The organism is Kitasatospora sp. NPDC001309, assembly GCF_042896295.1.
Taxonomy (GTDB): domain Bacteria; phylum Actinomycetota; class Actinomycetes; order Streptomycetales; family Streptomycetaceae; genus Kitasatospora.
In genome coordinates this window covers 1-46812 of the sequence record NZ_JBIAXC010000065.1, presented here as the reverse complement: position 1 = coordinate 46812, position 46812 = coordinate 1, and the positions used below count along the sequence as shown (strand labels likewise).

The 46812-nt window shown below is 72.2% G+C and carries 41 protein-coding genes and 1 pseudogene; 12 read left to right on the top strand and 30 right to left on the bottom strand.

Going from position 1 to position 46812, the window contains the following annotated elements; translation table 11 throughout:
- Nucleotides 1-170: 170 nt before the first annotated feature.
- On the bottom strand, nt 171-731 hold the full coding sequence (locus tag ACFY2K_RS39680; RefSeq protein WP_387717481.1) for a hypothetical protein: 561 nt from the start codon (nt 729-731) through the stop codon (nt 171-173).
- A 277-nt stretch (nt 732-1008) separates the two neighbouring features.
- Between ACFY2K_RS39680 and ACFY2K_RS39675 the strand changes: the two genes are divergently transcribed.
- Entirely contained in the window at nt 1009-1788 is a 780-nt protein-coding gene (locus ACFY2K_RS39675; protein ID WP_380532510.1) for a VOC family protein, read from the top strand.
- Nucleotides 1789-1863: 75 nt separating this feature from the next.
- Here ACFY2K_RS39675 and hisF read toward each other — a convergent pair whose 3' ends face one another.
- From hisF to hisD, 8 genes are read right to left on the bottom strand one after another with little or no spacing between them, the layout of a single operon-like run.
- Nucleotides 1864-2634, bottom strand: a complete 771-nt coding sequence (gene hisF, locus ACFY2K_RS39670) for an imidazole glycerol phosphate synthase subunit HisF (protein WP_380532512.1) — start codon at nt 2632-2634, stop codon at nt 1864-1866.
- A complete protein-coding gene (locus ACFY2K_RS39665) occupies nt 2631-3071 on the bottom strand; it encodes a RidA family protein (RefSeq protein ID WP_375893334.1) in 441 nt (146 codons plus the stop codon). The genes hisF and ACFY2K_RS39665 overlap by 4 nt, the downstream gene beginning before the upstream one ends.
- Complete coding sequence (priA, locus tag ACFY2K_RS39660) at nt 3068-3793, bottom strand: bifunctional 1-(5-phosphoribosyl)-5-((5-phosphoribosylamino)methylideneamino)imidazole-4-carboxamide isomerase/phosphoribosylanthranilate isomerase PriA (protein WP_375893442.1); 726 nt, start codon at nt 3791-3793, stop codon at nt 3068-3070. Before priA ends, ACFY2K_RS39665 begins: the two co-directional genes overlap by 4 nt.
- A 17-nt stretch (nt 3794-3810) precedes the next feature.
- Complete coding sequence (gene hisH / locus ACFY2K_RS39655) at nt 3811-4446, bottom strand: imidazole glycerol phosphate synthase subunit HisH (protein ID WP_380595130.1); 636 nt, start codon at nt 4444-4446, stop codon at nt 3811-3813.
- A 31-nt stretch (nt 4447-4477) separates the two neighbouring features.
- Entirely contained in the window at nt 4478-4630 is a 153-nt protein-coding gene (locus tag ACFY2K_RS39650; protein ID WP_188302392.1) for a hypothetical protein, read from the bottom strand.
- On the bottom strand, nt 4627-5220 hold the full coding sequence (gene hisB / locus ACFY2K_RS39645) for an imidazoleglycerol-phosphate dehydratase HisB (protein ID WP_375893330.1): 594 nt from the start codon (nt 5218-5220) through the stop codon (nt 4627-4629). Before hisB ends, ACFY2K_RS39650 begins: the two co-directional genes overlap by 4 nt.
- 6 nt (nt 5221-5226) lie before the next feature.
- Nucleotides 5227-6327, bottom strand: coding sequence for a histidinol-phosphate transaminase (locus ACFY2K_RS39640; protein ID WP_375893328.1), 1101 nt, complete (start codon nt 6325-6327; stop codon nt 5227-5229).
- A complete protein-coding gene (gene hisD, locus ACFY2K_RS39635) occupies nt 6324-7631 on the bottom strand; it encodes a histidinol dehydrogenase (protein WP_387717477.1) in 1308 nt (435 codons plus the stop codon). The genes ACFY2K_RS39640 and hisD overlap by 4 nt, the downstream gene beginning before the upstream one ends.
- A 91-nt stretch (nt 7632-7722) precedes the next feature.
- Here hisD and ACFY2K_RS39630 point away from each other — a divergent pair, with 91 nt between their 5' ends.
- A complete protein-coding gene (locus tag ACFY2K_RS39630; protein WP_375893325.1) occupies nt 7723-9300 on the top strand; it encodes an oxidoreductase in 1578 nt (525 codons plus the stop codon).
- A 1184-nt stretch (nt 9301-10484) separates the two neighbouring features.
- Here ACFY2K_RS39630 and ACFY2K_RS39625 read toward each other — a convergent pair.
- From ACFY2K_RS39625 to ACFY2K_RS39610, 4 genes and pseudogenes are all read right to left on the bottom strand, one after another.
- The gene (locus tag ACFY2K_RS39625; protein WP_380595390.1) at nt 10485-10787 is read right to left on the bottom strand and encodes a hypothetical protein; all 303 of its coding nucleotides are present in this window, start codon (nt 10785-10787) and stop codon (nt 10485-10487) included.
- The gene (locus ACFY2K_RS39620; protein ID WP_387717475.1) at nt 10784-11818 is read right to left on the bottom strand and encodes a hypothetical protein; all 1035 of its coding nucleotides are present in this window, start codon (nt 11816-11818) and stop codon (nt 10784-10786) included. The genes ACFY2K_RS39625 and ACFY2K_RS39620 overlap by 4 nt, the downstream gene beginning before the upstream one ends.
- A 257-nt stretch (nt 11819-12075) precedes the next feature.
- Nucleotides 12076-12633, bottom strand: coding sequence for a hypothetical protein (locus ACFY2K_RS39615; RefSeq protein WP_387717485.1), 558 nt, complete (start codon nt 12631-12633; stop codon nt 12076-12078).
- Between the two features lie 150 nt (nt 12634-12783).
- Nucleotides 12784-13068 (bottom strand): annotated as a pseudogene (locus tag ACFY2K_RS39610) (ATP-binding protein); the annotation flags it as partial.
- Between the two features lie 461 nt (nt 13069-13529).
- On the opposite strand from ACFY2K_RS39610, the gene ACFY2K_RS39605 reads away from it, so the two are divergent.
- From ACFY2K_RS39605 to ybaK, 4 genes are all read left to right on the top strand, one after another.
- Nucleotides 13530-13994 (top strand): hypothetical protein, encoded by a 465-nt coding sequence (locus ACFY2K_RS39605; protein WP_380593571.1) that lies wholly within the window; start codon nt 13530-13532, stop codon nt 13992-13994.
- Nucleotides 13981-14448: an NUDIX hydrolase gene (locus tag ACFY2K_RS39600; RefSeq protein WP_380528310.1), complete on the top strand. Its 468-nt coding sequence runs from the start codon at nt 13981-13983 to the stop codon at nt 14446-14448. The genes ACFY2K_RS39605 and ACFY2K_RS39600 overlap by 14 nt, the downstream gene beginning before the upstream one ends.
- Nucleotides 14449-15571: 1123 nt before the next feature.
- A complete protein-coding gene (locus tag ACFY2K_RS39595; RefSeq protein ID WP_387717483.1) occupies nt 15572-16303 on the top strand; it encodes an LON peptidase substrate-binding domain-containing protein in 732 nt (243 codons plus the stop codon).
- A 17-nt stretch (nt 16304-16320) separates the two neighbouring features.
- Nucleotides 16321-16815, top strand: coding sequence for a Cys-tRNA(Pro) deacylase (ybaK, locus tag ACFY2K_RS39590; RefSeq protein WP_380407525.1), 495 nt, complete (start codon nt 16321-16323; stop codon nt 16813-16815).
- A gap of 103 nt (nt 16816-16918) precedes the next feature.
- On the opposite strand, the gene ACFY2K_RS39585 is transcribed toward ybaK, so the two are convergent.
- From ACFY2K_RS39585 to ACFY2K_RS39560, 6 genes are all read right to left on the bottom strand, one after another.
- Entirely contained in the window at nt 16919-17710 is a 792-nt protein-coding gene (locus ACFY2K_RS39585; RefSeq protein WP_375897070.1) for a hypothetical protein, read from the bottom strand.
- Between the two features lie 83 nt (nt 17711-17793).
- Nucleotides 17794-18603 (bottom strand): ABC transporter permease, encoded by an 810-nt coding sequence (locus tag ACFY2K_RS39580; RefSeq protein WP_380407531.1) that lies wholly within the window; start codon nt 18601-18603, stop codon nt 17794-17796.
- A complete protein-coding gene (locus ACFY2K_RS39575) occupies nt 18600-19601 on the bottom strand; it encodes an ABC transporter ATP-binding protein (RefSeq protein WP_380528299.1) in 1002 nt (333 codons plus the stop codon). The genes ACFY2K_RS39580 and ACFY2K_RS39575 overlap by 4 nt, the downstream gene beginning before the upstream one ends.
- Nucleotides 19602-19719: 118 nt before the next feature.
- Nucleotides 19720-21012: an NYN domain-containing protein gene (locus ACFY2K_RS39570; RefSeq protein WP_375896198.1), complete on the bottom strand. Its 1293-nt coding sequence runs from the start codon at nt 21010-21012 to the stop codon at nt 19720-19722.
- Nucleotides 21013-21261: 249 nt separating this feature from the next.
- Nucleotides 21262-22308 (bottom strand): aspartate-semialdehyde dehydrogenase, encoded by a 1047-nt coding sequence (locus tag ACFY2K_RS39565; RefSeq protein WP_380528295.1) that lies wholly within the window; start codon nt 22306-22308, stop codon nt 21262-21264.
- Between the two features lie 113 nt (nt 22309-22421).
- A complete protein-coding gene (locus ACFY2K_RS39560; RefSeq protein ID WP_380528294.1) occupies nt 22422-23309 on the bottom strand; it encodes a dihydrodipicolinate synthase family protein in 888 nt (295 codons plus the stop codon).
- Nucleotides 23310-23381: 72 nt separating this feature from the next.
- Here ACFY2K_RS39560 and ACFY2K_RS39555 point away from each other — a divergent pair, with 72 nt between their 5' ends.
- Nucleotides 23382-24269 (top strand): LysR family transcriptional regulator, encoded by an 888-nt coding sequence (locus ACFY2K_RS39555; RefSeq protein WP_380528292.1) that lies wholly within the window; start codon nt 23382-23384, stop codon nt 24267-24269.
- Nucleotides 24270-24295: 26 nt separating this feature from the next.
- On the opposite strand, the gene dnaE is transcribed toward ACFY2K_RS39555, so the two are convergent.
- Nucleotides 24296-27829 carry a DNA polymerase III subunit alpha gene (dnaE, locus tag ACFY2K_RS39550; protein WP_380528290.1) on the bottom strand — a complete coding sequence of 1178 codons (3534 nt, stop codon included), beginning with the start codon at nt 27827-27829 and terminating at the stop codon, nt 24296-24298.
- Between the two features lie 141 nt (nt 27830-27970).
- The gene (locus tag ACFY2K_RS39545) at nt 27971-29050 is read right to left on the bottom strand and encodes a hypothetical protein (RefSeq protein ID WP_380644175.1); all 1080 of its coding nucleotides are present in this window, start codon (nt 29048-29050) and stop codon (nt 27971-27973) included.
- 360 nt (nt 29051-29410) lie between these two features.
- Between ACFY2K_RS39545 and ACFY2K_RS39540 the strand changes: the two genes are divergently transcribed.
- Nucleotides 29411-31630 (top strand): transglycosylase domain-containing protein, encoded by a 2220-nt coding sequence (locus tag ACFY2K_RS39540; RefSeq protein ID WP_375896183.1) that lies wholly within the window; start codon nt 29411-29413, stop codon nt 31628-31630.
- Nucleotides 31631-31713: 83 nt separating this feature from the next.
- Here ACFY2K_RS39540 and ACFY2K_RS39535 read toward each other — a convergent pair whose 3' ends face one another.
- Nucleotides 31714-32151 (bottom strand): nucleoside deaminase, encoded by a 438-nt coding sequence (locus tag ACFY2K_RS39535; RefSeq protein WP_380593565.1) that lies wholly within the window; start codon nt 32149-32151, stop codon nt 31714-31716.
- Nucleotides 32148-32963: an LLM class flavin-dependent oxidoreductase gene (locus tag ACFY2K_RS39530; protein ID WP_380644177.1), complete on the bottom strand. Its 816-nt coding sequence runs from the start codon at nt 32961-32963 to the stop codon at nt 32148-32150. Before ACFY2K_RS39530 ends, ACFY2K_RS39535 begins: the two co-directional genes overlap by 4 nt.
- 93 nt (nt 32964-33056) lie before the next feature.
- Here ACFY2K_RS39530 and ACFY2K_RS39525 point away from each other — a divergent pair, with 93 nt between their 5' ends.
- A complete protein-coding gene (locus ACFY2K_RS39525; protein WP_380528280.1) occupies nt 33057-33503 on the top strand; it encodes an Lrp/AsnC family transcriptional regulator in 447 nt (148 codons plus the stop codon).
- Between the two features lie 96 nt (nt 33504-33599).
- Here the strand turns inward: ACFY2K_RS39525 and ACFY2K_RS39520 are convergent, their stop codons facing one another.
- Entirely contained in the window at nt 33600-34178 is a 579-nt protein-coding gene (locus tag ACFY2K_RS39520; RefSeq protein ID WP_380528278.1) for a dienelactone hydrolase family protein, read from the bottom strand.
- 228 nt (nt 34179-34406) lie between these two features.
- Here ACFY2K_RS39520 and ACFY2K_RS39515 point away from each other — a divergent pair, with 228 nt between their 5' ends.
- Complete coding sequence (locus ACFY2K_RS39515; protein WP_380528276.1) at nt 34407-35036, top strand: TetR family transcriptional regulator; 630 nt, start codon at nt 34407-34409, stop codon at nt 35034-35036.
- Nucleotides 35037-35049: 13 nt separating this feature from the next.
- On the opposite strand, the gene ACFY2K_RS39510 is transcribed toward ACFY2K_RS39515, so the two are convergent.
- Both ACFY2K_RS39510 and ACFY2K_RS39505 read right to left on the bottom strand, forming a co-directional pair.
- Entirely contained in the window at nt 35050-35940 is an 891-nt protein-coding gene (locus ACFY2K_RS39510) for an ABC transporter permease (RefSeq protein ID WP_375896166.1), read from the bottom strand.
- Complete coding sequence (locus ACFY2K_RS39505; RefSeq protein ID WP_380644179.1) at nt 35937-38813, bottom strand: alpha/beta fold hydrolase; 2877 nt, start codon at nt 38811-38813, stop codon at nt 35937-35939. Before ACFY2K_RS39505 ends, ACFY2K_RS39510 begins: the two co-directional genes overlap by 4 nt.
- A 128-nt stretch (nt 38814-38941) precedes the next feature.
- Between ACFY2K_RS39505 and ACFY2K_RS39500 the strand changes: the two genes are divergently transcribed.
- Nucleotides 38942-39961: a mechanosensitive ion channel family protein gene (locus ACFY2K_RS39500; RefSeq protein WP_380528270.1), complete on the top strand. Its 1020-nt coding sequence runs from the start codon at nt 38942-38944 to the stop codon at nt 39959-39961.
- Nucleotides 39962-40064: 103 nt separating this feature from the next.
- Here ACFY2K_RS39500 and ACFY2K_RS39495 read toward each other — a convergent pair whose 3' ends face one another.
- From ACFY2K_RS39495 to ACFY2K_RS39480, 4 genes are all read right to left on the bottom strand, one after another.
- Nucleotides 40065-40532, bottom strand: a complete 468-nt coding sequence (locus tag ACFY2K_RS39495) for a GNAT family N-acetyltransferase (protein ID WP_380407565.1) — start codon at nt 40530-40532, stop codon at nt 40065-40067.
- A gap of 1 nt (nt 40533) precedes the next feature.
- The gene (locus ACFY2K_RS39490; RefSeq protein ID WP_375896158.1) at nt 40534-41472 is read right to left on the bottom strand and encodes an RluA family pseudouridine synthase; all 939 of its coding nucleotides are present in this window, start codon (nt 41470-41472) and stop codon (nt 40534-40536) included.
- A 67-nt stretch (nt 41473-41539) separates the two neighbouring features.
- Nucleotides 41540-42232 carry a signal peptidase II gene (gene lspA / locus ACFY2K_RS39485; protein WP_375896204.1) on the bottom strand — a complete coding sequence of 231 codons (693 nt, stop codon included), beginning with the start codon at nt 42230-42232 and terminating at the stop codon, nt 41540-41542.
- Between the two features lie 146 nt (nt 42233-42378).
- Nucleotides 42379-42846 carry a TraR/DksA family transcriptional regulator gene (locus ACFY2K_RS39480; protein WP_375896157.1) on the bottom strand — a complete coding sequence of 156 codons (468 nt, stop codon included), beginning with the start codon at nt 42844-42846 and terminating at the stop codon, nt 42379-42381.
- A 655-nt stretch (nt 42847-43501) separates the two neighbouring features.
- On the opposite strand from ACFY2K_RS39480, the gene ileS reads away from it, so the two are divergent.
- The gene (ileS, locus tag ACFY2K_RS39475; RefSeq protein WP_380528267.1) at nt 43502-46630 is read left to right on the top strand and encodes an isoleucine--tRNA ligase; all 3129 of its coding nucleotides are present in this window, start codon (nt 43502-43504) and stop codon (nt 46628-46630) included.
- The last annotated feature ends 182 nt before the right edge of the window (nt 46631-46812 follow it).

Sequence of the window (46812 nt, the reverse complement as noted above, 5' to 3'; positions counted from 1 at the left end):
GGCGGGCGGGGCGGCGTTGGGGTGCGTGCATCGCAAGGCGGAGGAGGGAGCCCAATGCAGCGCATTGGCGACCGACGACAACGCGGCGAGGCGCGCTTGTGCCCTGGGGGTACCTCCCGGCCGAAGGCTGGGGGAGCGTCGGCCCGCAGACGGGAGTTCGAAGACGGGCCCTAACCCTGGTCGCCCACGCCGCCCGTCCCGTACTCCGGGTGCCGGACCAGCCACGCCCCCTCGCCGCCCGTCGCGGCCTCGGTGGCGCCCGAGAAGCCGTAGTGGATCGGCCCGCCGTCGGCGGCGCCCAGCCAGCGGGCGTCCGCGAGCTGCACGGAGAGGGCGGAGGGGCCGGCCGGGGCGGGCTGCTCCAGCACCAGCTCGTGCGCGCCCTCGCCGGGGCGGAAGGTCACCGCGGTCTCGGTGCCGGGCCGGTGGCGGAAGGCGCCGCGGGCGTCCGCCCAGTAGGCGGCCACCGTCACGGAGAGTGTGCCGTCCGGGCGGCCGGTGCCCGGCCGGACGTACTCCTCCTCGGGCACCCAGCGCGCGTGGTGCCGGAGTTCCTCGCCGGCCCGGCGCTCGTCCCAGCGCACCCAGTAGCCCGCGATCCGTTTGACGGTCATGGCCTCGCGGACGACCCGGACGGCGGTCCGTGCCGGGCCGACCGGGGCGCTGGCGGCGAGGGAGACCACCGTCACCTGTTCGTAGGTCACCTCGCCGTCGTCGGCGTACTGCTCCATCACCGGTGAACCACCTTGCCGGGTCGTCGGATCGGTCGCGCCGTCGGCCCGTTCGTCCGGGTCGCGGCCGCGTGGGACGAGCCTAGGGCGGCGGCGGGGCGCTCCGGGGCGATGCCGCCGTTCCGGCCCCGGGCACCCGGTCGTCCGGCTACCCTGCCCGGCGCGGCCCCGCCCAGCCTCCTCCCGGCTGCGGATGTCAGTGCCCGGGGGCAGACTCGCAGGTGGCCGGGGTCCGCCCCGGGCAGCCCGGTCACTCTCCGTCGAAGGGCCCCACCTCATGCTCACCACCGACTTCCCCCTCGGCTCGCCCTGCTGGATCGACCTGGGCAGCCCGGACATCCCGGCCACCGCGGCGTTCTACGGCAGGGTCTTCGGCTGGACCTTCCAGGAGGTCCCGGAGACGGGCGGCTACGGCTTCCTCCAGCTGGACGGCAGGACGGTCGGCGCCCTCGGCCACCTCGACGGCGGCGCGCGGTCCGCCTGGACGACGTACTTCCGCACCGCCGACGTGGACGCGACCGTCAAGGCGGCCGAGCAGTCCGGTGCCACGGTCCGGGTCCCGCCGATGGACGTCATGCAGGAGGGGCGGTTCGCGGCGCTGACCGATCCGCAGGGCGCCGAGTTCGCGGTCTGGCAGTCCGGGAACACGGTCGGGCTGGACGCCGTGTCCGAGGACAACACGCTGGTCTGGTCGGAGCTGCACACCCGGGACCAGGACGGCGGATTCTCCTTCTACCACGGGCTGTTCGGCTGGCGGGTGGAGAACTTCGAGCCGTCCCCGGGGATGAACTACCGGGTGATCTCCACCGCCGAGGGCGACCAGCAGCAGACGAGCTTCGGCGGCATCGCCCCGACCATGCAGCCGGAGCAGCCCTCCGCCTGGACGCCGTACTTCGCCGCCAACGACGTGGACGCGCTGGTCACCAAGGCGACGGCGGCGGGCGGCTCGGTGCTGATGCCGGCCTCGGACGTGGAGAACGTCGGCCGGATCGCCTGGCTGGCGGACCCGAACGGTGCCCCGTTCGCGCTGATCAAGGGCGAGCCCCGCGAGTCGTGACCACGCGAGTCGCGACCACGCGTGAGGGCCCGCTGCTCAGCAGGAGCAGCGGGCCCTCACGCACGACGGATCACGTCACCGGACGGGGTGCCCGGCCTCCCGCAGCGCGTTCTTGACCTCGCCGATCCGCAGGTCCCCGAAGTGGAAGACGCTGGCCGCGAGGACGGCGTCCGCGCCGGCCTCGACGGCCGGGGCGAAGTCGGCGAGCCTGCCGGCGCCGCCGGAGGCGATGACCGGCACGGAGACGGCCTTGCGCACGGCGCGGATCATCTCCAGGTCGTAGCCGTCCTTGGTGCCGTCGGCGTCCATCGAGTTGAGCAGGATCTCGCCCGCGCCCAGCTCGGCCGCCCGGCCGGCCCATTCGACGGCGTCCAGGCCGGTGCCCCGGCGCCCGCCGTGGGTGGTGACCTCGTAGCCCGAGGCGGTCTCCACGCCCTCGCCGCAGCGCCGGGCGTCGACCGACAGCACCAGCACCTGCCGCCCGAAGCGCCGGGCGATCTCGCGGACCAGTTCGGGCCGGGCGATGGCCGCGGTGTTGACCCCGACCTTGTCGGCGCCGGCCCGCAGCAGCTGGTTCACGTCCTCGACGGCCCGGATGCCGCCGCCGACGGTGAGCGGGATGAACACCTGCTCGGCGGTGCGGCGCACCACGTCGTAGGTGGTCTCGCGGTCGCCGGAGGAGGCGGTGATGTCGAGGAAGGTCAGCTCGTCGGCGCCTTCGGCGTCGTAGAGCTTGGCCATCTCGACCGGGTCGCCGGCGTCGCGCAGGTTCTGGAAGTTGACTCCCTTGACCACCCGCCCGGCGTCCACGTCCAGGCAGGGGATGACACGTACGGCGAGGGTCACGGCTGCTTGCCTTCCAGGGCTTCCAGGGTCATTGCCAGCCCGGTGCGGTACGCGTCGAGTTCGACCTCGACCATCATCCGGGAGTCGATCAGCCCGTCGACCACCACCATGGTGGCCACCGGGCGTGCGGCGTCGAAGAGTCGGCGGTGGGCGCGGCCCACCTCCTCGGCGTCGCGGGCGTGGGTGATGTACATCCGGGTGCGGATGACGTCGTCCGCGGTCAGACCGTACGCGGCCAGGGCGGAGAGCCCGACGCCGAACGCGGCGAGGGTCTGCCGGTACGGGTCGCCCTCGTGCTCGATCCGGCCGTTCACCCAGGCGGTGGTGCCGGCCACGTGCACGTGGTCGCCCGCGGCGACCGCCCGGGAGTAGCCGAACTCCTCCTCCCAGGGGGAGAATCCCGTGACCCGACCGCGTACGATCCGACCTTCCGTCATCCGGAAACCGCCTCCAGGGCCTCTTCGAGGGTGAACTTCTGCTCGTAGAGTGCCTTGCCCACGATGGCGCCCTCGACACCCAGGTCGACGAGACCGGCGATGGCGCGCAGGTCGTCGAGGGAGGAGACGCCGCCGGAGGCGACGACGGGGCGGTCGGTGGCGCCGCAGACGTCGCGCAGCAGCTGGAGGTTGGGGCCGGTGAGGGTGCCGTCGCGGTTGACGTCGGTGACGACGTAGCGGGTGCAGCCCTCGGCGTTCAGCCGCTCCAGGACGTCGAAGAGCTGGCCGCCGTCGCGGGTCCAGCCGCGGCCGCGCAGGGTGGTGCCGACCACGTCCAGGCCGACGGCGATCTTGTCGCCGTGCTCGGCGATGGCCTTGGCGACCCACTCGGGGGCCTCCAGGGCGGCGGTGCCGAGGTTGACCCGGGTGCAGCCGGTGGCGAGGGCGCGGGCGAGCGACTCGTCGTCGCGGATGCCGCCGGACAGCTCGACCTTGATGTCCAGCTGTCCGGTGACCTCGCGCAGCAGCTCGTAGTTGGTGCCGGTGCCGAAGGCGGCGTCCAGGTCGACCAGGTGGAGCCACTCGGCGCCGGCGTTCTGCCAGGCGAGGGCGGCGGCCAGCGGCTCGCCGAAGGAGGTCTCGGTGCCGGAGGCGCCCTTGACCAGGCGGACGGCCTGGCCGTCGCGGACGTCGACGGCGGGCAGCAGCTCAAGGCTCATCAGTAACAACTCTCAGACGTTCAGAGGGTGTTGACCCAGTTGGTCAGCAGGGCGGCGCCGGCGTCGCCGGACTTCTCGGGGTGGAACTGGGTGGCCCAGAGCGGGCCGTTCTCGATCGCGGCGACGAACGGCTGCCCGTGCGTGGCCCAGGTGACCAGCGGCGGGTTGATCCGCGCGCTGTGGGTCTCCAGCTCCCAGTGCCGCACGCCGTAGGAGTGCACGAAGTAGAAGCGGCTCTCCGGGTCGAGGCCGGCGAACATCCGGCTGCCCTCGGGCACGTCCACGGTGTTCCAGCCCATGTGCGGGACGACCGGGGCGTCCAGCGGCTCGACGGTGCCGGGCCACTCGTCGCAGCCGGGCGTCTCCACGCCGTGCTCGACGCCCTTCTCGAAGAGGATCTGCATGCCCACGCAGATGCCCATGACCGGGCGGCCCCCGGCGAGCCGGCGGCCGATGATCCAGTCGCCGCGGACGGACTTGAGGCCGCGCATGCAGGCCTCGAAGGCGCCCACACCGGGGACGAGCAGGCCGTCCGCGGCCATCGCGGTGTCGTAGTCGGAGCTGACCGTGACGTTCGCCCCGGTCCGCTCCAGGGCGCGCTGCGCGGAGCGGAGGTTGCCGGAGCCGTAGTCGAGGACGACGACGTTCTTGCCCATGTTCAGGTGTCCAGTCTCTCTGCTACGGGTGTTACAGGCGCATGAGGCCGGAGCCCAGGCACATCACGGCCCCGATGGCCAGCACCAGGATGACGCCCTTCGGCAGCTTCTGCTTCCAGAAGGAGATCACCCCGCCCGCCAGGAAGAGGCCGACGAAGAGGAGGATCGTCGCGGTCTTGTTCACAGCGCACCCTTGGTCGAGGGGAGGATGCCGGCCGCGCGCTGGTCCCGCTCGGCGGCGTAGCGCAGCGCCCGGGCCAGGGCCTTGAACTGGCACTCCACGATGTGGTGCGCGTTGCGCCCGTACGGGACGTGCACGTGCAGCGCGATCTGCGCCTGGGCCACGAAGGACTCCAGGATGTGCCGGGTCATCGTGGTGTCGTAGGCGCCGATCATCGGCGCCATGCCCGCGGGCTCGGTGTGCACCAGGTAGGGCCGGCCGGAGAGGTCGACGGTGACCTGGGCGAGCGACTCGTCCAGCGGCACCGTGCAGTTGCCGAAGCGGTAGATGCCGACCTTGTCGCCGAGCGCCTGCTTGAAGGCGGCACCGAGCGCGAGGGCGGTGTCCTCGATGGTGTGGTGGGTGTCGATGTGCAGGTCGCCGTCGGTCTTGACGGTGAGGTCGAACAGACCGTGGCGGCCGAGCTGGTCGAGCATGTGGTCGTAGAAGCCGACGCCGGTGGAGATGTCGGTCTTGCCGGTTCCGTCGAGGTCTATCTCGACCAGGACGGAGGTCTCCTTGGTGGTGCGCTCGACGCGTCCGATGCGGGACATGAGGGGTTACAGCTCCTTGATCACTCTACGGACGGCGTCCAGGAAGGCGTCGTTCTCGGCGGGCGTGCCGGCGGTGACGCGCAGCCACCCGGGGACCCCGTTGTCACGGACCAGGACACCCTGGTCGAGGATGGCCCGCCACACGGCGTGGGTGTCGGCGAAGCGGCCGAACTGGACGAAGTTGGCGTCCGAGTCGGTCACCTCCAGACCCGTCGCGCGCAGCGCGTCCACCAGCCGGTCGCGCTCCTCCTTGAGCCGGCCGACGTACCCCAGCAGGGTGTCGGTGTGCTCCAGGCAGGCCAGCGCGGTGGCCTGGGTGACGGCCGACAGGTGGTACGGCAGCCGGACCAGCTGGACGGCGTCGACCACGGCCGGGTCGGCGGCCAGGTAGCCGAGGCGCAGCCCGGCGGCGCCGAAGGCCTTGGACATGGTGCGGCTGACCACCAGGTTGGGGCGGCCCTCGATCAGCGGCAGCAGCGAGGCGCGGTGCGAGAACTCGACGTACGCCTCGTCCACGACCACCAGGCTGGGCCGGGCGGCCTGCGCGGCCTCGTACAGCCGCAGGACGGTCTCCGCCGCGACGGCCGTGCCGGTCGGGTTGTTCGGCGAGCAGATGAACACCACGTTCGGCCGGTGCTCGGCGATCGCCGCGAGGGCGGCGTCCACGTCGATGGTGAAGTCGTCGTTGCGGGGGCCGGAGATCCAGCCGGTGCCGGTGCCCCGGGAGATCAGCGCGTGCATCGAGTAGGAGGGCTCGAAGCCGAGCGCGGTGCGGCCGGGGCCGCCGAAGGTCTGCAGCAGCTGCTGGAGGACCTCGTTGGAGCCGTTGGCGGCCCACACCTGCGCGCGGGCGACCGGGAGGCCGGTGCTGCGGGTGAGGTACGCGGCGAGGCCCTCGCGCAGCTCGACCGCGTCCCGGTCGGGGTAGCGGTTGAGGTGGCGGGCGGCCTCGGCGACGCGCTCGGCGATCCGGGCCACCAGCTCCTCGGGCAGCGGGTACGGGTTCTCGTTGGTGTTCAGCTGGACGGGGACGTCCAACTGCGGTGCGCCGTACGGGGACTGGCCGCGCAGCTCGTCCCGGATGGGCAGGTCGTCGATGTTCGTCACGCGCCGGGAACCGTCCAATCGAACCGAGCCTTGACGGCGTCACCGTGACCGGGCAGGTCCTCGGCGTTCGCCAGGTTGACCACGTGCGCGGCGACGTCCGCCAGCGCCTGCCGGTCGTACTCGACGACCTGGACGCCGCGCAGGAAGGTCTGCACCGACAGCCCGGAGGAGTGGCAGGCGCAGCCGCCGGTCGGCAGCACGTGGTTGGACCCGGCCGCGTAGTCGCCCAGCGAGACCGGGGTCCAGCGGCCGATGAAGATCGCGCCGGCGTTGACGACCTTCGCCGCCACCGCGTGCGGGTCGCGGGTCTGGATCTCCAGGTGCTCGGCCGCGTAGGCGTTGACCACGACGAGGCCCTGCTCCAGGTCGTCGACCAGGATGATGCCGGACTGGCGGCCGCCGAGCGCCTCGGCGACCCGCTCGCCGTGCTTGGTCCGGCCGACCTGGGCGACCAGCTCGACCTCGACCGCGTCGGCCAGCTCCGGGGAGTCGGTGACCAGCACCGAGCCGGAGGTGGGGCCGTGCTCGGCCTGGCTGATCAGGTCCGCGGCGACGTCACTGGGCAGCGCGCTGTCGTCCGCGAGGACGGCGATCTCGGTCGGGCCGGCCTCGGAGTCGATGCCGATCCGGCCGGCGAAGAAGCGCTTGGCGGCGGCGACGTAGATGTTGCCCGGGCCGGTGACCATGTTCACCGGAGCGCACTCCTCGGTGCCCAGGGCGAACATCGCGACCGCCTGGGCGCCGCCGACGGAGTAGACCTCGTCCACGCCGAGCAGCGCGCAGGCCGCCAGGATGGTCGGGTGGACGCGGCCCCCGAACTCCTTCTGCGGCGGAGAGGTCACCGCGATGCCCCGGACGCCCGCCTCCTGGGCCGGCACCACGTTCATCACCACGGAGGACGGGTAGACCGCCAGCCCGCCCGGCACGTACAGGCCGACCCGCTCGACCGGCACCCAGCGCTGGGTGACCGTGCCGCCCGGCACCACCTGGGTGGTGTGCCCGGTGCGGCGCTGGTCGGCGTGCACGGCCCGGGCGCGGCGGATCGACTCCTCCAGCGCGGCCCGCACCTTCGGGTCCAGCGTCTCCAAGGCCTCGGCCAGCTGCTCGGTGGGCACCCGGGTGGACTCCAGCCGGACGCCGTCGAAACGCTCGGTGATCTCGATCAGCGCCGCGACCCCGCGATGGCGTACGTCCTCGGCGATCGGCCGCACCTTCTCCAGGGCGGCCGCCACGTCGAACTCGGCACGGGGCAGCAGGGCACGCGGGTCGTCCAGCGAGCCGCGGAGGTCGATTCGAGAGATCACGCCACCCAGTGTAAGGAGTGGCCGGAACGGGTGGTCCCACATTTCAGTCCGTGATACGAAAGGCGAGACGACCGGGGGGACGGGGGAAACCATGGCGGAGAGCGCCCCGGAGGGCTGGACCGACACCGAACGGGAACTCTGGGAGGCCTTCCGCGAGGGCGAGGTCTTCGAGCGCAGATGTGGCCGGGACGACATCGACGACCCCTTCGGGGACAGCCCCTGGGGGCCGGAGCGGACGGTCGGCGCCGACGTACTCGCGCACCTGCTGCTGGCCGGGCCGCAACCCACCGCCGGGCGGGTCGCCTCGCTGCGGATGAGCGGGGTGAAGGTCACCGGCTCGCTCAACCTGGCCGGCGGCCACCTGGAACGGTACGTCGAACTGCGCGGCTGCCGCTTCGACCACAAGATCCTCATCTCGGAGGCCTCCGCCACCACCCTGCGGATGGTCGAGTGCGCGATCCCCAGGATCGAGGCCTCCCGGCTGTCCACCACCGGCGACCTCCACCTGGCCCGCTGCCGGATACCCGAGGGCATCCGGCTCACCGACGCCAAGATCGGCACCGACCTGCTGCTCAACCAGGCCGTCATCGGCGGCGACCGCTACGGCCGCGCGATCTCGGCCGACGGGATGACCGTCCACCAGGACCTCGAAGCCGAACGCCTGGAGACCCACGGCGAGTTGAGCGTCCGCACGGCCCGGATCGGCGGCCGCCTCTCGCTCCGCGGCGCCCAGCTGCACGCCGACCCGCAGAACCGCGTCTGCCTCAACGCCGTCCGGCTCAACGTCGGCCACACCCTCTACCTGACCAGCTCCGCCGACGGCGGCTGGTTCGGCTCCCGCAGCTACTACGGCTCCGGCTACGGCCAGAGCCCGGCGCCCGGCGCCCCCAGCACCCCGTTCCGCGCCTACGGCCAGGTGCGGCTCTCGGACGCCCGCTTCGACGCGGCCTGCCTGATCTCCGGCGAATTCCACCTGGAGGGTGACGACGAGCTGTCGCTGCGCCGCATCCACACCCCCGAACTGCGCTTCACCTGCGCCTTCCGGCCCACCGGCACGGTCTCGCTCTCCCGCGCCCGGGTCGGCAACCTGGTCGACCGCCCGGACTCCTGGCCGCTCGGCAAGCACCTGGGCCTGACCGGCTTCGTCTACGAGAACCTCCGCCCCGCCGCGGCGTTCACCGTCCAACAGCGGATCGCCTGGCTGGAGGGCTCCGCGGTGGACTTCCAGCCGGAGTCCTACGAGCAGCTCGCCGCCGCCCTGCGCCGCGACGGCGCCGACGACGACGCCCGCGAGGTGCTGTACGCCAAGCAGCGCCGCCGCCGGGAGACCCTGCCGCTGCCCGCCCGGGGCTGGGGCCTGGTCCAGGACGTCACCGTCGGTTACGGCTACCGCCCCGGCCGGGCCGGCCTGTGGCTGCTCCTCGCCTGGGCCCTCGGCAGCGTCTGGTTCGCCACCCACGAACCCGCCCCGCTCAAGGCCGACGAGAAACCGCACTGGAACGCGGTGCTCTACACCCTCGACCGGCTGCTGCCCATCGTCGACCTCAACCAGGGCGCCTGGAACCCCGGCGGCACCAGCCAATGGATCGCCGCCGGCCTCGTCGTCGTCGGCTGGCTCCTCGCCTCCACCGTCGTCACCGGCGCCACCCGCCTCCTCCAACGCGGCTGACCGACGGCTTCTGCGCAGGAAGTCGGCCAGACCGACTTCCTGCGCAGAAGCCCAAAAGCCGGGGCTCAACGACAAGTGGATCCCCCAGCCTTCCCGCCCCGCCGCGATGCGATCGCGGCGGGGCGAGCAAAACCGCAGCACGATCTTGAAATGGGCGAGAAAACCCACCCACCCACCCACAAGCACAATAATGCTCGGGCGCATAGGAAGCCGGGGAACAATCACTGGAAATCTCGGCATCAAGCCAAGTGAGTGATCAACATAAATGGGCGGGCCCGCGTGCAAGCACACGGGCCCGCCCGAACAACCAGGTGTGCCGCCCACCCACCCTTCCCAGGACTTGGAAAGGCGACGGCGGCCCCGGCCAAACTTGGCCGGGGCCGCCGAACTGACAAGCGCACCCCACTCACGCCAGCCACGAACACGATAATTTCCAGGCGCCCCGGCCGAGAACGGCCGGGGCGCCCGAAACAGGCACTGGCCAGGAAGTGGCCGGGCCCTGGACACCCCGCCCACCCAATCTTTCTACGCCCTACAGAGGCGACGGTGACCCCGGCCAAAGATTAGCCGGGGCCACCGAAACCAAAGCCAATAAACACCTTCCGCCCAATTCCTGCCACCCGTTTCCGCTTCGGCATCACCGAAGCGGCAACGGCATTATTCGACACCTCTCACTCCACTCATAAAGTCATCTAGCGAGCCGTGTAAGAGGAGGAGGAGGAGGAGGGAGAACGCCGCCAAAAATCTCAGACGGGGCGAAATTGAACCACAGGGACTTGAAATAGATCAGAACACCCATCCACCCAAGACAACAGGGTTCGGGCGGGCCGGCCGCGGCACGGCCGGCCCGCCCAAAATATAGGAAAGCCCAGGGGAAGCTCGCCGAAAATCGCAAAATCGAGTCACTCCCGTTGCCGCTTCGGTGATGCCGAAGCGGCAACGGAACTTCCAACCATCTCTGCGTAGGAAGTCGGCCAGACCGACTTCCTACGCAGGCGACGAGAAGGCCTTGAAATCTTGCACCGGGATTAACCATTCACTCCGGGTCGGCAGTCCCGCTCGACGCCTCGATGACCACCCACGCCGACAACAGGCAGGGCAGGTCTCCCGCAGCGCCAATGCCGAGCCACCCTGACCGCAGGAGGCCCGATTGATCACTTCTCGGGCCAGGAACCATTTGGCTGTCAGGCGTCCCAAGCATTCACGGTCGGCTCCGGCCACTCTGCGGCCGTCGCTGCGAGATCCGCCGGGAGCAGGGAGGCCAGCAAGGCCCGACCGTCAGCAACAGCCTTCAGCGCGGCTTCCTGAGCCTCGCCCTTGGTGTTGAACATGCCATCCCCCACGGTCTCATTGTGGGGCGGCTCGCCGACCTCGCCGACCCACTGCGACGCACCCGGCCACACCCGGACGTGGGTGAGCCGGGAAGGCTCCGGGAGCCCCGTGACTCCCCGAGCCGCAGCTTCCTTGATCACGTCTTCGATCGTCATGCCTGTGCTCTCCTCATCTCGGCCAGTGCGGCGTCCAGTCGTGCGGAGCGGACGGCGGCGGAAAGGTCGGTGGCTGTGCGGGCGTAGTGCTCGGCTTCTTCCCGGGCGCCCTGACGGTAGAGCACTGTGGCCAGTTGGGCGGTGTCGATCGCCTTCGAGCGGGCCCGGTTGGAGGTCTGGGAGTCCACGGCTCGGCGAAGCCGGGACACCAGATCGGAGACAGGCTTTCCCTTGACCGCCGCGAGCAGGTAGAGGGCGTGGCCGGTCTCGCCGTGCAGCTTGTGTTCGGTGAAGTACCACATCCAGCGAGGCTCGCTGCGGAGATCACTCACGCGGCTGTAGATCGACTCCGCGAGGGCGATCTGCCGCATCACCTCGGGTTCGTCGCCTTGGATGGCGTGCGCCTGGGCCTTGACCGCCGCGATCATCGCGAGCGCCGACAAGGGCACGTTGCCCATGGCCATGTCGGCCAGGGCGACAGCCTCTCCGGACTTACGCTCGGCAATCTCCTGGCGGGCGAGGCCGGTTGCGACATGACACAGGAGCCCATCGTCGCCGGCCTCCTGGGCCGCCTTGATGCCGAGCCCGAACGTGCTGCGTGCAGGTGAGCTCTGGCCCGCGTCGAACGCCGACCACGCTGCAAGGTCGGCGAGATTGGCGATCTGGCCGCACAGCCGGTCGCGGACACGCGGTCCCATCGACGACTTGGTGAGATCGACAGCGCTTCGCAGTTCACCGAAGGCCAGATGACGAGTGGCAAGACCGCCGCTTCGCCGGTCCCACTCCTCCAGAGCGAAGGTCCGCTCTGCAATATCGTCAATGTCCTTCATCCCCAGAGAAGATGGAGACGGCAGCACATCGGGCAGGATCGAGGCCAGGGAGACGGCCAAGAAGTCACGGCGCTTCGACTCACTCACCTCCTCACGGTCCCGCCGGGTCCGCTTCGGGAACAGTCCCAGCTCTGCGTTCGTGGCCACGCCGAAGACACCGCGCAGGGCATCACGGACATCCCCGTCGGGCCAGCGGATCACGCCACGTTCTCATCGGCTGGCCCGTCTCTGCGGTGCCGTTGGTGAGGGCCGGACAGCCTAGTGAACTGCCTAGCTTCTGCCTACAGGATCGGCCTGCCCCTACCCGCGCCGCAGGCGTTTGATGGTTCCCAGCCGCCCGGGGTGACGGGCCGGTTACGCCCGTCACCCCGCCACCCCGTCGCCCCGTCGCCGCTTCGGCAAAGGCCGAAGCGGCCACGACTCCTGCGCAGGAAGTCGGCGGGGTCGACTTCCGGTGCCTACCAGGTGGCGGCTTGGCTGCGGCAGTGGGTGAGGGCGGTTTTGATGCGGGGGTCGGGGGTGGGGGTGGTGGTGAGGAGTTCGCCGGCGGTGACGAGGGTGGTCCAGTACTGGGTGGGGTTGCCGGTGGTGGGGCGGGGGTGGGCGGCGGCGAGGGAGAGGTAGGCGGCGGCGAGGTTGCCGGTGGTGAACCAGCGGGCGAGGCCGTGTTGGTGGCCGGGGCGGATGCCGCCGAGGGCGTCGATGGCGGTGAGGAAGTGGTCGACGACGGCGAGTTCGGTGGCGGTGAGGTCCTTGGGGACGTCGAAGACGCCGAGGGCTTCGAGAAGTTCGCCGGTGTCGGCCTCGGTGCCGGGGCGGGGGTCGGCGAGGAGGGCGCCGTAGCACTCGTCGAGGCGGATGGTGGTCTCGGCGAGGGGGATGGCGAGGGCGAGGCAGACGGCGCGGGCGGCGGGGAGGGGTTCGCCGGTGCGGCGGGCCAGAAGGGCGTAGGTCTCGGCGGGGGTGTGGCCTCGGTCGAGGGCGTGCCGGGCGAGGGTGGGCAGCGGAGGCAGCATCGGGAGCGGGCTTTCAGGCGAGGGCGAAGGCGGGAGCAATGAGGGCCCAGACGAACTTGCCGACCCCGCCGGCCCGGGGCAGCAACCCCAACGCTCGGCCAGCTCGTTGACGAGGAACAGCCCACGCCCGCACTCCTCCTCCAAGGAGGCGGAGCGGACGGAGGGCCGCCCGGATCCGGCGTCGTGGACTTCGAGGCGCAGAAGGTCGCCGCTGACGGCGAACCGGATCTCGATGAGGCGGTCGTCGGGGGCGTCGGCGTGCTGGACAGCATTGGCGAAGAGTTCGCCGAGGAGAAGTTCGGCGACATCGCAGTATCGGTCACCGGCGGGGAGCGCGCAGAGGTAGGCCCGGATCAAGTGCCGGGCCAGGGGCGTGGATTCGACGCAGGAGTCGAGACGGGCGGCGAATGTGCGGGGGCGGTGGGCAGTGAGCATGGGGTCCTCGAAAGGGAGAGGAAGCAGCTGAAAGGCTGCCGCATCTGTCACGCTCGAATCGTCGGGCACTCTGACAGGACGTCATACCGCGTTTTCGGGACGTTTAGGACGTCTGGCTGGTAGACCTTGAAACGTCCCCAACGTGGAAGGTCGGTCGGTGAACAGCCCGCTCCGTGACGCAATGGCCCGTGCCAACATGACCTCGTCCAGGCTCGCGCGTGTGTGCGGGGTCGATCCCAAGACCGTCGACCGGTGGCTCGCCAACCCCTCGCGCGAGCCCCATGCTCGACATCGCTCAGCCGCCAGTAAGGCCCTGGGTGAGGAGGAAGCCGTGCTCTGGCCATCCGTACAGCAACTCGTGAAGTCGGGGCCAGATCGGGAGCTGGTGCAGATGTACCCGTACCGGTCGGCAGCGCCGGCTTCGCTGTGGCGTCAGTTGATAAGGGGGGGCAACTCGGGAGATGACGTTCGCCGGGTACACCAACTACTTCCTTTGGCTGGAGCACGCGAACTTCGGCGGCCTGCTACGGCAGAAGGCGGAGGCCGGCGTCCAGGTTCGCTTCATTCTTGGTGAGCCCGGACATCCGGTCACCCGTCAGCGGGAGCTGGAGGAGGGCGTGCCGCTGAGCCTTTCGACCCGGATCGAGGTCACCCTGTCCGAGCTGGCCAAGCTACGGGACACGCCGATCGAGGCGCGATACGAGACCGCACACGTCTCACTGAGCGTCTTCCGCTTCGACGACGACATGATCGTCACACCGCTGCTGCCGGGTAGGATCGGCCATGACGCTCCGATGATGCACCTCAGGCGGGCCCAGGACGACGGCGTATTCGATCGCTTCGCGGGCCACATCGAGGACTTGTGGGCGAAGGGGCGGGATGTATCGGTCCCGGCAGCAGAGGTGGTGGATCGTGCCCAGGCGTGATTACGAGGACGACCCGAACGCCCCCAAGGCGAACTCGCTGGTCCCGGCCGCTTCCGTCGTCGTGGTCGACGGCGCGGGCCGCGTTCTGCTCCAGCGCCGGACCGACAACGGGATGTGGGCCCTGCCCGGCGGCAAGATGGACATCGGTGAGTCGCTCGCCGGTTGCGGTGTCCGCGAGACGCGCGAGGAGACCGGCATCGATATCGAGATCACCGGGATCGTCGGCACCTACACCGACCCCGGCCACGTCTTCGCCTACGACGATGGCGAGGTCCGCCAGGAGTTCTCGATCTGCCTCCTCGGACGCCCGCTCGGTGGGGAGTTGCGGGTGTCCGATGAGTCCCACGAGGTGGCGTGGTTCACCCCGGACGAGACGGACGGGCTGCCGATGGTGTCGAACATCCGCAAGCGGCTGGCCGACTGGCGCTCCGGGGAGATCCCCGTGGTGCGCTAGCCACCTTCGGCCATACCGCTGGATCGCTTCGGGTGCCGTCAGGCAGACCTCACCGTCGCCTGTCCCTCCCAACTGCGGATTCCCCCGAATGGTTGGCACTCCGTGTAGCGACTGTGCTACTTTCCGCATCATCAACAGAACATAGAAGACCCCGGCGGTGCTGGAACACCCCGGGGTCTGGCACCAGGAGCACACACTCCCCATGCAGATTCATCGTAGCGCCCACGCGCGCTGTTTCACCGTACTTCCGAACGGCCTCCTCCAGGACCGTCGCCTCAGCTACACCGCCCGGGGCCTCCTCTCCGACCTCCTCTCCCGCCCCGACGGCTGGCGCGAGGACGGACGGCACATGGCCGACAGCAGCCCGCAGGGGCGCGGCGCCGTCCGCAGGGCGCTCAACGAGCTCAAGGACGCCGGGTACTACCGGGTCGAGACGGTCCGGATGCCCGACGGCACGCTCCGTACCGATGTGCACGTGTACGACGCCCCGCAGCGACCGGCGTCACCGAGTGCCCGCTCCTCGGACTCCGGTGAGCCCGAGGCCGGTCCCCCTGACAGCCCTGTAGTAAAGGACCCGGGAGAAGTACCCACCCTCCCCGCCCAGTTGACGCGAGCGGACGAGCAGACCCGCAGGGCGGTGTCCGCACTCTTCCGCGCGATCCGGCCCGAGCCCCGGCTGCGCCTCGGCGAGGCCGAGGCGCAGCAACTGGCACCGCTCGTCGCCCAGTGGCTGGAACGCGGCAGCACGGCGGCCGAGTTGGCCCACGCCCTGCTTCCCGGCCTGCCCTCGCCGCTGCACTCCCCGGTGGCGATCCTGCGCGACCGCCTCCAGCGCAAGCTGCCGCCCGCCCGTGCACCTCAGGCCACACCCGCGGAGTGCGCCAAGTGCCACGACCCGGTGCCCCGCCCCGGCATCTGCCGCCCGTGTGCGGGCCTCGGCGGCGCCAGGACCCTCACGATCGGCAGTGGCGCCGCAGCCACGCCCGGCGGCGCCGCCCGTGCCCGCGCGGCCTTGCGCGGGGGGCGGGCTGGTCGCCACCGCGTGAACACGGTGCGTGTCCGCGGGGCGGGGCTGCGGTTACTGCGCGACAAAGCCCGGCCCCGAAGAACTACGCTGTCCGCCGTGACAGAACGGCTGCCGCTCTTCCCGCTGAACACCGTGCTCTACCCGGGCCTGGTGCTGCCCCTGAACGTCTTCGAGGAGCGTTACCGCCGACTCGTCGCCGATCTGCTCGAACAGCCCGAGGACGAGCCGCGCCGCTTCGGCGTGCTCGCCATCAAGGACGGCCGCGAGGTCGCCCCGGTACGGCCCGCCGAGGACGGCCCGGCCGGGCCGCTGGACGGCCTGGGCACCGCCACCGGGGACCCGCTGGAGGCGGTCTACCACATCGGCTGCGTCGCCGACGTCTCCTCCGTCCAGCCCCAGCCCGACGGGCGCTACGAGCTGCTGGTCACCGGCACCACCCGGTTCCGGATCAGCTCGGTCGACGTCGGCGGCCTGTACCTGACCGGTGAGGTCGAGCTGGTCGAGGAGCGCCCCGGCGAGGGCTCCGGCGCGCTCGCCGCCGAGGTCGAGCGGGCCTTCCGGGTCTACCAGAAGCGCCTGGCGGGAGCCCGCGAGGCCAGCACCCACGGCCGCCAGCAGCTCCCGGACGACCCCCAGGTGCTCTCCTACCTGGTCGCCGCCGCCTCGGTGTTCGAGACCCCGGTCAAGCAGCAGCTGCTCGCCTGCCCCGACACCGCCCAGCGGCTGCGCACCGAGCTCGACCTGCTGCGCCGCGAGAGCGCGGTGCTCAGCTGGCTGCCCTCGCTCCCCGCGGTCGACCTCACCCGCCAGTCGTTCAGCCCCAACTGACCGAGGACCGCCCACCCATGGCCAAGAAGCCGAAGAAGGGCGGCCAGGGCACGCCCGCGACCGTCGCCCTGGAGACCGCCGCCGTCCCCTACACCGTCCACGCCTACGCGCACGACCCAGCCGCCGCCTCCTACGGCGGCGAGGCCGCCGAGGCCCTGGGCGTGGCCGCCGAACGGGTCTTCAAGACCCTGGTCGCCGACGTGGACGGCACCCTCACCGTCGGCGTCGTCCCGGTCGCCGGCCAGCTCGACCTCAAGGCCCTGGCCACGGCCGTCGGCGGCAAGCGCGCCGCGATGGCCGACCCGGCCGCCGCCGAACGCAGCAGCGGCTACGTCCTCGGCGGCATCTCCCCGCTCGGCCAGCGCCGCCCGCTGCGCACCGTGGTCGACGCCAGCGCCCTCACCCACCCCACCGTCTACGTGTCGGCGGGCCGCCGGGGCCTCGAAGTGGAACTGGCCCCCGCCGACCTGATCGCCCTCACCCGCGCCCGCACCGCCCCGATCGCCCGCTGAACGAACAGGATCCCCGCACCCCCAAAGGGGGCACGGGGATTCTTCACGGGGCGGAGGGCCCTGGCCTGTACCCGGCCATCGCCCCTCCGCCCCGCTCAAGCACTCAGCCCTGCCGCCGCTCCTCCGGCGCCGGAGCGGCATCCACCGGAGCCGTCTCCACCGGAGCGACCTGCCCGGCGTCCACCGGCGTCTCCGCAGGAGGCCCCGCAGGGTCCCCGTACGACCCCGCCGGCACCCCCCAGTACGGCGGCGGGTCCTCCTCCCGCTTCCCGAACGCCGCCGACAGCGCCAGCAGCACCACCATCGCCGCCATCGGCCACACCAGCAGCGCGCCCAGCGCCCCCAGGTCGATGCTCGCGTCGAAGTGCCCGCCGTTGCCGACCCGCCGGGCCTCGCCGATCAGGTTGTCGCTCGGCCCGAGCCAGCGGCCGAGCTTCCAGGCCCCGTACGAGCCGAGCAGTCCGCCGATCGCCAGCCCCAGCGCGACCGCGATCCCGCCGCCGCGCTTGCGGGTCACCAGGAAGGCGCCGAGCGCGGTGAGGATGCCGGCGCCCAGCCCGATCAGCACGAACACCGCGTCGGCACCGGCCCGCTGCTCGCCCTCGGGGTCCACGTAGAGGATCCGGTCGCCGTCCACGACCAGCGGCACCTTGGGCGCCAGCCAGGCCCACAGCCCGGCCATCGCCAGTCCGGCCAGCAGGCACACCAGCACCACCCCGGCGCCGATCCGCAGCTCGTCCGGCACCCGGTGCACGCCCGCGGGCGGCACGGCGGGCAGGCCGGCGGGCGGCTCCTGGTCGGAGGCCGGCGGCGGTGCGAACGGGTCGGGTACGGCTCCCGGCTCGGCCGGCACGTCGGCGCGGGCGGGTTCCGGAGGTGTGTTCGGTACGGTCACGGGTCCCATCGTTTCACGACGTCCGTCCGAACGGCCGCACCGCCCACCGCACCACCCACCCGGCAAGATCCGGAAGGCGCGCCCTACCGCGCGACGGCCCGCCGGTACGCCCAGGTGGCCAGGGCCAGCGACACCACGCCCACCCCCGCGCAGACCCCGAGGTCGGCGAGCACCATCCCCCAGTCCGGGTCCGGCGCGAAGGTCCGCGCGAACGCCTCCACCCCGTACGTCGACGGCAGCAGGTCGCGCAGCCACAGCACCGGCTGCGGCAGGTGGTCGACCGGCAGCACGCCGAGCAGCAGCGCCGCCGACATGCCGAGCTGCCCCAGCATCGTCGCGATCTCCTGCCGCGGCGCCAGCAGCCCGCAGGCCGCGCCCAGCCCGGACAGCGCGGCCCCGGCGAGCGGTACCACGGCGAGCAGCACCCACAGCTGTCCGAGCGGCAGCCCGAACATCACCGCGCCGATGCCCGCCGTGACGAGCGTGCCGGGCAGCGTGAACGAGGCGTACGCGGCGGCCGCGCCGAGCACCACCGAGGCGGCCGGGACGGGCAGCGTCGCGTAGTGGTCGAGGCCGCCGGTGGCGCGGAGCTTCCCGAAGTACTGGGCCAGCAGGTTGAGCGCGACGAACGCCACCACCAGCACGCTCGACCCGGCGACCACCGACCGCGCCGCCGAGGTCTGCCCGCCGTCCACGACGCCCCGCATCATCACCAGGATGCCGACGGACTGGAAGGTGGCCACGAACAGCAGCGGGATCCGCGCGACCTTCGCCCGGGTGAGCTGCGCCCGGTACACCGCGGCGAGGGCGGGCAGCAGCCGGGCGGCGGGGGCGAGCGGGGCGGCGCCGGCCGTGGACCGGCCGGTCTGCGGGGGCACCGAGAGCAGCGTCACTTGGCCAGTCCTCCGTGGCGGCCGCCCAGCTTGAGGTAGGCGTCCTCAAGGCTCGGGGTGGCGAGGGTGAAGTCGTCGAGGGCGGCGAAGGCCGGGCCGGTGGTGACGGCGGCGACCAGTTCGCGGGCCTGCTCGGGGGTGGTGCGGACGGTCCAGCGGCGTCCGGTGCGTTCGGCGCGCGCGGCCAGTTCGGCGACGGCGGGGACGCCGATCGGCGCCTCGTCCCGCCAGACCAGGTCGAGCCGGACGTCGCCGTCCACCAGGGCCTTGAGTCCGCCGGGCGTGTCGCAGGCGATCACCCGGCCCTCGTCGATCACGGCGACCCGGTCGAGCACGGTCTCCGCCTCGATCACGTTGTGGGTGACCAGCAGCACCGTCGTCCCGTGCTCGGCCCGCCGCCGGTCGACGGCCGACCAGACGGCCCGCCGGGCGACCGGGTCCATGCCGGTGGTGGGTTCGTCCAGGACGAGCAGCGGCCGCTCCCCCACCAGGGTGGCCGCGAAGCAGGCGAGCCGCCGCTGCCCGCCGGACAGCTTGGCCAGCGGCCGGGCGGCGATCGGCTCCAGCCCGAGTTCGGTGAGGACGTCCGCGGCCGCGCCGCGGGCCGCCGCGCGCGAGAGCCCGCGCAGCCGTCCGGTGGTCTCGGCGGCCAGCGCGACGGTCAGCTCGTCCAGCGCGGTGGATTCCTGCCCGAGGTAGCCGAGCAGCCGGGCGGCCCGCTCCGGGTGCCGCACGATGTCGTGCCCGAGCAGTTCGACGGTGCCGGAGTCCGGCCGCAGCAGGCCGGTGAGCTGGCGGACGAGGGTGGACTTCCCGGCGCCGTTGGGGCCGAGCAGCCCGAAGACCTCGCCCGCGCGGACGGTCAGGCTGATCCCGTCGTTGGCCCGGATCTCGGTGGCGGCGGCGCCACGTCCGGTGCGGTAGGTCCGGACCAGTTCGCGTACGGCGACGCACGGCGCGGGGGTGTCCTGGGGTGCTCGCCCGGCCGTCTCTTCCACGACCGGAGACTTTACGCGCTCACACGGGCGAACCGGACAACGGGGGCCGATCGCCGAGGCCCGATCGCCGGGGGAAGCCAGGCGGAAGCCGGGGGAAGCCGGAGCCCGCCGGGGCGCGTCAGTCGTCCACCACCATCGACCCGCCCGGGACCCGGACCGCCAGTTCCTTCCAGAACCCCGCCCGGATGGCGTAGCGGTCGTGCTCGTCGATCTGGTCGTCCTTGTGGGCGAGCAGTCCGAAGCGGGCCGCGTAGCGCAGCAGCTCGCCGTCGACCCGGTGCGGGATGCGCGGGTAGTCGGGCCAGAGCAGGGTGAGCCGTTCGAGGTCGCCGAGGCGGTCGCTCCAGCGGCGGGCGAAGACCTGCCCGACCTCGTGGGCGTCGCCGCCGATGGTGGTGATGTCCTCCTCGCGGTCGGCCCAGCGCTGTTCGGCGGTGGTGAGCTGGGCCAGCGTGGGCAGGCCGTCCCCGGCGGTGACGGAGGGCTCGGGGGCGGGCCGGTCGACCCAGCCCCGGTCGGAGGACCACCGCAGCACCGGTCCGCCGGCCACCTGCCCGTTGGTGGCCTGCCCGGCCGCGGCGTGTCCGTTGGCGTGCCCGTTGACGTGCCCGTTCGCCGCCGCGGTGATCGGGGTGACGGCCGAGACCCGCCCGGCGAGGTCCTTCGGGGTGGGCACCACCCGCAGGGCGGCGGCCGGCTGGGGCCGCCCGTTGACGGCGGGCTCCTCGGGCACCGCCTCGGCGGCGGCCGGCCGCACGCCGGGGGGCACCACGCTGGGCAGCGGGGCCGGCGGGGCGGCGAGGATCTTGGCGATCTCCTGCCGGGCGCCGCCCGTCCCGGGCGCCGGGAAGACGGTGGAGTGGTCGCGCAGCGAGAAGGACCCCTCGATCCACTCGCGGTCCAGGACCCGCCGCTCGTCGGCCTCGCCGACCAGGTCCTCGGACTGGTTGAAGTCCCCGTCGGCGGCCTGCAACGCCCACAGGTGCACGGCCACGCCGTGCTCCTTGGCGGTCATCATGCCGGGCAGCAGGTCCCCGTCGCCGGTGATCAGGACGACGTCCGCGCAGGCCCGGTTGCGGGCGAGTTCGGAGAGCTCGGCGTGCATCGCGGCGTCGACGCCCTTCTGCACCCAGCGCCCCTCGGCCCGGGTGAGGGCGCCCAGCCGCACGGTGACCCGGGGCAGCACCCGCAGCCGCCGGTGCTCGGGCATCGGGCGGCGGTCGGGGGCCGCGTCGAACCAGTAGATCCGCAGCAGCGGCAGCCCGGTCTCGGCCTCGGCGCGTTCGCGCAGGGCGCTGATCAGCGCGGTGTGGTCGACGGTGACCTTGGAGCGGGAGGGGTCTCCGGCGAGCAGGCTGGCGGCGGCGCCCAACAGGTATCCGGCATCCACCAGGACGACACAGCGGTCCATCCGCGCACCTCTTTCCGCTCGCCCTCGATGGTCGGTCTGGGTGGGCGGTCCGCCCGTCGACCCGGCGTGCGGGGTGAGGGGCCCCCTGACCGCCCGATCGTTGGGTCACCTTTTCCCCATGGTTCGGGGCCCGAACCTCGGCGGATGTCCCGGTCACGCAACAGCCGCCCCAATGAGTCGCAAAGAAACACGAAGGCGGGCCCCGTTCAACGACGGGGCCCGCCAAACGTCACGCGGGGTTGACCCGGGTCAGCCCTTGAGCTCGGCGGCGACCAGCTCGGCGAGCTGGACGGCGTTGAGCGCCGCGCCCTTGCGCAGGTTGTCGTTGGAGACGAACAGCGACAGGCCGTGCTCCACCGTCTCGTCGGCCCGGATCCGGCCCACGTAGCTCGGGTCCTGGCCGGCGGCCTGGAGCGGGGTGGGGATCTCGGACAGCTCGACGCCGGGGGCGGCGGCGAGCAGCTCGGCGGCGCGCTCGGGGCTGATCGGGCGCTCGAAGCGGGCGTTGATCTGCAGCGAGTGGCCGGAGAAGACCGGGACGCGCACGCAGGTGCCGGCGACCTTGAGCCCGGGGATGCCGAGGATCTTGCGGCTCTCGTGGCGGAGCTTCTGCTCCTCGTCGGTCTCGTTGGAGCCGTCCTCGACGATGGAGCCGGCCAGCGGCACCACGTTGAAGGCGATCGGCCGCCGGTAGACCTTGGGCTCGGGGAACTCGACGGCGGAGCCGTCGTGGGCGAGCGCGGAGGCGCCGTCCACGACCTTGGCGGCCTGGTCCTGGAGTTCGGCGACACCGGCGACGCCACTGCCGGAGACGGCCTGGTAGGTGGAGACGACCAGGGCGGCGAGCCCCGCCTCCTCGTGCAGCGGGCGCAGCACGGGCATGGCGGCCATGGTGGTGCAGTTGGGGTTGGCGATGATCCCCTTGGGGCGGTCGGCGATGGCCTCCGGGTTGACCTCGGAGACGACCAGCGGGACCTCGGGGTCACGGCGCCAGGCGGAGGAGTTGTCGATGACGACGGCTCCGGAGGCGGCGACCTTGGGGGCCAGGGCCTTGGAGGTGGAGCCGCCGGCCGAGAAGATCACGATGTCCAGGCCGGTGTAGTCGGCCGTGGCAGCGTCCTCGACGGTGACCTCGGTGCCCTGCCAGGGCAGCGTGCGCCCGGCCGAACGGGCCGAGGCGAACAGCCGCAGCTGCTCCACCGGGCCCAGTCCGCCTTCACGACCAGCCCGCTCGGCCAGGATCTCGCGGACCACGCTGCCGACCTGGCCGGTGGCACCGACAATGCCGATCTTCATTCCGACTACTCCTCTGAATGGTGCTGTCTACAGCCGCACTCTGCCCATCATGCCTTGTCACGCGGGTGGGGCGACCTGGTATTCCACGGTGTGAGAGGGGCTCCGGACAGCCCTCAGTGGTCCAGACCATTGGCGAGGGCCAGCGCGGCCGCGACCTCCGCCTCCCCGGCCGGCAGCAGCGGCAGCCGCACGTCCGGGGTCGGGATCCGCCCCTGGGCGTGCAGCACGCCCTTGGTCACCGTCGGGTTCGGCGCCGTGAAGGCGGACAGCGCCAGCCCGGTCAGCCGGTGCCCCAGCTCCCGGGCCCGCTCGACGTCCCCGGCCCGCCAGGCCTCGTACAGCTCGACGAAGCGGGCGGTCGCCAGGTGCGCGGAGGCGAGGATGCCGCCGGCCGCGCCCAGCGCCAGCATCGGCGACAGGAAGGCGTCCTCCCCGGTGAGGAAGGCGAATCCGGCGGGGGCCTCGGCGAGCAGTTCGGCCGCCGTCTGGTCCAGCCCGCCGGTCGCGTACTTGACGCCCACCACGCCCTCGATCGCGGCCAGTTCGCGCAGCGCGGCGGTGGAGAGCTGCTGCCCGGTGCGGTACGGGATGTGGTAGACGACCAGCGGCAACGGGCTGCCCGCGGCCAGGGCCCGGAAGTGCGCGACCGTCCCGGCCTCGCCGGCCCGGACGAAGGCGGGCGTGGTGACCAGCGCCGCCGCCCCCGGCACCCGCGCGCCGAGCACGGCCAGCGCCTCGCCGACGGCCCGGGTGTCGCCGCCGGAGGCACCGACGGTCAGCTGCGCCCCGCGCGCGGCGCAGGCGGCCGCGGCGACGTCGACCACCGCGTCCCGCTCCTCGGCGGTGAGCGCGGCGGGCTCGCCGGTGGTGCCGAGCGCGACCAGGCCGGCCGCCCCGGCGTCCAGGACCTCGTGCGCGAGCTTCTCCAGCGCGTCGAGGGCGACGGAGCCATCGGCGGCGAAGGGGGTGATCAGGGGGACGTGGATGCCCTTGAGTTCCATACCGACGATCCTGCGGTCCGGTGATCGCCCGGGTCCAGTTCACATTTCCGACGCTTCTCGTAAGCTGGGCCGATGCTCGATGTCCGACGTCTGCGCCTGCTGCGCGAACTCGCCCACCTCGGCACCATCGCGGCCGTCGCCGAGGCCCTGTCGTTCAGCGCCTCGGCGGTGTCCCAGCAGCTGTCCGTCCTGGAGAAGGAGGCCGGCGTCCCGCTGCTGGAGCGCACCGGGCGGCGGGTCACCCTCACCCCGGCCGGGCGGGGCCTGGTCCGCCACGCCGAGTCCGTCCTGGCCCTGCTGGAACAGGCGGACGCCGAACTCGCCCACGCCAAAAGGGGGTTGGCCGGTCCGCTGCGGATCGGCACCTACCCCTCGGCGGCCCGCGCGATCATCCCGGCGGTGCTCGCCGGGCTGGCCTCCTGGCACCCGGGGCTGGAGCCGATGGTCACCGAGGTGGACCCGGCGGCCGTCGGCGCGGCGCTGCGCGCGGGCGAGCTGGACGTGGCGCTGGTGCACGAGTACGACCTCGTCCCGGCCGACCCGGAACCGGGCCTGGCCGTGACCCGCCCGGTCTTCACCGAGCCGATGTACCTGGCCGCCCGCGCCCCGGCGGTGCTCGCCGAGCAGCGCGGCGCGCCGTGGATCACCTCCCCGCCGGGCACGCTCTGCCACACCATGGCCGTCCGTGCCTGCGAGGCGGCGGGCTTCGCGCCCCGGATCCGGCACCAGATCGACGACTTCACCACGGTGCTCTCACTCGTCGCCGCGGGCCAGGGGGTGGCGCTGGTCCCCCACCTGGGCACCGCCCAGCCCCCGCCCGGCGTGGTCCTCACCCGGCTGCCGATGTACCGCCGCACCCGCGCCGCCTTCCGGGCCGGCGCGGGCTCCCACCCGGCGATCTCGGCCTTCGTCTCGGCGCTCCACACGGCCGTCCCGCCGGGGCTGGGCAGCGGGGGCTGACGAACGCCCCGCCACCCTTCCCCCGGTCAGACCACCAGGCAGCTCGGCCCGAGCAGCTGCTTCAAGTCCCCGAACAGCGCCGGGTCGGACTTCACCCGGTGCCGGTCCAGCCGCAGCACCGTGGTCTTGGTGCGCCCCTCCAGCCGCACCCGCACCTCGGTCGTGCCCTTGTGGTGGGTCAGCACCTCGCTGAGCCGGGCGACCAGCGGCGGGGTGACCTTCCCGGACGGGATGTTGATGACGATCGGCGCCTCGGCGTGGGCGTTGGAGAGGTCCGGGGCGGACAGCTCCATGCCCATCAGCCGCGGCACGTCCTCCCGCTTGTCCAGCTTGCCGCGCACGAACACCACGGCGTCCTCGACGAGTTGGGAGGAGACCAGCTGGTAGCTCGCCGGGAAGAACATGCAGTCGATCGAGCCCGCCAGGTCCTCGACGGTGGCGATCGCCCAGGCGTTGCCCTGCTTGGTCATCTTCCGCTGGAGGCCCGAGATGATGCCGCCGATGGTGACGATCGTCCCGTCCGGGCGCTCCGCGAGGTCCGCGACCGCGCAGTCCGCCTTGTCGGCGAGCACGTGCTCGATGCCGTGCAGCGGGTGCGAGGAGACGTACAGGCCGAGCATCTCCCGCTCCTGGGTGAGCAGGAAGGACTTCTCCCACTCCTCCTCGGAGAACACGACGTCCAGTCCGAAGCTCGGCTCGTCCGAGGCGGTGTCGCCGCCGAAGAGGTCGAACTGCCCCTCGGCCTCCTTGCGCTTCACCCCGACGACGTTGTCGATCATCGGCTCGAACTGCGCGCTCAGGCCCTTGCGGGTGTGCCCGAGCGAGTCGAAGGAGCCGGCCTTGATCAGCGATTCGACGGTCCGCTTGTTGCAGACCACCGACTCCACCTTCTCCAGGAAGTCCGGGAAGGAGGCGAACTTCCCCTTCGCCTTCCGGGTGCGGATCATCGACTCGACCACCGGCCCGCCGACGTTGCGGATCGCGGTCAGGCCGAACCGGACGGTCTCGCTGCCGTGCGGCGTGAAGTCCGAGTCCGACTCGTTGACGTCCGGCGGCAGCACCTGGATGCCCATCTTGCGGCACTCGTTGAGGTAGACCGCCGACTTGTCCTTGTCGTCCTTGACGGAGGTGAGCAGCCCGGACATGTACTCGGCCGGGTAGTTGGCCTTGAGGTACGCCGTCCAGTACGAGACCAGCCCGTACCCGGCGGTGTGCGCTTTGTTGAACGCGTAGCCGGAGAAGGGGACGAGGACGTCCCACACCGCCTGGATGGCCGCGTCGGAGTAGCCGCGCTCGCGGCAGCCCTTCTGGAAGGGGACGAACTCCGCCTCCAGGATCTCCTTCTTCTTCTTGCCCATCGCACGGCGCAGCAGGTCGGCCTGGCCGAGCGAGTAGCCGGCCAGGATCTGCGCGGCCTTCTGCACCTGCTCCTGGTAGACGATCAGGCCGTAGGTGGGCCGGAGCACCTCCTCCAGGGGCTCCTCCAGCTCCGGATGGATCGGGGTGATCTCCTGCTGCCCGTTCTTGCGCAGCGCGTAGTTGGTGTGGGAGTTGACGCCCATCGGGCCCGGCCGGTACAGCGCGAGGACGGCGGAGATGTCCTCGAAGTTGTCGGGCTTCATCAGGCGCAGCAGCGAGCGCATCGGCCCGCCGTCGAGCTGGAAGACGCCGAGGGTGTCGCCACGGGAGAGCAGTTCGTAGGTCGGCTTGTCGTCGAGGGGCAGATCAAGCAGGTTGATCTTGACGCCCTTGTTCTTCTCGATCGCCTTGACGGCGTCGTCCATGATCGTCAGGTTGCGCAGGCCGAGGAAGTCCATCTTGAGGAGGCCGAGGCCCTCGCAAGTGGGGTAGTCGAACTGCGTGATGGTGACGCCGTCGGTGTGCCGGGTCCAGACCGGGATGTGGTCGGTCAGCGGCTCCGCGGACATGATGACGCCGGCCGCGTGCACGCCGGGCTGGCGGATCAGGCCCTCGATGCCGCGCGCGGTGTCGATGACCTTCCGGACGTCCGGGTCGTTCTCGTACAGCCCGCGGATCTCGCCCGCCTCGCCGTAGCGGGGGTGGCTGCTGTCCGTGATGCCGGAGAGCGGGATGCCCTTGCCCATGACGTCCGGCGGCATCGCCTTGGTGATCCGGTCGCCCATCGCGTACGGGTAGCCGAGGACCCGGGAGGAGTCCTTGATGGCGGCCTTCGCCTTGATGGTGCCGTACGTGACGATCATGGCGACCTTGTCGGCCCCCCATTTCTCCGTCACGTACCGGATCACGTCACCGCGCCGGCGCTCGTCGAAGTCGATGTCGACGTCGGGCATGGAGATGCGCTCGGGGTTGAGGAAGCGCTCGAAGATCAGGCCGTGCGGGATCGGGTCGAGGTCGGTGATGCCCATCGCGTAGGCGACCAGCGAACCGGCCGCCGAACCGCGGCCCGGGCCCACCGCGATGCCCTGGCCCTTGGCCCACATGATGAAGTCGGCGACCACGAGGAAGTACGCCGGGAACCCCATCTGGATGATGGTGTCCATCTCGTACTCGGCGAGCTTCTTGTGCTCCTCGTCGTACCCGTTCGGGAAGCGCCAGTCCATGCCCTCCCAGACCTGGGACTTGAAGAAGTCCGCCTCGGACTCGAAGCCCTCCGGGATCGGGAACCGGGGCATCAGGTTCCGGAACTTGAACATGCCCTCGGTGTCGACCCGGGAGGCGACCAGCAGCTGGCTGTTGCGGCAGCCCTCCTGCCAGGCGTCCGAGGAGTCCAGCGCGTACATCTCGGCGGCGGACTTGATGTAGTAGCCGGTGCCGTCGAAGCGGAAGCGGTCCGGGTCCGAGAGGTTCTTGCCGGTCTGCACGCAGAGCAGCAGGTCGTGGGCGCCGGCGTCGGCCTCGGTGGTGTAGTGCGAGTCGTTGGTGACCACCGGCGGGATGTTCAGCTTCTTGCTGATCTCCAGCAGCCCGTCGCGGACCCGCTTCTCGATGTCCAGGCCGTGGTCCATCAGCTCCAGGAAGTAGTTCTCCTTGCCGAAGATGTCCTGGTAGTCGGCCGCGGACTTCACCGCCTCGTCGAACTGGCCCAGCCGCAGCCGGGTCTGCACCTCGCCGGAAGGGCAGCCGGTGGTGGCCATCAGGCCGCCGGACAGCTCGGAGATCAGCTCCTTGTCCATCCGCGGCCACTTCACCAGCCAGCCCTCGGAGTAGGAGCGCGAGGTCAGCTTGAAGAGGTTGTGCAGGCCCTCCTTGTTCCGGGCCCAGATGGTCTTGTGGGTGTACGCGCCGGACGCGGAGACGTCGTCCCGCTTCTGGTGCGGCTGGCCCCACAGGATGCGCTTGGTGTTGGAGCGGGACTCGGGGGCGACGTACGCCTCGATGCCGATCACCGGCGTGATCCCGGCCTCGGTCGCCTGCCGGTGGAACTCGGCGGCGCCGTACATGTTGCCGTGGTCGGTCATCGCGACGTGGGACTGCCCCAGCCGCTCGACCTCCTTGAACATCTGCTTCAACCGGGCGGCACCGTCCAGCATCGAGTACTCGGTGTGGACGTGCAGATGCGCGAACGGCTGATCGCTCAAGGCGGGGCCTCCGGAGGCTCTGGTGCTGATCTGGCGGGCCGGCGAACGCGCAGGTCACAGGGGGAGAAAGCCCTGGAAATGGAGGTGGCCCGGAACGCCTCTCGGGGTCCGGACCGTCACTCACGCGTTCACGCGTCCACTCTAGCCCGCCCGGCCCTCCGCGAGACGTCGCCCCGCGGCCGCCCGGACCTCCCCCTCCTCCATCGGATCGTCGCGCAGGTAGCGCAACCGGGCTCCCACCTCGGGCCGTTCCGGAGCGTGGGCGATCCCCGACAGCCGGGCACCGGATTCGCAGTCCCAGAGCGACTCGGTGAACGCCTCGTCCATCCCCGCCGACCCCAGCGCCGCCAGGGCTTCCAGGTACGCGGCCCGCTCGTACGAGTGCGGGGTGTACAGCCAGAACCGCCGCAGCAACGACACCGCCCCGCCCGCCCCCGGCCCGAACCTCGCCAGCCCGCGCGCCAGACCATCCGGCCCGCACCAGACCCCGTCCACCCAGTGCCGCTCCAGCTCGGCGAGCAGGAGCGGCACATCGCCCTCGTCGCCGTGGGCGGCCAGCACCTCCGTCCCCAGTCCGGCGAGCCACTCCCGGTCCGAGGCCGCCCACTCCCGGGCGGCCGGCACGGCCCGCTCGGCCAGCGGCTCCAGCGCCCGGTGCAGGTACGGCAGCTGCCGGGTGCCGTCGGCGGCGCCCAGCCCGGGCACCAGCTCGATCAGCGCGGGTTCCGGCGGGCGGCGCGACAGCGCGCGGAGCGCGGTCACCTTGACGCCCTCGCTCACCGCCGGGTCGCGCAGCTGGTCCAGCAGGCTCGCGCTGTCCCGGTCGGGGCAGGGGTCCGGCGGCCGCTGCCGAGGCCGCGGAGCCGGGCCCTCCTCCTCCGGGACGTACCCCGGCAGCGCCGCCCGGGCCTGCTCGGAGCCGCCGAGCACCAGCAGCTCCAGCACGCCGGTCGCCCGGTCCCGGGTCTCCTCGTCCCCAGCGGCCAGCAGCTCGACCACCGGGCCGAGCGGCAGTTCCAGGTCCCGGATCAGCCGCGCCAGGTACAGGTCCCGGTCGTCGGCCCCCGCGTCCCAGCGCCACTCCCAGCGGACGCAGCCGTACACCAGCTCGGCGGCGGCCGCCGGGTCCTCCGCCGCCATCCGCGCCCCCAGGCCCCGCCCGCGCTGCAACAACCCCGGCAGCGTCCCCGCCGGCGCGTACTCGTATCTCCGCTCTGCCACGAACCCATCGTCCCGCAGGCCGCCGTCACCACGCCCCGCCGCCCCCGCTCCCGCAGGGCCGGCGTGAACGGACCCGCACCCGGCGCCCGTTGAAACGGACACGGGGACGGCTTTCCCACCGGAGCGGGCGCAACGTTTCGACCCTCCCACCGCATCAGAGTGGTGGGAGGGTCACGGGGAGGGAAAGGTCGCGCCCGCCGGGTGCATTGATTCGAGTACGCAGCAAAGAATTCCCCCACATTCATGGAGTTCGTACACGATCCCCTCTCCCTGAGCCCCACTCCCCATCTGTTGCAAGGCCGTGACAGTCCCGGCCGAAAATTCGTTCGCCCAGCGAGGAACGACGGTTAGCATTCCGGAATGGAATCGAAACTCCCGCCGATACGAAATTCCGCCGACAGCGACGACGCCCGGCCGGCCCGCAGGTCGCCGGTCCGGCTGGCCCGTCTCGGTGCGACCTTCGTGGGTGTGAGCGTCGTGTCCGGCGTGCTGCTGGCGGGCCTGGTGCTGCCGGTCGCCGGGGGCCTCGGGCTGACCGCGAAGAGCACCGCGGAAGGCTTCGACGACATTTCCGACGACTTCAAGACCCCGCCGCTCACCCAGGCCACCCAGGTCTTCGACGCCAAGGGCGGCCTGATCGCCAAGGTCTACGAGCGCGACCGCACCGTCCTGCCCGCCGACCAGATGTCGCCGTACATGCGGCACGCCCAGGTGGACATCGAGGACGCCCGCTTCTACGAGCACGGCGCCGTCGACCTCAAGGGCGTCCTGCGCGCGCTCGGCAAGAACGCGGAAAAGGGCACCGCCGCCGAGGGCGCCTCCACCCTCACCCAGCAGTACGTGAAGAACGTCAACGTGGAGAACGCCGGCGACGACAAGGACGCCGTCAAGGAGGCGCAGCGCAAGACCCTGGGCCGCAAGATCCAGGAACTCAAGATCGCGATCAAGCTGGACGAGGAACTGCCGAAGGACCAGATCCTCACCAACTACCTCAACATCACCTTCTACGGGAACGGCGCCTACGGCGTGGAGGCCGCCTCCCAGCGCTACTTCAGCAAGAGCAACAAGGACCTGACCGTCGCCGAGGCCGCCACCCTCGCCGGCCTGGTGCAGAACCCCTCCCAGTACGACCCGAAGCTGCACCCGGTGGCCGCGCAGAAGCGCCGGGACACCGTGATCGACAAGATGCTGGAGAACAAGCACATCACCGCCGACCAGGCGAAGGAGGCGAAGGCGGCCCCGCTGGGCCTCAAGTACAAGGACCCGCAGAACGGCTGCATCACCGCCAAGGCCGGCATGGGCTTCTTCTGCGACTACGTCCGCCACGTGGTCAAGCAGGACCCGGCCTTCGGCAAGACCGCCGAGGACCGGAAGAAGTTCTGGGACAAGGGCGGCCTGAACATCTACACCACGCTGGACCCGGACAAGCAGGCCGCCGCCCAGAACGCGGTGAGCAGCAACGTGAAGGTCACCGACACCGTCTCCGCCGCCGCCACCATGGTCGAGCCCGGGACGGGCAAGATCGTGGCGATGGCCCAGACCCGCCCGTACGGCCTGGCGACCGAGAAGAACCAGACCGTCGTCAACCTCAACGTCGACTTCGCGATGGGCGGCGGCAACGGCTTCCAGCCCGGCTCCACGTTCAAGCCGATCGTCGCGGCCGCGGCCCTGGAGGCGGGCCTGCCGCCGACCCAGGAGTACTCGGCGCCGAACAAGCTCGAGTACCCGACGATGAAGACCTGCGAGGGGACGTGGCGCAACGACGGCCGTCCCAAGACGGTGGTGCCCAACGAGTCCGCGAACGAGAAGGGCCCGTACCAGCTCAAGATGGCGATGGCCCTCTCGGTCAACACCTACTTCGTGCAGATGGAGCAGGACATCGGCCTCTGCGCGGTCAAGCAGATGGCCAACAAGTTCGGCATCACCGCCAAGGCCAGCGGCAAGCCGCTGGAGGAGGTCCCGGCGATGGCCCTGGGCGTCGAGGAGATGAGCCCGCTGACCATGGCGAACGTCTACGCGACCTTCGCCGCCCAGGGCACCCACTGCGACCCGGTCGCCATCACCAGGATCACCACGGTGGAGGGCAAGGACGTCCCCGCCCCGCCCGGCCACTGCGAGAAGGTGTTCTCCGACTCGACGGCCCGGGCGATGAACACCGTCCTGAACGGGGTGACCGAGAACAAGGGCACCGGCGCCGCGCTCAACCTGAAGGACGGCCGGCAGATCGCGGGAAAGACGGGCACCTCGGACCACAAGAAGGCCGCCTGGTTCAACGGCTACACCCCGCAGTTGGCCACCGCGGTCTGGCTGGGCGGCCCGGCCGGCGGCGTCGAGATGCGCAACATCACCATCAACGGCGACTACCACACCGAGGTGTTCGGCGCCGACGGCCCGGGCCCGATCTGGCGGGACGCCATGAACGACGCCCTGCGCGGCACCCCCAAGCAGTCCCTCCCGATGGCCGACATCCCCGACCCGGCCCCGCCGAAGCCCGACCCGAGCAGCTCCGGGACGGGCACGACCCCGCCGTCCGGCCCCGCGTCCGGCTCCCGGACCGGCGCCCCCTCCGACGACGACTGACCACTCACCGCGCCCCCCACCCCGGCGGCCCCTCGCACCCCGAGGGGCCGCCGGCCCGACCGGCCGCCGCCCAACTCCCGCTCTCAGTCCCCCCGGTAGTACGCCTCGATCGGCACCCGCGCCTCCGCGAACAGCGCCGGCCCCTCCTGCGCCACCACCGGCCAGGCCCCCGATGCCGGATTGAGCGCGACCAACTGCTCGGTCGTGAGCGCGTACACGACCCGCCCGATCCCCGACCGGACCAGCGCCCCCGCGCACATCCCGCACGGCTGGCAGCTGGTGTACAGGGTGGCGCGGGCGGCCGCCTCCCCGTCCAGCTCCCGGGCCGCCCACCGGGCGAGCTTCAACTCCGGGTGCGCCGTGATGTCGTCGTCCCGCCGGACGGTGTTGTGCGCCTCGGCGAGCACCGTCCCGTCCGGCCCGGCCAGCAGCGAGCCGTACGGGGCGTCGCCCAACTCCACGGCCCGGGCCGCGATGTCGATCGCGCGCCGCAGCAGCGCCTCGTCGGCAGTCGTGATCACGCCGTCCTCCTCCATTCCTCGGCCACGGCCGTCAGGGCGCGCCACGCCGTCTCGGGGTGGCGGGTCTGCTCCGGGTCCGCATGGTACGGGTCCAACACCACGTCCTCCGCGCCGAGTTGGCGCAGTTCCCGCAGGTCGTCGACGACCTGCGCCAGGCTGCCGACCCCGGCGGGCCGGTCCGGGTCGTCGAGCGGCCCGTCGGTCAGCCGCAGCGCGATCCGCGGGGCGAAGCCCGGCAGCTCGTGGCGGGCCACCACCTCCCGCATCCGGGCCATCGGCAGCCGCAGCGGGTGCCAGGCGTCGCCGAACCCGACGACCCGTCGGATCGCCGCCTCGCTGTGCCCGCCGACCCAGACCGGGACGGCGGCGCCCTCCCCCTGCTCCGCCCAGGACTCCCGCACCGCCCGCAGGTACTCGTCCGTGAGCCGCCCCCGCGCCCCGAACGGCACCCCGAGCGCCTCGAACTCCTGCCGTGCCCAGCCGACTCCGACGCCGAGCACGAAGCGCCCGCCGCTGAGCCGGTGCAGGCTGGCGGCCATCCGGGCCACCAGCAGCGGGTGCCGGTACGGCATCACCAGGACGGTGGTGCCCAGCCGCATCCGCCCGTCGCTCACCCCTGCCAGCCAGGACAGGGTGGCGAAGGGGTCGTAGAAGGGCTCCGGGTAGCGTTCGGCCACGTCCGCCGTCACGGCGACGTGGTCGGACACCATCAGCAGGTCGAACCCGAGCCCCTCCACCACCCGCGCCCAGTCGCGCAGCATGCCGGGGTCGGTCCCCGGCCCGAAGTTCGGTACGTTGACGCCTAGTTGCATGCCATGAGGCTATTCCCGGCCGTATCCGGCAGGGAACCCAATGATCACGGCAGAACCCGCCTCCGGCCGCGAATCCCCCGGTAGAATCGCGAAATGGCCGTGAACCTCGACGAAACCGACTGGGCGATCATCGACCAGCTCCAGCAGGAGGCCCGGATCTCGCTCAGCGAGCTGGGCCGCCGGGTCAACCTCAGCCCGTCGGCCACCACCGAGCGGGTGCGGAACCTGGAGTCGCTGGGCGTGATCACCGGCTACCACGCCACCGTCGACCTCTCCAAGGTCGGCTACCCGGTGCTCGCCGTGGTCCGCCTCAAGTACCCGGGCAACCGCCACCAGCCGCTGCACCACCTGCTCTCGGTGCGCCGCGAGATCCTGGAGTGCCTGCGCACCACCGGCGACGACTGCTACACCCTCAAGGTGGCCGCGACCTCCATGGAACACCTGGAGACCCTGATCGACTCGCTGGCCGGCTTCGGCTCCACCACGACCAGCGTCGTCTACAGCCAGACCCTCCCCCGCCGCGGCCCGGTCCGCCCCTGACCGCACCCACTCCGACCGCACCCGGACGGCCACCGGAGCACAGGCGCCGGACCACAGGCACCCGGACCACGGCCACCCGGCCCACCGCGACCGGCGCTACGCCTCCAGGTCCGCCAGGAAGTCCAGCGCCGCCGCCCAGGCCCGCTCGGCCGCCTCCGCGTCGTAGTCGTCCAGGTCCGGGTCGGTGAACTGGTGCCCGGCGCCCTGGTAGCGGTGCACCTCGACCTCCGCACCCGCCCGCAGCATCCGCAGGTACCAGGCGTTCAGCCAGTCCTCCGGCTCGAACGGGTCCGGCTCCGCCATGTGCAACTGGACGGGGACGGAGGTCACCGCGTCCTCGCGCAGGTCCGAGGTGCCGTGCAGGAGCAGCAGCCCGCGCGCCTTCTCGTCCGCCAGCGCCAGGTTCTGCGCGATCGCGCCGCCGAGCGCGATCCCGGCGTACACCAGTCCGCCCTCGGAGAGCGGGGCGGAGGCGACGACCGCGCGCCGGAGCAGCTCGTCGCCGCCGCCGATCTCCTCCTGGTACGCCTGGGAGGCCTCGTTGTCGTCGAAGGTGCGCCCTTCGAACAGGTCCGGCGTGTGCACGGTGTGCCCGGCGGCGCGCAGCCGGTCGGCGGCGGCCCGTACGGCCGGGCTCAGGCCGTGGGCGGAGTGGAAGAGGACGATCTGGGCCACGGTTCGGGTCCTTCGACGAACGAGTGCGGGGATACCCACCCATGATCCCGCACCCGGCGGCGAACCCCCCACCCCAGGCCCGTCGGCCCCGCCGGGTGCGGGGCGACCGACCCGGCCCGACGGTCCGGGAGGCACTCCCGGGGGCACCCGATCCTCGGGAGGAAGCTTTGCAACAACATTCCATCCCGATGGTATGTATGGGCTGTCGCGACGAGGGAGGGCAGTGGCATGGCACAGCAGGAACGGGCGCGCCGCACCAGGGAGAAGGTCCTGACGGCGGCAGCCGAGATCTTCGCCGCCCAGGGCTACGAGAGCACCACGCTGAACACCGTGGCCGACCGCATCGGCATGACCAAGGGCGCGCTCTATGGCCACTTCCCCTCGAAGGCCTCGCTGGCCCGGGCCCTGATCCAGGAGTCCCGGAGCACCTGGGCGAGCCTGCGGACCGAGTACGACACCCCGGGCACCGACCCCGCCGCGGCCCTCGAAGGCGTGATGGTCGCCCTGGCCGACCGGCTGCGCTCCGACCTGCGGCTGCGCGCCGCGCTCCGGCTCGCCGCGGACTGCCCGGACCTGGCGAACTCCCCCGACGACGTCCTCGCCGAGATGCACGTCTCGCTGACCGACCTGGTCCGCCGGGCCCAGCGCGACAGCGGCTTCCCCACCCACTGCGCGTCCCTGGTGGCCGAGTTGCTGCTGACCGTGATCCGCGGACTGCTGAACACCCGTACGGGGGGCGCCGAAGGAGGCGCGGACAGCACCCGCGCCCCGGGCGGGGACCCGCTGTGGCGCCTCCTCTTCGACGCCCTGTCCGGCACCCCGTCCCCCGCCGGCGGCCCCTGCCCCGCCCTCCCCTGACCCCGACGCCCCGCTACGACACCACGTCCTTGCGGGCGAACCCCCGGAACGCCAACGCCAGCAGCACCACCGCGTACGACAGGGACAACGACACCCCCTGCACCATGCCGCCCCACTCCAACTGCGGCTGGAGGGCGTCCGCCCAGGCGTACTGCCAGTGCGCCGGCAGCCACTCCCGCAGGTCGCCCAGGGCCGTGACGGCGTCCAGCACCCCGGTGATGATCGACAGGAACACCGCCCCGCCGACCGCCCCCAGCGGCGCGTCCGTCGCCGTCGACAGCCAGAACGCCAGCGCCGCGATCACCAGCTCGCTCAGGAACACGAACGCCACCGCGATGGCGATCCGGGGCAGCGCCTCCCCGGCCGGCAGGCTGGCCCCGGCGGGCAGCTTGAGGTCCCCCCACCCGTACGCCACCGTGCCCACGACCAGTCCGATCGCGGGCAGCATGACGATCGCGACCGCCGAGAACGCCAGCCCGACCGCGAACTTGCGCACCAGCAGCCGCGCCCGCGGCACCGGCGCCGCCAGCAGGTAGCGCAGCGAGGACCAGCTGGCCTCGGAGGCCACGGTGTCCCCGCAGAACAGCGCGACGGGGATCACCAGCATGAAGCCGGTGCCGACGAACAGCATGGTGACGGCGAAGTTGGCGCCCGAGGCGGTCGCCAGGTCGATGAAGGTGGTCCGGTCGGGGCGCCCGGGGGTGCCGCCGAGCTGGAACGCCGCCAGGATGACGAACGGCATCGCCGCCAGCACCCCGCCGATCACCATCGTGCGGCGCCGCCGCAGCTGCCGCACCGCCTCGACCCGCAGCGGCAGGGTCCGGCTCGCCCGGTACCCCTGCGCGTGGTCCGTCGCGGCGGCACCGTCCCCGGACGGGACCCGATCCCTCGTACCGGCGCTCACGCCGCACCTCCGATCAACGACAGGAACGCGTCCTCCAGGCGCCGCTGCGGTCCGGCGCTCTCCACCGGGACCCCCAGCCGCACCAGCTCCGCCAGCAGCTCGCTCGCCGCGAGTCCGTCCAGCCGGACCAGCAGCCCGCCGTCGACGGCCTCCACCGAGCCGACCCCGGCCAGCGCGCCGGCCTTCTCGACCACCGACTCCGGGTCGAAGCCCGCAGCCACGCCGATCATCAGCAGCTCACCCGCGCCGACGATCTCGCCGACCGGCCCGGCCGTGACCAGCCGCCCGCGGTCCATCACCACCAGGTCGGTGCAGCTCTGCTCGACCTCGGCCAGCAGGTGGCTGGACACGATGACGGTCCGGCCGGCGGCCGCGTACCGGATCATCACCTCGCGCATCTCGCGGATCTGCGGCGGGTCCAGCCCGTTGGTCGGCTCGTCCAGGATCAGCAGGTCCGGCATCCCGAGCATCGCCTGCGCGATGGCGAGCCGCTGGCGCATGCCCTGGGAGTACGTCCGCACCGCGCGGTCCAGCGCCTCGCCGAGCCCGGCGATGGCCAGCGCCTCGTCGAAGCGGGCGTCGGCCTCCGGGCGACCGGTGGCCTGCCAGTACAGCCGCAGGTTGGCCCGCCCGGTGAGGTGCGGGAGGAAGCCGGCGCCCTCCACGAAGGCGCCGACCCGCGAGAGCACCGGCGCCCCGGGGCGGATCAGGTGCCCGAAGACCCGGATCTCCCCGGCGTCGGGCCGGATCAGTCCCATCAGCATGCGCAGCGTGGTGGTCTTGCCGGCCCCGTTCGGGCCGAGCAGGCCGAGCACCTGGCCCCGCTCCACCCGGAAGCCCAACTCCCGTACCGCGTAACGGTCCTGGGAGCCCTTGTAGCGCTTGCTCAGTCCACTGATGCGCAGCGGCACCCCGGCCAGCTCCGGATCGAACTCCGGCCCCGACGGCCCCGACGACCCCGACCGCCCCGACGACCCACCGGCCACCGTGCGCCGACGCCGCCGCACCAGCGGCAGCAGCACCAGCCCGGCGGCCACCACCACGGCGGCCACCGGCAGCATCCAGGTCCGCGCGGGCAGCGGCGCCGCCTCGGTGACCAGCTCCTCGACGGTCGGCGCGGCGAGCGCCCCGGCCACCGCCACCCGGTAGGTGGCCGGCTCGGCCGGCGAGGCGTACGCCAGGTCGGTGGACGCCAGCACCAGCCGCAGCCGGTGCCCGGCCGGGAAGTCGTGGTCCACCGCGGGCAACTGGACGGTCACCGTCCTCCCGCCGTCCGCGTCCGCGCCGGTCACCCGCAGCGGGGCCGCCAACTGCTGCGGCAGCACCGCCTTGCCGTCCGGCCCGACGTCGTACAGCTTGGCGAACAGCACCGCGTCCGGCCGGTCGGCCTTCACCCGCACCGGTACGGTCGGCTGCCCGGTCAGGTGCAGCGACTTCTCCAGCGGCGCGGATTCGAAGGCGGCGTTCTGCCCGGGGAAGTCGAGCGAGAGCCCGGCCCCGAGCGAGGCCGCCTGGCTCAGCGCGCCGATCCCCGGCAGGGTCGAGATCCCCGGCGGCGCCCCGCCGGGCGGATTGGCGACGGGCTTCTCCCCGCCGGTCAGCTCGACGGACCGGGTGCCCGTCCCGCCGAGCCCGGGGTACCGGTCGGCGTCGGCGCCGCGCAGCACGGCCTGGAAGCCGGTCGAGTCGACGCCGCCGGTCCTGGTCACCCGGAACTGCGGCCCGGTGTCGTTGCCGCGCCCCTTCAGGTAGTGGTCGAACCAGGCGGTGACCCGGTCGTCCACCCGGGCGCTGGTGTCCGTCCCGCCGTCGTGCCCGCCCGCGAACCAGTCCACCGAGACGGGCGCGCCGTTGGCCGCGACCGCCCGGGCGATCCGGTCGCCCTGGTCGAGCGGGAACAGCGAGTCCTGCTGGCCCTGTACCACCAGGGTGGGGGCCTTGAGCTGCGCCGCCACCGAGGACGGGCTGGACCTGTCCAGCAGCGCGACGGCCTCCGGGTCGGCGTGCCCGGCGGTCGCCACCCGGTCGTACATCTGGCAGAGCGCGTCCAGGAACCGCCCGCAGCCGACCTGCCCGTCCGCCGCCGCGTCCGCCGCAGCCCCGCTCCCGCTCCCGGCGGTGCCCGCGTTCCCGGCCCCGCTCCCGGCAGTGGCCCCACTGCGCGGCGCACCGCCCGAGGGCCCGAGGTCCCCGGCCGAGCCGGTGGTGAAGAAGATCCCGGCCCACAGCTTCTTGAACACGCCGTCCGCCGCACCCGAGCCCTGCACCCCCTGGGGGAACAGCGCGTCGGCCAGGTTCCACCAGGTGATCTGGGTGGCCACCGCGTCGATCCGGTGGTCGTAGGCCGAGGCCAGCAGCGAGATTGCCCCGCCGTACGAGGCCCCGGTGATCCCGACCCGGGGGTCGCCGGGCCCGTCCAGCTGCACCTCGGGCCGCTGGGCGAGCCAGTCCACCAGGTGCTTGACGTCCTCGACCTCCCGGTCGGGCGCGTTCAGCCCGATCTTCCCGCCGGAGTGCCCGAAGCCGCGCGCGGACCAGGTCAGCACCGCGTAGCCCTGCCGGGCCAGCTGCTGGGCGCGGTCCCGTTCGCCCTCCTTGGAGCCGCCGAAGCCGTGCGCGAGCAGGACGGCGGGGCGCGGGGAGGTGCCGGTGGTGAAGAAGGAGGTGTCCACCTGGACCTGCTGGGTGCTGCCGGGCGTCTCCGGCATGCTGAGGAAACGATCCTCTTGACGGACCGACTGCTCGCCGCCGGACGCCACCGCCGCCGTGCCCACCCCGGCGACCGCCACCAGGGCCACCGCCCCGGCGAGCAGCTTGCGCCGCACCGACGTTCCCCGTCCGCGCCATCGACGCCATGCCCCACCGAGCTCCATGGGGGCTGATCGTATCCGCCGCCGGGGTAGGCGTCCGATAAAGCCGCCACCCCTTTTCGTCCGGTTCCGCCCGTTGAAGGCCGGTATCGTACGGCTCACCCGCCTCTCCCCCACCGAGAAGGTCCCCCGTGCTCTGGCCGCTGATCACCCTGCTCGCCACCGTCGCCGCCACCCTCGCGGTGGGCTGGACCGTCGACCAGGCCCTCCAGCGGATCAGCGCCGGCCACCCGGAGGCCCCGGTCTGGGCACTGCTCCGCCGCTGCCGGATCCCGCTCCAACTCGCCGTCGTCTCAGCCCTGTTGCTCGCCGCCAACCCGCTGAAACGGACCTTCCACCTGACCGAGGACGAGGGCGCCCACCACCTGCTCCTGCTGCTCCTGATGGCCTCCCTCGGCTGGCTCACCGTCCGCGTGGCGGCCGCCGTCCTGGAGGCGCTGCTCCGCCGGTACGAGTCGGTCTCCGACGACCCGGCCCGGGTGCAGCGGGTGCGCACCCAGGTCGGCATGCTGCGCCGGGTGGTCAGCGCGGTGATCGTCGTGGTCACCCTCGCCGTGATGCTGCTGACCTTCTCCGCGATGCGCACCGTCGGCGCCAGCCTGCTCGCCTCGGCCGGCCTGATCGGCATCGTGGCCGGCATCGCCGCCCAGAGCACCCTGGGCAACTTCTTCGCCGGCCTGCAGATCGCCTTCGGCGACACCGTCCGGATCGGCGACACCGTGGTGGTGGACGGCCAGCAGGGCACCGTCGAGGAGATCACCCTCTCCTACCTGGTGGTCCGGCTCTGGGACTACCGCCGACTGGTCGTCCCGGTCTCCTACTTCGTCAACAGGCCCTTCGAGAACTGGACCCGCCGCGACCCCGGCCTGCTCGCCGCCGTCCTGCTCCACCTCGACCACACCACCCGGGTCGACGAGCTCCGCACCACCCTGCACACCCTGCTGGAGCGGCACCCCCGCTGGGACGGCGAGGAGTGGGCCCTCGACGTCACCGACACCACCCCCAGCACCATCCTCGTCCGCGCCACCATGACCGCCCGCACCCCCGACGACGCCGCCCGACTCCGCTTCGACATCCGCGAGCAACTCATCGCCCACCTGCGTGACGAACACCCCCACGCCCTCCCCCGCCTGCGCACCACCCCCGACTGACCCGCGCGCCCGCCCCCACCCGCACGAAAAATCCCCACGCCCCGAAGAGGGGGCGCGGGGATCTGCGCGAACCGCCACCAGGGCCCGTCCGACGGACGCGCCGCTAGATCACCTTCGTCATGGTCCGGTGCGGGATCCCGGCGTCCTCGTACACCGGCCCCTCCGCCGCGTACCCCAGCCGCTCGTAGAACCCGAGCGCCTGCACCTGCGCGTGCAGCTCGACCTCGACGGCCCCGCGCTCGCGCCCGGCCGCCTCGATCGCCCGGACGAGGTCCGCCCCGAGCCCCGTCCCCCGGGCCGCCGCCACCACCGCGAGCCGCCCGAGCAGCACCCGGCCCTCGACACCCCCGGTCAGCTCCAGCGCCTCGTCACCGAAGATCAGCCGCCCGGTCCCGAGCCCGGCCCCGTCCGCGCCCACGGCCAGCACGTGCACCGAGGTCGCGTCGTACGCGTCGTACTCCAGCTCCTCCGGCACGTTCTGCTCGACCACGAACACCTCGCGCCGGATGGCCCGGACCAGCTCCAGGTCCGCCTCGCCCTCGGCGACCCGGACCCGCACCGAGACGGTCATCTCAGCTCTCCGCCGCGATGATGTCCAGCGCCTTCTGCAGGTCGGCCGGGTACTCGCTGCTGAACTCGACCCACTGCCCGTCCGACGGGTGCTCGAAGCCGAGCGAGACGGCGTGCAGCCACTGCCGGGTCAGCCCCAGCCGCTTGGCCAGCGTCGGGTCGGCGCCGTACGTCAGGTCGCCGACGCAGGGGTGGCGCAGCGCCGACATGTGGACGCGGATCTGGTGGGTGCGGCCGGTCTCCAGCTTGATCGCCATCAGGGAGGCCGCCCGGTACGCCTCGATCAGGTCGTAGTGGGTGACGGACGGCTTGCCGTCGCGGGTCACCGCCCACTTCCAGTCCGAGCTGGGGTGGCGCCCGATCGGCGCGTCGACGGTGCCGCTCAGCGGGTCCGGGTGGCCCTGGACCAGCGTGTGGTAGCGCTTGTCGGTGATCCGGTCGTGGAACTGCCGCTTGAGGTCGGTGTAGGCCCGCTCGGACTTGGCGACGACCATCAGGCCCGAGGTGCCGACGTCCAGCCGGTGCACGATGCCCTGGCGCTCGGCGGCGCCGGAGGTGGAGATCCGGTAGCCGGCCGCGGCGAGTCCGCCGATGACGGTGGGGCCGGTCCAGCCGGGGCTCGGGTGCGCGGCGACGCCGACCGGCTTGTCGATCAGCACGATGTCGTCGTCGTCGTGGACGATCCGCATGCCCTCGACCGCCTCGGCCACGATCTGCACCGGGGCGGCGGGGGCGGGGATCTCGACCTCCAGCCAGGAACCGGCGGTCACCCGGTCCGACTTGCCGGCCACGGCGCCGTCGAGCGTCACCTTGCCGTCGGCGGCCAGTTCGGCGGCCTTGGTCCGGGAGAAGCCGAACATCCGGGCGAGGGCGGCGTCGAGGCGCTCGCCCTCCAGGCCGTCGGGAACGGGGAGGCTGCGGATCTGCGCTGCGGTACTCACCCGTACGAGTATGCCGGAAACCCGCCGCGCCCCTTCCCCCTCGCTGCTCCGGCCGGCGGCCTGAGGGCTACTTCCCGCTCTTCTCCGGCTGCTGGTGGACGGTCCCGTCCGGGTTGCTGCCGCGGAAGGAGAGCAGCACCACGAGGATGCCGCCGCAGACGATCGCCGAGTCGGCGAGGTTGAAGACCGCGAAGTGCTGGACCGAGATGAAGTCCACGACGTGGCCGCGGAAGACGCCCGGCGCGCGGAACAGCCGGTCGGTGAGGTTGCCGAGCGCGCCGCCGAGCAGCATCCCGAGCGCGATCGCCCACGGGAGGCTGTACAGCCGGCGGGCGATCCGCCAGATCACCACGATGACGGCGGAGGCGATCATGGTGAAGACCACGGTCAGCGCCTGGCCCATGCCGAAGGCGGCGCCGGAGTTGCGGATCACCTGGAGGGTGACGACGTCGCCGATCACCTTGATCCCCGCGTGGTTCTCCAGCTTGGCGACGACCAGCAGCTTGCTGGCCAGGTCGATCAGGAACGCCAGGACGGCGACGACCAGCAGCACCCCGACCCGGCGCGGGCCCTTGGGCTTCTCCACCGCCGTGGCACCGGCGGCGACCGCACCGTCCGCCGCGGGGACGGACTCGTCGCCCGCGGGAGCCGCCCCGCCGTCCGCGGGCCCGGTGGACTCGGCCACGGCCACCTCCACGCCATCGGCGGGGTTCGGGACGGCGTCGTCCCGGGTCTGGGGGGAACCTTGCGTACTGATGATCCGCTCCGCTGCCGATGTGAGCCCATGAGGGCCTGAACGCGTCCGTACCGACGGGTCAGGCGAGGTTACGGGGTCGAGCGTACGGCAAGCCCGACCCCCCGCGTCGCCCCGGTCGCCCGGCCCGCCGGTCCGGTCGGCGGGCTTCCTCAGCGGCGTTCCTGCTTGGCCTTGCACTGCACGCAGAGCGTCGCCCGGGGGAAGGCCTGCATCCGGGCCTTGCCGATGGCCTGCCCGCAGGACTCGCAGGTGCCGAAGCCGACGCCCTCCAGCCGCTCCAGCGCGCGCTCGGTCTGGGCGAGGCTGTCCCGCGCGTTGTTGGCGAGCGCCAGCTCGCTCTCCCGCGAGATGTTCTTCGTACCGGCGTCCACCTGGTCGTCGCCGGCTCCGTCGTTGGAGTCGCGCATCAGCCCGGAGATCGCCGCCTCGGCGGCGTCGATCTCGCCGCGCAGCCGCTCCAGGTCGCTGATCAGCTCGTCGTGCAGCTCGTGGACCTCCTCGGAGGTCCAGGGGTCCTCGCCCGGCCGGACGGGCAGCGTGGCCGGGTCGACCGACTCCGCGCCGCGCGGCACGGTGACGGTGTCGGTGCTGGTCTTCTGAGGTGCGGTAGTGGTCACGGTCCCCTCCCCTGGATCGGCCGCCACGGCCTTGCGTGCCCGCTTGGTGGCGGTACCCGCGCCGGTTGCCTTCTCAGCCATGGCTTCGACCCCATCTACGAACGAACCGAGCCGCCGGTTCCCGGCGGCCTCCAGTGCCGGAACGATAATCCCGATCAAAACCGGTCACAACATGACATACCGGCGCCTCAGGATGATCCCACCCAGGCAGCCGCCCCAGCCGCCACGCCCCGCGCGCTGACAGACTTGTGCCCACCCCACCCCCGCCTAACCGCCCCCGCCGACCGGCCCGGACGGGCCCGGACGGGCCCGGACGGGCCCCCGCAACCCACTCCCCCGAATCCCTTTGGACAAACCGTCTCACCCGGCCGATACACTGGCCCTGCAAGGCGCAGATGGGACGAGTACCGACGTACGCAGCCACCAGCGACCCGGGGACGGTGCGAGCCCGGGGGTGTGCACGGCGGGAAGATCACCCCGGAGCCGCCGGAAGAACGGCCGCCACCACGGCGGCCCACTAGACCCGGCAGCAACCCAAACAAGAGGGCCGCACCGCACCACCGCGGCCAAGGAGGGTGGTACCGCGGGTCGGCGAAGGCCGTCTCGTCCCTCCGGAGGATTCAGTCCCAGCATCCGCCGGAGGTAGACACCCGCGATGAACACCTACAACCCCGTCCCCGCCCAGGTCGATCTCCCCGCCCTCGAACACCGGATCCTCTCGTTCTGGCAGGACAACAAGGTCTTCCAGCGCAGCCTGGAGCAGTCCGAGGGCCGCCCCGAGTGGGTGTTCTACGAGGGTCCGCCGACCGCCAACGGCATGCCCGGGGCCCACCACATCGAGGCCCGCGTCTTCAAGGACGTCTTCCCCCGGTACCGGACCATGAAGGGCTACCACGTCGCCCGCAAGGCCGGCTGGGACTGCCACGGCCTCCCGGTCGAGCTGGCCGTCGAGAAGGAGCTCGGCTTCTCCGGCAAGCAGGACATCGAGGCCTACGGCATCGCCGAGTTCAACGCCAAGTGCCGCGACTCGGTGACCCGCCACACCGACGCCTTCGCCGAGCTGACCACCCGCATGGGGTACTGGGTCGACCTCGACGAGGCCTACCGGACGATGGACCCCTCCTACGTCCAGTCCGTCTGGTGGTCGCTCCAGCAGATCTTCGACAAGGGCCTGCTGGTCCAGGACCACCGGGTCGCCCCCTGGTGCCCGCGCTGCGGCACCGGCCTGTCCGACCACGAGCTGGCCCAGGGCTACGAGACCGTGGTCGACCCCTCGGTGTTCGTCCGCTTCCCGCTGACCAGCGGCCCGCTGGCCGGCCGGGCCGCTCTGCTGGTCTGGACCACCACCCCGTGGACCCTGGTCTCCAACACCGCCGCCGCCGTCCACCCGGAGGTCACCTACGTGGTGGCCACCGACGGCACCGAGCAGCTGGTCGTCGCCGAGCCGCTGCTCGCCAAGGCCCTCGGCGAGGGCTGGGAGGCCACCGGCGAGTCCTTCACCGGTGCCGAGATGGAGCGCTGGGCCTACCGCCGCCCCTTCGACCTGGTCGAGATCGAGGACGCCCACTACGTCCTCAACGCCGACTACGTCACCACCGAGGACGGCACCGGCATCGTCCACCAGTCCCCCGCCTTCGGCGCGGACGACCTCGCGACCTGCCGCAAGTACGGCCTGCCGGTGGTCAACCCGGTGCTGGCCGACGGCACCTTCTCCCCCGAGGTCCCGCTGGTCGGCGGCCAGTTCTTCAAGAAGGCCGACGAGGCCCTGGTCGCGGACCTCAAGGAGCGCGGCCTGCTCTTCCGCCACCTGCCGTACGAGCACAGCTACCCGCACTGCTGGCGCTGCCACACCGCACTGCTCTACTACGCGCAGCCGTCCTGGTACATCCGGACCACCGCCGTCAAGGACGCGCTGATCCGCGAGAACGAGGCCACCAACTGGTTCCCGGAGACGGTCAAGCACGGCCGCTTCGGCGACTGGCTGAACAACAACATCGACTGGGCGCTCAGCCGCAACCGCTACTGGGGCACCCCGCTGCCGATCTGGCGCTGCGAGGAGAACCACCTCACCTGCGTCGGCTCGCTGGCCGAACTGTCCGAGCTCACCGGCACCGACCAGAGCGGCCTCGACCCGCACCGCCCGTACATCGACGCGGTCACCTTCGCCTGCCGCGACTGCGGCGGCACCGCCACCCGCGTGCCCGAGGTCATCGACGCCTGGTACGACTCGGGCTCGATGCCCTTCGCCCAGTACGGCTACCCGTACCAGAACAAGGAGCTGTTCGAGAAGCGCTACCCGGCGCAGTTCATCTCCGAGGCGATCGACCAGACCCGCGGCTGGTTCTACACGCTGATGGCCGTCGGCACCCTGGTGTTCGACAGGAACAGCTACGAGAACGTCGTCTGCCTGGGCCACATCCTGGCCGAGGACGGCCGCAAGATGTCCAAGCACCTGGGCAACATCCTGCAGCCGATCCCGCTGATGGACCAGCACGGCGCCGACGCGGTCCGCTGGTTCATGGCGGCCGGCGGCTCGCCCTGGTCGGCCCGCCGGGTCGGCCACGGCACCATCCAGGAGGTGGTCCGCAAGACCCTCCTCACCTACTGGAACACCGTCGCCTTCCAGGCCCTGTACGCCCGCACCTCGAACTGGGCGCCGTCCGCGGCCGACCCGGCCCCGGCCGACCGCCCGCAGCTGGACCGCTGGGTGCTCTCCGAGCTGAACACCCTGGTCCGCGAGGTCGACGCGGCCTTCGAGGCCTACGACACCCAGCGCGCCGGCAAGCTGCTCTCCGGCTTCGTCGACGACCTCTCCAACTGGTACGTCCGCCGCGGCCGCCGCCGCTTCTGGCAGGGCGACGCCGCCGCGCTCGCCACCCTGCACGAGGCGCTGGAAACCGTCACCCGCCTGATGGCCCCGCTCACCCCGTTCATCACCGAGCAGGTCTGGCAGGACCTCGTCGTCCCCACCGACCCCCAGGCCCCGGCCTCCGTCCACCTGGCCACCTGGCCCGAGGCCGACGAGACCCTGATCGACACCGACCTCTCCCGCCACATGGCCCTGGTCCGCCGCCTGGTCGAACTCGGCCGGGCCACCCGCGCCGAGTCCGGCGTGAAGACCCGTCAGCCGCTCTCCCGCGCGCTGATCGCCGCCCAGGGCTGGGAGGAGCTGCCCGCCGACCTGCGCGCGCAGATCGCCGAGGAGCTCAACGTCGCCACCCTCGAATCCCTCGCCGAGGTCGGCAGCTCGCTCGTCGACACCACCGCCAAGGCCAACTTCCGCGCCCTCGGCAAGCGTTTCGGCAAGGGCGTGCAGGACGTCGCCAAGGCGGTCGCCGCCACCGACGCCGCCCGCCTCGCCGCCGAACTGCGCGCCACCGGCGAGACCGGCGTCGACCTGAACGGTGAACCGATCACCCTCTCCCCCGACGAGGTCATCATCACCGAAACCCCCCGCGAGGGCTGGGCCGTCGCCAACGAGTCCGGCGCCACCGTCGCCCTCGACCTGGCCATCACCCCCGAACTCAAGCGCCTCGGCATCGCCCGCGACGCCATCCGCCAGATCCAGGAAGCCCGCAAGAACTCCGGCCTCGACGTCGCCGACCGCATCGTCCTCCGCTGGCGCGCCACCTCCGAGGAGACCGCCGAGGCCATCGCCGAACACGGCCCCCTCGTCGCCGAAGAGGTCCTCGCCACCGACTTCGCCGCCGGCGCAGCCGACTGGACCTCCGACACCTTCACCGACGACTCCCTCGGCCTCGCCTTCCAACTCCGCAAGGCCTGACCACCCCACCGAAGCCGCCGCCACCCCACCCGGGCCGCGGCGGCTTCGCCATACCCCCACCCACCAACCCACCTCCCCACCCACCTCCCCCCTCACCCGCCCAAGGCGAGAGGGACGCGCTGCGGGAGGGGGCGGTGGAGGGGGTGGGTGCGGAGAGCGGCGTAACGGGTGATTTTCAGACC

What these genes read in the sequence shown, in the direction of transcription:
- ACFY2K_RS39680 (WP_387717481.1), bottom strand. Translation starts at nt 731, where the DNA reads ATGGAGCAGTACGCCGACGACGGCGAGGTGACCTACGAACAGGTGACG.
- ACFY2K_RS39675 (WP_380532510.1), top strand. Translation starts at nt 1,009, where the DNA reads ATGCTCACCACCGACTTCCCCCTCGGCTCGCCCTGCTGGATCGACCTG.
- ACFY2K_RS39665 (WP_375893334.1), bottom strand. Translation starts at nt 3,071, where the DNA reads ATGACGGAAGGTCGGATCGTACGCGGTCGGGTCACGGGATTCTCCCCC.
- hisH (WP_380595130.1), bottom strand. Translation starts at nt 4,446, where the DNA reads ATGGGCAAGAACGTCGTCGTCCTCGACTACGGCTCCGGCAACCTCCGC.
- hisB (WP_375893330.1), bottom strand. Translation starts at nt 5,220, where the DNA reads ATGTCCCGCATCGGACGCGTCGAGCGCACCACCAAGGAGACCTCCGTC.
- ACFY2K_RS39630 (WP_375893325.1), top strand. Translation starts at nt 7,723, where the DNA reads ATGGCGGAGAGCGCCCCGGAGGGCTGGACCGACACCGAACGGGAACTC.
- ACFY2K_RS39625 (WP_380595390.1), bottom strand. Translation starts at nt 10,787, where the DNA reads ATGACGATCGAAGACGTGATCAAGGAAGCTGCGGCTCGGGGAGTCACG.
- ACFY2K_RS39615 (WP_387717485.1), bottom strand. Translation starts at nt 12,633, where the DNA reads ATGCTGCCTCCGCTGCCCACCCTCGCCCGGCACGCCCTCGACCGAGGC.
- ACFY2K_RS39605 (WP_380593571.1), top strand. Translation starts at nt 13,530, where the DNA reads ATGACGTTCGCCGGGTACACCAACTACTTCCTTTGGCTGGAGCACGCG.
- ybaK (WP_380407525.1), top strand. Translation starts at nt 16,321, where the DNA reads ATGGCCAAGAAGCCGAAGAAGGGCGGCCAGGGCACGCCCGCGACCGTC.
- ACFY2K_RS39570 (WP_375896198.1), bottom strand. Translation starts at nt 21,012, where the DNA reads ATGGACCGCTGTGTCGTCCTGGTGGATGCCGGATACCTGTTGGGCGCC.
- ACFY2K_RS39565 (WP_380528295.1), bottom strand. Translation starts at nt 22,308, where the DNA reads ATGAAGATCGGCATTGTCGGTGCCACCGGCCAGGTCGGCAGCGTGGTC.
- ACFY2K_RS39560 (WP_380528294.1), bottom strand. Translation starts at nt 23,309, where the DNA reads ATGGAACTCAAGGGCATCCACGTCCCCCTGATCACCCCCTTCGCCGCC.
- ACFY2K_RS39555 (WP_380528292.1), top strand. Translation starts at nt 23,382, where the DNA reads ATGCTCGATGTCCGACGTCTGCGCCTGCTGCGCGAACTCGCCCACCTC.
- ACFY2K_RS39540 (WP_375896183.1), top strand. Translation starts at nt 29,411, where the DNA reads ATGGAATCGAAACTCCCGCCGATACGAAATTCCGCCGACAGCGACGAC.
- ACFY2K_RS39530 (WP_380644177.1), bottom strand. Translation starts at nt 32,963, where the DNA reads ATGCAACTAGGCGTCAACGTACCGAACTTCGGGCCGGGGACCGACCCC.
- ACFY2K_RS39525 (WP_380528280.1), top strand. Translation starts at nt 33,057, where the DNA reads ATGGCCGTGAACCTCGACGAAACCGACTGGGCGATCATCGACCAGCTC.
- ACFY2K_RS39515 (WP_380528276.1), top strand. Translation starts at nt 34,407, where the DNA reads ATGGCACAGCAGGAACGGGCGCGCCGCACCAGGGAGAAGGTCCTGACG.
- ACFY2K_RS39505 (WP_380644179.1), bottom strand. Translation starts at nt 38,813, where the DNA reads ATGGAGCTCGGTGGGGCATGGCGTCGATGGCGCGGACGGGGAACGTCG.
- ACFY2K_RS39495 (WP_380407565.1), bottom strand. Translation starts at nt 40,532, where the DNA reads ATGACCGTCTCGGTGCGGGTCCGGGTCGCCGAGGGCGAGGCGGACCTG.
- ileS (WP_380528267.1), top strand. Translation starts at nt 43,502, where the DNA reads ATGAACACCTACAACCCCGTCCCCGCCCAGGTCGATCTCCCCGCCCTC.